General features: G+C 37.3%; 31 protein-coding genes and 1 riboswitch (2 of these 32 cut by a window edge). Of the genes, 24 read left to right on the top strand and 7 right to left on the bottom strand.

Annotated features, from left to right (window positions below; translation table 11 throughout):
- On the top strand, positions 1 to 614 hold the 3' portion of the coding sequence (locus DF185_RS09705; protein ID WP_110360540.1) for an ROK family protein. Its footprint begins 343 nt before the window's first position; only the last 614 of its 957 coding nucleotides appear in the window; its start codon lies off the left edge, out of view; it ends in the stop codon at positions 612 to 614.
- 35 nt (positions 615 to 649) lie between these two features.
- The gene (locus DF185_RS09700) at positions 650 to 2233 is read left to right on the top strand and encodes a beta-N-acetylhexosaminidase (RefSeq protein WP_110360539.1); all 1584 of its coding nucleotides are present in this window, start codon (positions 650 to 652) and stop codon (positions 2231 to 2233) included.
- A 402-nt stretch (positions 2234 to 2635) separates the two neighbouring features.
- On the opposite strand, the gene DF185_RS09695 is transcribed toward DF185_RS09700, so the two are convergent.
- Genes DF185_RS09695 through DF185_RS09685 form a run of 3 tightly spaced genes read right to left on the bottom strand, consistent with a single transcriptional unit; the run spans position 2636 to position 9451 of the window.
- Positions 2636 to 3982 carry a Gfo/Idh/MocA family protein gene (locus tag DF185_RS09695; RefSeq protein ID WP_110360538.1) on the bottom strand — a complete coding sequence of 449 codons (1347 nt, stop codon included), beginning with the start codon at positions 3980 to 3982 and terminating at the stop codon, positions 2636 to 2638.
- Positions 3983 to 3992: 10 nt separating this feature from the next.
- Entirely contained in the window at positions 3993 to 5369 is a 1377-nt protein-coding gene (locus tag DF185_RS09690) for a NapC/NirT family cytochrome c (RefSeq protein ID WP_110360537.1), read from the bottom strand.
- 2 nt (positions 5370 to 5371) lie between these two features.
- Positions 5372 to 9451 carry a hybrid sensor histidine kinase/response regulator transcription factor gene (locus DF185_RS09685; RefSeq protein WP_110360536.1) on the bottom strand — a complete coding sequence of 1360 codons (4080 nt, stop codon included), beginning with the start codon at positions 9449 to 9451 and terminating at the stop codon, positions 5372 to 5374.
- A gap of 557 nt (positions 9452 to 10008) precedes the next feature.
- Between DF185_RS09685 and DF185_RS09680 the strand changes: the two genes are divergently transcribed.
- From DF185_RS09680 to galE, 9 genes are all read left to right on the top strand, one after another.
- A complete protein-coding gene (locus DF185_RS09680; protein ID WP_110360535.1) occupies positions 10009 to 10923 on the top strand; it encodes a discoidin domain-containing protein in 915 nt (304 codons plus the stop codon).
- Positions 10924 to 11001: 78 nt separating this feature from the next.
- A complete protein-coding gene (locus DF185_RS09675; protein WP_110360534.1) occupies positions 11002 to 14025 on the top strand; it encodes a SusC/RagA family TonB-linked outer membrane protein in 3024 nt (1007 codons plus the stop codon).
- 34 nt (positions 14026 to 14059) lie between these two features.
- Positions 14060 to 15721, top strand: coding sequence for a RagB/SusD family nutrient uptake outer membrane protein (locus DF185_RS09670; RefSeq protein WP_110360612.1), 1662 nt, complete (start codon positions 14060 to 14062; stop codon positions 15719 to 15721).
- Between the two features lie 232 nt (positions 15722 to 15953).
- Positions 15954 to 17720 (top strand): DUF3472 domain-containing protein, encoded by a 1767-nt coding sequence (locus DF185_RS09665; protein ID WP_165835994.1) that lies wholly within the window; start codon positions 15954 to 15956, stop codon positions 17718 to 17720.
- A gap of 199 nt (positions 17721 to 17919) precedes the next feature.
- On the top strand, positions 17920 to 19479 hold the full coding sequence (locus tag DF185_RS09660) for a discoidin domain-containing protein (protein ID WP_110360532.1): 1560 nt from the start codon (positions 17920 to 17922) through the stop codon (positions 19477 to 19479).
- 507 nt (positions 19480 to 19986) lie between these two features.
- A complete protein-coding gene (locus DF185_RS09655; RefSeq protein ID WP_110360611.1) occupies positions 19987 to 21309 on the top strand; it encodes a DUF3472 domain-containing protein in 1323 nt (440 codons plus the stop codon).
- A gap of 120 nt (positions 21310 to 21429) precedes the next feature.
- Entirely contained in the window at positions 21430 to 22914 is a 1485-nt protein-coding gene (locus DF185_RS09650; RefSeq protein ID WP_110360531.1) for a Gfo/Idh/MocA family protein, read from the top strand.
- Positions 22915 to 22931: 17 nt separating this feature from the next.
- Entirely contained in the window at positions 22932 to 26111 is a 3180-nt protein-coding gene (gene lacZ, locus DF185_RS09645) for a beta-galactosidase, LacZ type (RefSeq protein WP_110360530.1), read from the top strand.
- Positions 26112 to 26148: 37 nt separating this feature from the next.
- Positions 26149 to 27180: a UDP-glucose 4-epimerase GalE gene (galE, locus tag DF185_RS09640; RefSeq protein WP_110360529.1), complete on the top strand. Its 1032-nt coding sequence runs from the start codon at positions 26149 to 26151 to the stop codon at positions 27178 to 27180.
- Between the two features lie 415 nt (positions 27181 to 27595).
- Here the strand turns inward: galE and DF185_RS09635 are convergent, their stop codons facing one another.
- The 3 genes from DF185_RS09635 to DF185_RS09625 form a co-directional block, all read right to left on the bottom strand.
- Positions 27596 to 30106 carry a TonB-dependent receptor gene (locus DF185_RS09635; RefSeq protein WP_110360528.1) on the bottom strand — a complete coding sequence of 837 codons (2511 nt, stop codon included), beginning with the start codon at positions 30104 to 30106 and terminating at the stop codon, positions 27596 to 27598.
- Between the two features lie 129 nt (positions 30107 to 30235).
- Positions 30236 to 30458: riboswitch (cobalamin riboswitch) on the bottom strand.
- 747 nt (positions 30459 to 31205) lie between these two features.
- The gene (locus DF185_RS09630) at positions 31206 to 32615 is read right to left on the bottom strand and encodes a M64 family metallopeptidase (protein ID WP_110360527.1); all 1410 of its coding nucleotides are present in this window, start codon (positions 32613 to 32615) and stop codon (positions 31206 to 31208) included.
- Positions 32616 to 33521: 906 nt separating this feature from the next.
- On the bottom strand, positions 33522 to 34217 hold the full coding sequence (locus DF185_RS09625) for a DNA-binding domain-containing protein (RefSeq protein WP_110360526.1): 696 nt from the start codon (positions 34215 to 34217) through the stop codon (positions 33522 to 33524).
- Positions 34218 to 34758: 541 nt separating this feature from the next.
- Between DF185_RS09625 and DF185_RS09620 the strand changes: the two genes are divergently transcribed.
- The 5 genes from DF185_RS09620 to DF185_RS09600 all read left to right on the top strand — a co-directional run bounded on the left by DF185_RS09620 (position 34759) and on the right by DF185_RS09600 (position 41914).
- Positions 34759 to 35325, top strand: a complete 567-nt coding sequence (locus tag DF185_RS09620; RefSeq protein WP_110360525.1) for a TetR/AcrR family transcriptional regulator — start codon at positions 34759 to 34761, stop codon at positions 35323 to 35325.
- 165 nt (positions 35326 to 35490) lie between these two features.
- Positions 35491 to 36567 carry an efflux RND transporter periplasmic adaptor subunit gene (locus DF185_RS09615; protein WP_110360524.1) on the top strand — a complete coding sequence of 359 codons (1077 nt, stop codon included), beginning with the start codon at positions 35491 to 35493 and terminating at the stop codon, positions 36565 to 36567.
- Positions 36568 to 36603: 36 nt separating this feature from the next.
- A complete protein-coding gene (locus DF185_RS09610; RefSeq protein ID WP_110360523.1) occupies positions 36604 to 39642 on the top strand; it encodes an efflux RND transporter permease subunit in 3039 nt (1012 codons plus the stop codon).
- A 121-nt stretch (positions 39643 to 39763) separates the two neighbouring features.
- Complete coding sequence (locus tag DF185_RS09605; RefSeq protein ID WP_133250012.1) at positions 39764 to 40534, top strand: Clp protease/crotonase-like domain-containing protein; 771 nt, start codon at positions 39764 to 39766, stop codon at positions 40532 to 40534.
- A gap of 24 nt (positions 40535 to 40558) precedes the next feature.
- On the top strand, positions 40559 to 41914 hold the full coding sequence (locus DF185_RS09600; RefSeq protein WP_110360521.1) for a TolC family protein: 1356 nt from the start codon (positions 40559 to 40561) through the stop codon (positions 41912 to 41914).
- Between the two features lie 379 nt (positions 41915 to 42293).
- Here the strand turns inward: DF185_RS09600 and DF185_RS09595 are convergent, their stop codons facing one another.
- A complete protein-coding gene (locus DF185_RS09595) occupies positions 42294 to 43316 on the bottom strand; it encodes a LacI family DNA-binding transcriptional regulator (protein WP_110360520.1) in 1023 nt (340 codons plus the stop codon).
- A gap of 324 nt (positions 43317 to 43640) precedes the next feature.
- On the opposite strand from DF185_RS09595, the gene kduI reads away from it, so the two are divergent.
- From kduI to DF185_RS09550, 8 genes are all read left to right on the top strand, one after another.
- Positions 43641 to 44483 (top strand): 5-dehydro-4-deoxy-D-glucuronate isomerase, encoded by an 843-nt coding sequence (gene kduI / locus DF185_RS09590; RefSeq protein WP_110360519.1) that lies wholly within the window; start codon positions 43641 to 43643, stop codon positions 44481 to 44483.
- Positions 44484 to 44518: 35 nt separating this feature from the next.
- Entirely contained in the window at positions 44519 to 45310 is a 792-nt protein-coding gene (locus tag DF185_RS09585; RefSeq protein WP_165835993.1) for a gluconate 5-dehydrogenase, read from the top strand.
- Between the two features lie 159 nt (positions 45311 to 45469).
- A complete protein-coding gene (locus DF185_RS09580; RefSeq protein WP_110360518.1) occupies positions 45470 to 46732 on the top strand; it encodes a DUF4861 domain-containing protein in 1263 nt (420 codons plus the stop codon).
- 24 nt (positions 46733 to 46756) lie between these two features.
- Positions 46757 to 47797 (top strand): sugar kinase, encoded by a 1041-nt coding sequence (locus tag DF185_RS09575; RefSeq protein ID WP_110360517.1) that lies wholly within the window; start codon positions 46757 to 46759, stop codon positions 47795 to 47797.
- 108 nt (positions 47798 to 47905) lie between these two features.
- Positions 47906 to 48574 (top strand): bifunctional 4-hydroxy-2-oxoglutarate aldolase/2-dehydro-3-deoxy-phosphogluconate aldolase, encoded by a 669-nt coding sequence (locus tag DF185_RS09570; protein ID WP_110360516.1) that lies wholly within the window; start codon positions 47906 to 47908, stop codon positions 48572 to 48574.
- Positions 48575 to 48608: 34 nt separating this feature from the next.
- Positions 48609 to 49928 carry an MFS transporter gene (locus DF185_RS09565; RefSeq protein WP_110360515.1) on the top strand — a complete coding sequence of 440 codons (1320 nt, stop codon included), beginning with the start codon at positions 48609 to 48611 and terminating at the stop codon, positions 49926 to 49928.
- A 292-nt stretch (positions 49929 to 50220) separates the two neighbouring features.
- Positions 50221 to 54243, top strand: coding sequence for a hybrid sensor histidine kinase/response regulator transcription factor (locus DF185_RS09560; protein WP_110360514.1), 4023 nt, complete (start codon positions 50221 to 50223; stop codon positions 54241 to 54243).
- A gap of 805 nt (positions 54244 to 55048) precedes the next feature.
- Positions 55049 to 57671 carry the 5' portion of a SusC/RagA family TonB-linked outer membrane protein gene (locus tag DF185_RS09550; protein ID WP_110360512.1) on the top strand. Its footprint extends 380 nt past the window's final position, so only the first 2623 of its 3003 coding nucleotides appear in the window; its start codon is at positions 55049 to 55051; the stop codon falls past the right edge of the window.

The following is a 57671-nucleotide window of genomic DNA, read 5'->3' as shown; positions in this document are numbered from 1 at the left end:
CATTGGGTGAAAGAATTTTTGGTGGTGCCAAAAATATGTCTGATTTCATGGTAATTACTTTGGGAACAGGTTTGGGTAGTGGAATTGTTGTTAATGGCGATTTACTATATGGATATGAAGGTTTCGCAGGAGAAGTAGGACACATCATTGTTCGTCCGGGAGGTAGAGATTGTGCTTGTGGTAGAAAAGGATGTTTGGAAACTTACGTATCTGCAACAGGTGTAAAAAGATCGGTATACAAATTATTGGCAAAGCATTTAGGCGAAAGTTCATTGCGCGATGTTCCTTTTAATAACCTGAGTGCAAAAATGGTTGCCGAAGCGGCTAATGAAGGTGATCCTGTCGCATTGGAAACATTTAAATATACAGGAAAAATGCTTGGGGAAGCTTTGGCCAATGTGGCATCAGTAACAGCTCCAGAAGCTATTTTCTTATTTGGAGGTTTGGCCAAGGCAGGAGACTTGCTTTTCGATCCGGTGAAAGAAGCTATGGATGAGAATATGTTGTTCCTATACAAGGATAAGGTGAAATTGTTACCTTCTCAATTGGGCGATGATGCTGCAATATTAGGAGCGGCTGCCTTAATTTGGAACGATGAAAAGATCGTATCATGATTTGAATCAACAAACACCAATCAAAATACACAACGATGACTAAACTAAAACCTTTACTATTTGTACTTTTTATTGCTTTAGTATTCACATCATGTAAAGAGCCGGTTCCAATGGATTTAGCCAAAGAAAATCTAATTCCGAAACCAGTTAAATTGGAAGCAACGGGAAGTTCTTTTGAGTGGAGTAAGAATACTCAAATTCATATCCAAACTGGAAATGAGGAAGCAAAGAAAATTGCGAATCATTTGGTGGATCTAATTGCGCCCGCAACAGGATTTCAACCTAAAATAAAAGAATTAAAATCGCCACTGGGCAGTCGAGGTATATCCTTAATTCTTGATGACAAATTTGAAAAGTTAGGCAAAGAAGGATACAACTTGACAATTGATGCTCGTAAAATCTCTTTGCAAGCCTATAAAGCAGAAGGATTGTATAGAGGAATTCAGACCATTCGTCAGTTGTTGCCTGCTAAAATTGAATCTCAAAAGAAACAAGAAGGACCTTGGTTAATTGCAAGCGGAACCATCGAAGATTATCCACAATATGGATATCGTGGTGCCATGTTGGATGTAGTTCGTCATTTCTTCGATGTTGATGAAGTGAAGCAATACATCGATTATTTGGCTGCATACAAAATGAATGTTTTGCACCTCCATTTGACAGATGATCAGGGGTGGAGAATTGAAATAAAATCGTGGCCTAAACTTACCGAAATAGGTGGAAAAACCGAAGTAGGTGGAGGCGAAGGAGGTTTCTATACGCAAGAGCAATACAAAGAGATTGTGCAATATGCAGCTGATCGATTTATTACCATTGTACCTGAAATTGACATGCCAGGACATACCAATGCTGCTTTGGCTTCGTATGCAGAATTAAATGCTGACGGAAAGGCACGCAAGGCTTATACTGGAACTCGTGTTGGTTTTAGTACTTTGGCCACCAACAAAGAAATTACTTACAAATTTATTGATGACGTAGTTCGTGAGTTGGCTGCTTTAACTCCTGGTGAGTACATCCATATTGGAGGTGATGAATCTCATGCAACCAAGAAGAAAGATTACATCAAGTTTATCGAAAGAGTGCAAAAAATTATACTTGCTCACAATAAAAAAATAATGGGATGGGCAGATATTGCCGCTGCGGAGCTTGATAAAAGTGCTGTTGCACAGTTCTGGCAAACCAAACCTAAAAATGCTTTAAAAGCCGTTAAGCAGGATGTTAAAATACTTATGTCGCCAGCAACTCGTGCCTATATGGATATGCAATATGACTCAATCTCGCCACTAGGATTACATTGGGCAGGCTACCTTGAGGTGGATAAGGCTTACAATTGGACTTTAGAAGGGAATGTTGAAGGAATCGACAAAGAGGATATTATCGGTATAGAAGCTCCGCTTTGGGCTGAAACCATTGAAACGATGGATGACATTGAATATTTGATTTTTCCTCGATTATTGGGCTATGCAGAATTGGGGTGGTCACCTGATCAAAACAATTCCTGGGATGAGTACAAAGTTCGATTGGGAAAACAAAAAACAAGATTTGAGTTTCAGGATATCAATTACTATCAATCGAAATTGGTGCCTTGGGCAGATGAACAAATTCAAGAGACAAAATAATAGTTTGTTTTAAGTGATAACTTAACCCCAAAGAGAGGATGTGTAAATCTGACCTTTGGGGTTTTTGCTATCCCTGATTTGCGATCAGTGATCACGGAGTTCAGAATTTTTAATTCGATTTTATGGATTAAAAATCCCAAACTTCAAGCCTGTGAATTACAAATTCACTGGAGCGGGTTAGGCTTTGTAATTTGAGCACACCCCTGCTCTCGACCGAAGCATACCCCTGCTCTCGACCGAAGCATACCCCTGCTCTCGACGGGAGCATACCCCTGCTCTCGATGGGAGCATACCCCTGCTCTCGGCGACAGCATATGCCTGCTTGCCCCTCCCTGATTTATTAAATACACTCGTGAGCTCGGAAACTCAATTGTAATCAGGGGTTACGGAGTTAATGGTGGATTAAATAGCTGGAGCTTTCCCAGGTTTAGGAATCTCTTTTTGTATATCCACAGGACCAATTGCATAAGTTTTGGGTCCTAAATACAAATCAGAATTCATCATTTCATCCCAAGTAACTTCTTTGCCAGTATAGGCTGAAACTCTTCCCATGATTCCTGTTAGGGTAGATTCTGCAATTTGAAATGCTTCGTTAATTGCCTTGTTGGTTCGAATAGAAGTTACCAAATCGATGTGCTCTTGATCGAAAGGATTGGTTTGTAATCGGCTTATGTTTTTACCTGTTCCTTTCTTTGGATAATCGAATGTCCACTTTACGGATCCATCTAAATCAAAAATGGTATTCTCGCAATTGGTATATCCCTTGGTCCCTTGGATTCTATCGGAAACCGAATTGGAGCAATCGTTAATTTGACGGCACATGCTATGATAATGAATGTCTTTATCATACACGAAATCCACACTAAACATGTCGTACTGATCGCCTGTTATTCGTTGATGACGGGCTCCAAAACCAATGGCTTTTTCAGGATGTTTGCCAACAAACCAATTTACGGTATCCAGATTGTGAACATGTTGTTCTACGATATGGTCGCCCGAAAGCCAGCACCAGTTCACCCAATTGCGAATCATATTTTCGAGTTCCGACCAATCTGCTCTTGGATTGCGATGCCAAAGTTTCCCAACATTGTAATAGCTATTTGCCGATACAATCTCTCCAATAGCACCACTGTTTACCTGCTTAAAGGTTTCTATATAGTCTTGCTGATGTCGCTTGATTGTGCCAGTTACAACGGTTAAACCAAGCATTTTTGCTTTCTCTGCCGAAACCATTACCGATCGTACACCAACCGGATCTACTGCGATAGGCTTTTCCATGAAAACATGTTTTTGTGCCTTAACGCAAGCTTCGAAATGTTGCGGTCTAAAGTGAGGTGGAGTTGCCAAAATCACGATATCCAAATCGCATTCCATCAGTTTTTCAAAAGAATCGATACCAATAAAGCATTTGTCAGGCGATACCTCGACACCCTTCTTTTCTTTGATTTGCTTTCTGCAAGCATCAACACGATCCTGAAAAACATCTGCCAAGGCTGCAATTTCCAAATTCTGACCAGCGTTTAGGAAATTAATGGCAGCACCGGTTCCACGATATCCACAACCAACCACTCCAGCTTTTAAAAGCGGACCATCAGGGGCTGTAGGTAGCATAGGTGGAAAATCATACTCTCTCGACTTGCCTCCCTTGCAAGATGTAAATAGACTATTAAAACCAACAGCACCAATTATGCCTGCAGCTGCTGCATTACGGATAAATTTTCTGCGACTTTGTTCGTATGATTTATTCATGGCTCTTATTCTATTTTAAGGGAAATTCGCAAACTACTCTGAATCCAACATCGGTACAATCGGAATACCACCAAATACTTTTTGGAATTTGCGGATCCGTAATCATCCAGGCCTCATGCTGCGTGTGGTCGATTTTACTATATAGAAGATCTTCTGCTTTGCTATTGAATGATCCACCCATAACAACATGTTCTGTTATGCCATTAATATGGATCTCATCAGAACAAAACTCCTTCACGTTGCCAAGCATGTTGAACAGTCCAAAGGGATTAGCTTTCACCTGATCTGGTAAAGCTGTTTTTTCATTGCTGTTTCCATACCAAATCACATATTCATTGATTTTTTCATCTGGAGATCGGAACACACTTACAGGGAACTTTCTTTCCTTATAGTCTTTTACTCTGCCTCCAAAGAAAAACTCTTCCTTGCTATTTGCTTTGCAGGCATGAATCCATTCTTCTTTTGTAGGTAATCTATAAGTTTTTCCTGTTCTTTGCGAAAGCCATTTGCAATAGGTGTTTGCAGCATGCCATGTCATGGTAATGGCAGGTCTTTTACCCATTCCCCAACCTTGCGATGGATCTCCAAATGGAGGAGTTGCACCGCTAATGGCATCCACATCTTCTTTACTTTCTGTAAGTCTACCTTCCGATTCTGTTTCCTCAAGGAATGTTTTGTACTCATTCCAGCTTACTTCAATTTTCCCCATAAAGAATGGAGCAATTGTGTCTGGTTTTGGAATGGCAACCAAATCGAATGATACATCTGTACCAGGAATTTGCTCTGTAAAATCTTCAAAGTTTGAGATGTTTGTTGCCTCCTTAAATACTTCAGCAGTTTTACTTTTCTGTAGGAATGCTTTGTTGGCCTTGTGCATTTTCTTGCCACCATGTCCAACATCTAAATGACAGTTGATACAATCCAGTTTATCTTTATTGTTTTTGTAGTATAGGTGTGCCTTATCACCCTTTTTTGAAAGGTGTAGAGGAAATAGGTTATCATGACAGTTGGTGCACGATTCATTGTAAGTGTAATTCTTGGCATGTTTTACTTTCGATTTCTCTTTCCAATCGATCTTTGAATGATCGGTAAAATAAAAAGAATACAAATCTTTCGATGCAGCTTTGATCTTTTGAGGCCAATAATTCATATGATCTTTTGGCGGAAGATGACAATCAACACAGTGCACAACTACACCGCTTTTGTTGTTGTAATGACTTGCCTGTTTCCACCTATTATCGGCATGAGTGTGAACATGACACGAAACGCAATACTCGTCGGTTGATGTGTATTGATCAATGCCTTTAAGGCTTGCAGTAAATGCAAATGCAAAAAGAAATGCTGAGAGAATAAATAAAGGGAACTTGTATTTTCTAAATATTGTCATTGCTAATTTTCAATGATATTGTCAGTTGTTGAATTGTTTTCTTGCTTGTATTGCTTTGGAGTTACGCCATACTCTTTTTTAAAGCACTTCGAAAAATACTTTGGGTCGTTAAAACCAATTTGAAATGCAATTTCAGAAATGGTGAAGTTGTGTTTTACAAGCAAAGGAATTGCCTTCTTTAAACGGAAAGTTCGCATGAAGTCAACCAAAGTTTTATCGGTAAGCGCCTGAAATTTCCTGTAAATATTAGAGTAACTCATATTTAATGGTTCGGCTAAATCTTCAAGACGAAAATCTGGATTATCAAAGTTTCGCTCCATTTCCACGATTACGGATTCAATAAACTTCTCATCAGGCGATTTAACTTCAATTTCCTTACTTTCAGTTAATATTTCTGCTCTGTATTGCTCAATTAATCTTTGTTGAGCATCCAGAATGTTATTCACTTTAAGCAATAGCTCTTTTACATTAAAAGGCTTGTTAAGGTATTCTATTGCACCAAATTGTAATCCTTCCAGTTTTGATGCAGTTGCATTTTTAGTTGTAAGCAAAATAATTGGGATATGTCGGGTACTTCTTTTTTCTTTTAGATGTTTACAAAGCGTTACTCCATCCATAATTGGCATCATTACATCACTAAGAATGATGTCAGGATTGATAGTAGTTGTTTTGTCTAACGCTTCCTGTCCATTTTGAGCCGTGATTACATTATAGTGAGCTTTAAAGCTATCTTCTAAAAGTATTAGCATCTCAAAATTATCTTCAACGATCAATAATGTCCTTTTATTCTCATCTGTAATGGTTTCGGCTTGTTCCGTATTTGTTGCTATAATGCTTGTTGTATTTTCAATTTTTGATTCTACTATATCTTGAATAATGATTTCATCATTACTGAAATGTTCTTTACCCATTGGCAAAGCTATGGTGAATGTGGTGCCCTTGTTTATTTCAGATTCAACCTTTATCTCACCTTTGTGCAGTAGAATTAGTTCTTTGGTAAGTGCCAAACCTATTCCAGTACCTCCCACACTTTTACCATCTTTTGATTGATAGAACAGGTTAAAAATATTCTCTAAATCGTGCTTTGGAATTCCAATTCCTGTATCGGTAACCTTTATGAAAATATTATTGGCATCGATCGCTTCTTTAATTTCTAGTGTGATTTTTCCATCGCGTGGAGTGAACTTAAAAGCATTGGCCAATAGGTTATAAATAATGTGTTCCAGCTTTTGATGATCGTACCAAAGCATGATTTTCTTCGATTCGCATTCCAGAATTAAATCAATATGCTTAAAACGTGCTTGTTCCATAAAGGATAGCGCAACTTTATTCAAATGATTTACTACATTGTTTTCACTGGCTCGAATCTTAAGTTTTCCCATTTCCTTGTTTCGAATGGTCATTAGTTCCATCGCAATTCTGGAAAGTCGGGTTGCATTGTTTTTAATAACCTGTAAACGTTGTGATAGCAATAGGTTTCCTTCTGCTCGCTCAATCATATTATCTATAGGAGAGAGTATTAGTGTCAATGGGGTTTGAATTTCGTGCGACATCTTCGCAAAGAAATTCATCTTCATAGCGTAAAGTTCTTTGTTCTTTTCGTTTTGAAGCTCTTCCAATAATAATTTTTGTTTTAGATTTGCCCATACGAGGTAATATCGAACGATAAAAAAACTGATTGCAAAAAGTAGAAAAGAATAAATTGTATAGGCCCACCACCTTTTCCAGAGAGGAGGAAGAATTTCGATATCAATTGATTTAGCTGAGATATTCCAGTCGTTAAGTTTTGTGCCAGCTTTTACTTCGAAGGTATAGTTGCCATAAGGAATATTTGTATAGGTAGCAACTCTGTTTTCTCTTGTTGTGATCCAGTTGTCGTTAAATCCTTTTAAGCGATACGCATATGAATAATTAGGACCAAGGTGATCATTAATCACCGAAAATTGAAACGAGAATGAAGTTTGATTGTGATTGAGTTGCAATGTTTTAGTTTCCTCTATTCCATTGACAACCTGTTCAGGAATAATTTCATCGGCATTTCGGTTTACAATCTCCATATGATTGATATAAAGATTCAGATCTTTTTTCTGTGTTTGCATACTGTTGGGATTGAAGTAATTGACTCCTTCAATTCCACCGAAGTAAATGATTCCGTTAGAATCTATAAAAGCACTTCCAGTCAGGAATTTGCCTTTAATAATGCCGTTTTTCCAAGTGTAAAAATACTCTTCGCACAAATGCAAATCAAGGTGTGAAATTCCATTGTTTTTTGAAAGCCAAATGTTATCCTTATCACTTGAAATAACTGCAACGCAGCCATGAATTTGGTCTGAAGAGAAACCTTTAATAGGCACCACTTCCTTTTTGTGAATATCGAACTGCACTAATTTGGAGTAGCCATTAATCAGGTACAAGAATCCATTTTGATTGGATACGCCATTCAATACACTGCTTTCTGTTATATTGTTTGATGTTGATAATTTGTACGTGATAAATCTGGAATCTTGTAGGTTTGATGACTCATCCATTAAGCAAATGCCACCATTAAACATTCCTATCCAAAATTGTCCTGTTTCATCTTCAGTAAAGAATTCTGCAATACTTCCTTGTAAATCCTGATTGTTATGTTGGAAATAAGCAATTTGTTGTTGTTTGTCATTAAAAACAAAGATTCCTACATTACTACCTATCCAAACCCTATCTTTTTTATCGATATATATGGAACGAACATCGGTTCCAACTTGACCATATTGGTTCGCAGTTTTAACTCGGATAAATCGCTTGGTGTTTTTATCAAAAAAAGCCAGACCATTTAAATAGGTTCCGACCCATATATTTCCATTTTTATCTTCTGCAATGGATTGGATATAGTTTCCAGGAATTCCTTTAGAAGAGTTTGTATTTGCAATGTATTGGTGAATAGCATTACCCTTTTTATTGATGAGACTCAAGCCTTCGCCATCAGTTCCCAACCATAAGTTGCCATTTTTAGTTTTTAATACCGATAAAATTCGGGTTGGCGATCCATCAATGCTACCGCAATGATAACCAACAGTATTCGACTCATTAGGTATGATGTTTATATTACCGTAATTGGTAAACACCCAAATGTCTTTGTTATTGGTTTCACCAACTCCAATTACCGTTTTGCTTTGTAGCGAAAAAGGATTTGTTTTTTGTTGAGTATAACGCTTAACCTGTTTGCTTTTGGGGTTAATTTTATAAAGTCCACCGCCATCGGTTCCCATCCAAATAAAACCGTTACTATCCTTATAAATTCGGATAATCATGTTGGAAGGAACAAAGCTAAGATTCAAGTCTTTTTCTTTATAATCTTTATACTTATTGGATTTCGTGTCGTAATGAAAGAAACCATATAATTCCGTACCAATCCATAGGTTATTGTAGTTATCGGTGCTAAGTACAATTGTGTTAAAGGGATTGTTAAAAGGACCTTTAATTTCCTGCAGATCTCTGGTCTTAATATTACCTTTAAATATTCGTCCTTTACCTGTTCCAAACCATATGTTATTTCTGTTATCCTGAGAGATGGATGTAATGTTCTCGTCCGATTGAATGTTGAATTGAATTATTTTTTTGGTTCTGGTGGATTGACCAATCACCATTCCATTGTTTGATCCCATCCATATTATTGTATCTCCAATATTTATCGATTCCAACTGAAAATCTTCGTTGGGATTTCTCATTGTAGAAACATACTCTTGAAATTTACCTGATGGCAATAATTTTGAGATATCACCTTTTCGAGATATGGCCCAAATGTTTTGGTTTTTCTGTTTTAATAATTTGTATAGAGATCTTGAATGAGCCTTATTGCTAAATATTTTAGATTGAGGAATAAGCTTGAAATCATAGCCATCATATTTTAAAAGACCTGCATATGATTCAATAAATAGATAGCCCTTTGAGTCTTCAACTACATTGGTGGCATTGGCTTGTTGTCCATTGAACTTTGCTTGCAGATGAATAAAGTTGGTAGCTTCGTCGGCGAATGATGCAATTGATGTTAGGAATAACACCAATACTAAAATGATAGAATTGTATTTATTGATTAGGCACATAGTTAATCTTTCTCGTTCTTCAGGAATTATCAAAAATACGTATCCTAGTAAAGCCTGTCAAACTATGCAGCACACTTTTTTTCACAGACTTTTAAAAAGTATTACAATGTACATCAAAAATAAAATCATTGATGGTTAAAATGCTTAAATAATAGGCGAATGCTGAAAAATCCCTCACTATTGCTCAAAATATACACTAAAGCACATGTAAGGGGAAATATTAACCTTTACTTCTTGATTTATGATTTTTCAAATACTTCTGTATAGCCTATAAATAGTATTCTTTCCTATTAATTACTGCTCAAAATCAGGGATGAAAAAAATAACAAAATAGCCAGATTTTTAAAATCTCCACCTTATCGCGGAATATTTACCCAATTATCAAGTTAGCATTTTTCAAATTTGGGTTGATTCAATGTTGGAAGCGTAATTAATAGCTAAAAACATTAACTGAACGAATAACCCGATTACGAACTAATCAAAGAAAAATTAAGGCTTGAATCGTTTAAATATTAAATAGGCGAGAGCCATTTATATAACCAAAAACCTATTATTTTATGAAAACAACAAAAAATGAAAGAAGTAATTATCGGAAATTTTTAAAAGTGAATCTTGACCGGATTTCATTTTTATTATTTGTGATGGTTGCAATTGTTTTTACTGGCTGTGACGATGATGAAACGGTAAGTTTACCTGAGACAAAAACAGGAGAAGTTACTGATATAACAGGAGAGGATGCTGTTGTGAGCGGAACTGTTACATCAAGCGGAGGATCAAAAATTCTTGCTATGGGAATTTGTTGGGTTGCTGGAGATGCTGAGCCAACAATAGAAGACAATTTTACAGCAGCTGGGGAATTTACCCAAGATGGTATTTTAGAGACTGATTGGGATTATTCAGTTACTCTAAAGGGCTTGTCTATTAAAACGGATTATAAAGCCAGAGCCTATGCATCTAACGAAGCTGGGACGGCTTATGGAGAAACTATTTCTTTTACTTCTAAAGCAGGGAAGACTTACCATGCCTTAACTTCGGATATGATTGAGACGCATGTGCAGGAACCTTCTGAAGGCCCAAAAGAAGGGCTGATTGATAGTGATCCTGGTACATACTGGCACTCAGCATGGTCGGTTGCTGGTGCAACATTACCAGCTCATATTCAAATTAATTTTGCTGAAGAAAAGAGTATTGGTGGTTTTAACTTTATGACTCGCTTTACTGGTAAAAATGGAAATGATTCAGGTCAGTTTGATGTACAAACGAGTAATGATGGGGTGAATTTTACAACTGTATGGGAATCTGATGAAATTATTGATGCACTTACACGACCAGATGTAAATGTCATTACGCTTGACAAGAACTACTCATCAAAATATTTCCGAATCAGAATTTTGAATACAAGAAGCCGTACAGGTACATGTACGCATATGTCGGAATTGGAAGTGTTTGAAGACGGAATGCTACCTTATTAATAGGAAGTTGGTTTAGAACAAGTGAGAACAACTTGGATAATAGTTTAATTATCTAATAAAGATTTTAAGATAATAATTATGAAATATTTGCAACAAATCGATTTTTATCGAAATAATATAAAAAATAGAATAAGGAGCAATACTGCGGGCATTCAAAAAACGATAGGCTTGTTTATTTGTATGCTGTTTTTTACAGCTTTTGCTAGTGCTCAAACTTTGGAAGTAAAAGGGAAAGTATTAGATGGTGAGACTAAGGAATCGTTACCGGGAGTTAGTATCATTGTTAAAGGAACAAGCCAAGGAGCTTCAACTAACCTTGATGGTGATTATACATTGAAAATAGATCAAGCTAATGCTATTTTAGTTTTTTCATTTATTGGTTATGAATCAGTGGAAGTACCAGTTAATGGCAGATCTACAATTAATGTTAATTTGAATACTTCTACAAGTGATTTGGATGAGGTAATGGTTGTGGCATATGGTACAACAAAAAAATCAAATTTAACAGGTTCAGCAGTAGCATTGGATAGTGATGACCTAAAAGATGTTTTTGTATCGAATGTAAGTTCTATGCTTCAAGGAAAAGTTGCTGGTGTAAACGCATCGTCACGTAGTGGAAGACCTGGCGCGAGTACAGAGATTACAATTCGTGGAAAAGGCTCTTTGTCGGGAACAACTGCTCCTCTTTGGGTAGTTGATGGTATCATAATGGGGAATTCTGATCCTGGATTTAGTCCTGCAGATATAGAGAGTATGACTATATTGAAGGATGCTTCAGCAACAGCTTTGTACGGATCTTTGGCGGCTAATGGCGTAATTCTATTGCAAACCAAGAGAGCGAAAAAAGGTGAGTCTAAGATAAATGTTAATGCTACTTATGGATTCACTACATTTAATACCGGAAATTTCTCCGTGATGAATTCTCAGGAATTATATGATTATCAAAAAACATGGAACCCTGATGTAACTGAGGATGTATTAAATACTGATACGGATTGGATGGATATTGCTACCCAAACAGGAAAAGCACAAGAGTATAATGTGAATTATTCTGGTGGTAATGAAAAGATTATGACTTATCTGTCTGGTACTTATTATAATGAAACAGGAGCTTTAAAAGGCTACGAATATGAACGCTATTCAGCTATTGCAAACCTTGATATTAATGCAACAGATCGTCTTAAGATAAAGTTAAACTTATCAGGTGATTATAAAACTACTGATAACCAGCAGCATTCTACATATGCAATGTTTACTTATATGCCTTGGGATGAAGCTTATTTGCCTGATGGCTCTGTTTTAGACCCAAGAGTAGATAGTGGAAAAGAATACCTAAGTGCAAATGATAAAGTTTGGTATGGTAGAGATGAAAATAACTACCTATATGATTTGCAATACAATTATGGAAATTCAAGAAGTAACAATCTTCGTGCAAATATTGGCTTTGATTATAAAATTAATGATTGGTTGACTTTTTCTTCCATGAATAACATTGCCATTAATAATGGACACTCTGAATGGTATACAGATCCTCGTTCTATTAGTGGACAAGCGGATAAGGGAACTTTATATGAAAGTTATAGTTTTAGCCGTACTCGTTTTACCAACCAAATGCTTCGTTTTAATAAGACTATTGGTCTGCATGTATTAAATGCGTTTGTAGCTTGGGAATATACGGATTCTCACTCAGACAACGCCAACGCCAAAGGTAAGGGTATTGCAGCAGGTCTTACTGCACTTAATACTACAGCAGAAGCGGCTAGTGTAGGCGGATCAAAATGGGAAAGTGCCAAACAAAGTATGCTAGTAAACTTGCAATATGCCTATGATGATCGTTACTTGGCTACCGCTTCATTCAGCAGACAAGGATCAAGTAGTTTTGGTCCTAACAAACAATATGGTAATTTCTGGTCAGCTAGTTTGGGTTGGAATGCACATAGCGAAGAATTCTTACAAGGGGTAGAATGGTTAAACACATTAAAGTGGTCTGCAAGTATGGGGCAGGTAGGTAATGCACCAGGAGGATTTCAATATCTTGGGTACTATGCTTTTGTTGATCAGTATAATGGAAGTAGTGCCGCGACACCTTATCAAAAAGGGAATCCTGATATTAGCTGGGAAAAGGTAACCAGTTACAATACAGCGATTAATACAAGATTATTCGACCGTGTTAGCATCAACTTAGACTTGTATTATAAGAATAGTGACAACTTGTTAACTTATGTTCCACTTCCTGCTTTAACCGGATATAACGGTATTTGGATGAATGTTGGACGAGTTACCAATAAAGGATATGAGCTGTCAGTTTCTCCTGAAATTATTAAAACTGCCAGATTCAAATGGGATATGACTTTGAATATTGCCTACAACAAAAATAGGGTTGAGGAAATATACGAAGATAAAGCTTATACACGTGGTAATACCAGAATTGAAAAAGGTTATGATATGGATGCGCAATATCAACGTATATGGTACGGAGCAAATCCAGCTAACGGTGAACCTCTTTGGGAAAAAGTTACGGAAAATGAAGATGGTACCAAAACAGTTAGTTTAACTTCTGACTACGCTGATGCTACATTGCAATTTACCGGAACCAAAGGTACTCCAACTTATACCGGAGGAATCCTTAATAAATTTACTTTCGATAATTTCACTTTATCGGCAAACATTAGTTTTGTTGAGGGAATTCATAGATACAATAGCAATAGAGAATTGTTTGACAGTGATGGCTCTTATGCCTCGTTTAATAGCATGAATTTGCATGATGGTTGGAATCGTTGGGAAAAACCAGGAGATGTTGCGACTCATCCAAAATCATTTAATGGTGGGGTTAATGCCAATAAAAATTCATCTCGCTATTTAGAAGATGCCAGTTATATCCGTTTACGAAATGTAACCTTGGCATACAACCTTCCTAAAAATGTATTAAGCCTACTTAAGCTTTCTAATGCTTCAGTTTTTGTAAGTGGTGATAACTTGATTACACTAACAGATTGGTCAGGTATGGATCCTGAAATTGGAGCTACAGGTTATGATAATACTCATGGCGCTTTGTATCCTATGTCAAAGAAAGTTATGGTAGGTGTAAAGGTTGGCTTTTAATAGGTGAAAATTATTAATATATAAAAAGATGAAAATGAAAAATATATATTCTTTTATTGCGATTCTATTGGCGCTTTCTATAAGCTCTTGTGATATCGAAAGAGAACCATTTCAGGACTTGTCAGATGATAAAGTATTTGCAGATGAATTAGGTATCGAAGCTGCAGCTTTAGGTACATATGCTCTATTGAAAAAAAATGAATTTATGCGTCCTTACCATTTCCATGGCGAATTTGGAGGTGATAATATTGCATTAAGTGGGTCAACAACTGATCATTTGTTTTACATGTACAACTATCAACACACGCCTACAAATGGCCATCTGAATAGTTTGTGGTCTGGTTGCTATAAAGGTATTGTAAATGCGAATAAAGTAATCGATAAAGCAGAAAGAGGCACGCCTCGTTTGAATCACGTTATTGGTGAAATGCATTATTTACGTGCTTTCTTTTATTTTAATTTGGTAAATATTTGGGGCCGACCTTATGCTCAAAATCCAAGCCAAAATTTGGGTGTGCCAATTATTTTAGATGCTGAACCTGATGCAGATAATTTACCTCCTCGTGCAACAGTTAAGGAGGTTTATGATCAGATTTTGACTGATTTAACAAGTGCTGCTGAATTGATGAGCGAATTTAAACGAATTGATGCAGAATATAATATTTATGCATCAGAACAAGCTGCTAATGCTTTGTTGTCTAGAGTATATCTATATATGGAAGACAATGTAAAAGCAGAAGAATATGCAACTAAAGTAATTGATTCAAAGAATTTTTCATTGTTAACAGGTTCTGATTATGAAACTTTCCCAACTATGGTACCAGAAAAGAACTCTGAAATTATATTCGCTTGTAGAGCATTAAAAGATGAAGATGATTATGGTTGGTATGCTTTTGGTGGTATGTATGCTACAATTGACGGTGTAGGTTGGGGTGAAATGTATGCTTCTGAGTCATATAGAGATTTATTGGATCAAAACCCTTCGGATAGAAGACATAAATTTATTGATCCTCAATATGAAGATGGTGACGAGTATGAGATTACTTACTCTTACGAAAAATCATCACCGGTAGGTTCTAAAATGTTTCAAATGTATGCTGTTACAAATAATGGCGGCACTTGGGAATATGATTACAATGGAACAAAAACTGTTTCAACTGAAATGGTAAATGGGAACACTTTGTATTTCATTACAGAAGGTGAAAATATTAGTGGAAAGACTTATGTGAGGTTGACTAAGAAAATGCCTGTAAGACAAGGATATCCTAAATATTTTGTAATAAAATGTTCAAATCAGGAAGGTCAACCACAATTGTTCTCCCCAGTAATTTCACGTTTGGCAGAGATGTATTTGAATCGTGCTGAAGCCCGTGCCAAAACTGGAAATACATCAGGTGCGTTAGAAGATGTTAATGTTATTAGAGAACGTGCAAATATTGATACCTATAGTGATGTACCAACTGGGAAAAACATATTGGAAGTTGTACTTGAGGAGCGTCGATTAGAACTTGCTTATGAAGCTCATCGTCGTTATGATATTTTCAGAAATGGTTTAACATTGGATCGTAGATATCCGGGAACACATGATAGAGGTGCAAATCCTTTACTAACTGTTCCTGCAACAAGTCCTCGTGTTGTTGATTTTATTCCAGAAGCTCAGATTTTGGCGCAGCCAAATTTGGTGCAAAACCCATAATTCAGTAAAAACTCTTCACATTCAGGCTTAGTACTAGCTTGAATGTGAAGAATGTATTTAAATATCCTAAGACGGTAACTGTTTTGTTTGTGTAGTAAACTTCTTTAGATACCTAGTGACTTGACCGAGGCATTTTATAGGTTTTGAAATTCAAATAATTATCAAAATAATGAGAACTTTGATTAAAACTAAACAAATAGCGACTCTACTTTTTCTTCTCATGGCCTTCTTAATGGCACCATCTTGTTCATCAGATGAAATTGATGTAGTTGAGGAAAAAGAAGAACCAGAAACTCCTCCTGAGGATCCAACTACTAAGTTAATTATATCAGTGCCTTGTGAAGGCAATAGTTGGGTTGTTGATAAACCAAAAACTACAGAAAATGTTGTTGTATCAGGAGGTATTAAAAATTGGACGAATTCAAGCGATAAGATTAGAACCTATTTTTACGTAAAAGAAAAAGGAGATATTGAACTTGGTGTTCTTGCTAAATTTGCAGGAGCAACAACACTAAAAGTAACGCTTGGAGATAAAACAAAACAAGTGGATTTTTCAGCATCAAGCAGTAATGAAAAACACTATGTTGGCTCTTTTAAAATTGATGAAATTGGTTATCATTTTGTAGAGCTGGAAGGTGTTACCAATGAAAATGGGACTTTTGGTGATATTTCTGATATTCTATTGGGTGATTCGTCTTGGAAAGATGAGATTACTTTTGTGGATTCAGAATGGTTTTATTGGGGAAGAAGGGGACCTTCTGTTCACTTAAACTATGAAGAACCAGCCAATAAAAACATTACATGGTTTTACAATGAGTTGACCGTACCTGTAGGAAAAGATCCAATTGGTTCATATTTTATGGCCAATGGTTTTTCATCTGGTTATTTTGGTATGCAAGTCAATTCAGAAACCGAAAGACGTATTTTATTTTCGGTATGGAGTGCATACGATACTCAAGATCCAAATCAGATTCCTGCAGAATATACAGTAGAACCTCTTGGTTATGGAAAAGGTGTCACTGTTGGTGAGTTTGGGAATGAGGGATCGGGAGCTCAGAGTTATTGGGTTTATGATTGGAAAGCTGGAACAACCTATAAGTTTTTATTGAAAGGGGAATCCAATGCAGACAATTCCATTGATTATACAGCTTATTTCTTCGCGCCTGAAATTGGCGCCTGGAAATTGATTGCCAGTTTTAGAAGACCTTTCCCTACAGGTCAACATCTTACAAGATTGCATTCGTTTTTAGAGAATTTCGATACTAAAATGGGCGATGAAATCAGACAAGTAACTTATACCAACCAATGGGTTTATGATACGCAGGGAAGCTGGAATGAAATGACTAAAGCAACATTCACTAATGATAATACCGGAAGTAAGGGGGTGCGATTAGATTATGATGGTGGATCGGAAGGGGATCATTTTTTTCTAAGAAATTGTGGCTTTTTCAGTGATAACGAAACACCTAATACCTCTTTTTCGAGAACAGCTAACGGGACAGCACCTGCTATTGACTTTTCGAAATTAGAAGTTCCTGAAATTAAAACGCAAACATTAATTGATAGAACTGGCTGGTCTGTGATAGATTATAGTACTCAGGAAGACCAAGGAGGAGAAGGAGAAACTGGCCGGGCTGCTGATGTGCTTGATGGAGATGTGGACACTTACTGGCATTCTTGCTGGTCTGGAGCTTGTTCTGCAACAGCTCCGCATCACATTACTGTTGATATGGGACAGTCTAATACTGTAAATGGTTTTAGTTTCTCTCAAAGGCAAAATCTTTCCAGAACAGTTCAGGATTTGGAAATCCAAATTAGTGTTGACAATACTAACTGGGAGAGCTTGGGCGATTTTGTTCTGGAAAAGAATACCAGTCAGCAACTCATAGAACTTAGCACAGAAAAATCCTTTCGATATTTTAAGTTTATACCTAAAGCTTCACATGATGGTACCAATAATGCTGCTATGGCAGAAATTGGAACTTATGTCTTAGAGTAAGGGTAAAGTTACATTCTTTAGATACTGTATAGAATTAGAAAAAAACAATGGATTACAGGGAATCCTTAAGACTTGTATTTTAGGACTAGGCGACATGCTTTTAATCAAGTTTATATTGTGAAATCTTTTTTGCTGAGATACTTGTGGGGTCTGTTGTTGGTTTTTTATAAAGCTTAATTACAGTGTAATAAACAATAAAATGAAGACATTATATTTATCAATAACTGTTTGTTGTGTTTTTTTTATGCTTTCTCTTGTGGGAGGATGTTCTGAAGAAAAATCTCAGGAAATTGAAGAATTATCTCCCGAAGAGGTAAGCTATAATTATAGCTCTGTGGCTAAATACAATCTGAACGTTGTGTATTTTATTCCTACCGATGTAAAGGAAAGAAAAGATTCTCATCGTCGTTTAAGTGAAATTCTATTGCATGGTCAAGCGTTCTACAGAAAGTATATGAAAGAATACGGTTTTGGAGATAAGACATTTAATATGTTGGTTGATCAAGAAAAAGAACGTGTGAAAGTTATTTATATACAAGGCAAATACCCTACTGCAAACTATCCTTACGAGGGTGGAGGAGCAAAAGTAATTGAAGAGGTTGATGAATATTTTGAGGCCAATCCAGATGAAAAAAGTAGTGATCATACGCTCATACTTACTCCTGTTGAGGATCATGACAATCCTGATGTTCCTTTTTATGGTTGGGGGCGTTACTGCTTTGCCTTAGATTATACTGAGATGGATGTCCGGTTTTTTGGAGAGGATAGTAAAAGAGGAAATGATGCTACCAAGTATATTGGAGGTTTATTGCATGAGCTTGGGCATGGACTTAATCTTCCTCATAACAAAGAGAAGGTATCAGAGGCTAGTCTTAGCTCGAAGGGAACTTCTCTAATGGGTTCGGGGAATTATACTTATGGAAAAACGCCCACATTTTTAACTGAAGCTAGTTGTGCTATTCTTAATAATTGTCAGGTTGTTAGTGATTTTGAGGATTTATTTTATACTTCGGCTACTCTTACTATTAACAGCATTTTAGCATCTTATGAAGATGGTAAGCTCAAATTATCCGGAACTTTTAATACGGATAAAGATGTTAACTACCTTGGTTTTTATTGTGATCCTGCGACTGATAATGCCGATTATGATGCAGTTAGTTGGGCTTCGCCTGTAGGTACAGATAATTCTTTTGAGGTGAGTATGCCTATAAGTGAATTCCATCAAAAGGGGAATACACCATATGTGTTACGATTATTATTTAATCATCTTAATGGTGAGATATCTAAGTTTTCCTATTCATTCGCTTTTAAAAATGATGAGCCCGTTATAGAGTTTGGTGATAAAGAAAATTTAGACCGAAGTAAATGGCAGGTTATTGAATTTAGTTCTGAAGAAAACAATGAGTTTGCAAGTCATGTTTTGGATGGTGATGCGAATACATTTTGGCACTCTAGATGGTCTTCCAATGCAACTTCTTATCCACATTATCTTACTATTGATATGAATGAAATACATAAAGTAAGTGGTTTTTCTTTTCTGCAGAGAGATGGAATGCGAAAGGTGAAAGACATTGAAATATTGGTTAGTTCGGACAATAGTCAGTGGAAAAGCATGGGTAATTTTCAGTTGAAGGAAATCAATACTCTTCATCATATCAATCTAAGTCATGAAGCTGAATTCCGTTATTTTAAGATTATTATGAACTCGGCTTTCGATGGAAAGCAATTTGCAGCATTGGCTGAGATTATGTGTTTTTGATAATAATGGTGTAAACAAGAAGCTTACTGTATTTAATAAAGCAACTCAAGGAAAGAAAATTGTCCAAAAGTGACATTAATTCGATTATTAGCTATTTGAGAAAAAATCTACCTCTTAGCGTAATATGTCCACTTTTAAGATAGAGATATTTGTCATTTTTGGTCTATAGAATTAGAAGGAATATGAAGATTTAGCAATTGAAATCCATTTAGAGAGATTTATTCTTATAGTGGTAATTGGGTTTGTTTACTTGTTAAGTATTTTATTGAAATAGTTGTAGTTAGTGATTATTAATAAGTAGGAGACGGTAGTTTTGAAATTAAATTGGCATTTACATAAATTTGGTAGAAAAGAATTTTAGAATCTATGCCGTCTTCGCTTATTACTTTTCAAATTAAAGCCTTTACTCATACAAGTAGTAAAGAATTAGAGTATAGGCAATACACTTTGTGCTCGCATTATTAAAGGGAATGAGTAATGGGGGCACAAAGTTTAAATAAAAACATAATGTTAAAACAATATTTAAATCTACTGATCTTGGGAAGCTGCATTGTGGCTTTAGTGTGTGCATGCAGTAAAAGTAGTGGAGGCAAAAAAGTTAAAGAAACTTCAGTGAACTATACTGTTAGTGTGCCGGTTGCCGGTAACTCATGGGTTATTAATCAAACCAACCTGAACAGTGAAATGATTACAGAGAATGGTGTGACTAACTGGAATAATAAAGAATCAGTAATAAGAACTTGGTTTTGGGTAGAGCAAGCAGGGGAAATACAATTAGGAGTTAGAGCAAAAAATACAAGTGGCGAATCAAAAGTTGAGTTTTCATTCAATAATGAAAGTAAGGAAATCAAGCTTTCGGATTCGAGCTTTTTAAAATTAGATGTTGGAAGCTTTACAGTTGCGGAACCGGGCTATTATCATGTTGATGTAAAAGGAGTTGAAAAATCAGGAACCACCTTTGGAACTTTTACAGATATTCTAATTGGAGGCGAAGTTAGCTCGAAGCCTGTAATTTGTGTGAAGGATGATTTTTACTGGGGCAGAAGAGGACCTTCAGTTCATCTGGCCTATAAGGTTCCGGATAATGTAGAAAATGTTGAATGGTTTTATAATGAAGTTACTGTACCATCTGGTCAGGACGTAGTGGGATCTTATTTTATGGCCAATGGCTTTGCTGAGGGATATTTTGGCATACAGGTAAATTCAGAAACCGAAAGAAGAATACTATTTTCAGTTTGGAGTCCATACCAAACTGATGATCCAAACAGTATTCCTGAAGAATATAGAATTAAATTATTGAAAAAAGGTGATGGTGTAACTACTGGTAAATTTGGAAATGAAGGATCAGGTGGACAGAGTTACAAAGTATACAATTGGAAAGCCAATAATACCTATAAATTTTTATTGAAAGGTGTTCCTTCGGATAACAATTGTACCGACTATACAGCATGGTTCTATGCTCCTGAAAAAGGAGAGTGGGAATTGATGGCAAGTTTTAGAAGACCTAAAACAAGCACTTACTTAAAAAGGCCTCATTCATTTTTAGAGAACTTTATTACTGAAATGGGACCTTTCGACAGAAAAGCTTATTACACCAATCAATGGATAGTTGATAAAAATGGTGCATGGTATGAATTGAACGAAGCTAAATTTACTGCAGATGCTACCGCCAGAAAAGACGCAAGAAGAGATTATGCCGGTGGAGAAGATAACGGAAAATTCTATTTAAGAAACTGTGGCTTTTTTAGCGATAGAGTGGCATTCGATACAAATTTTATTAGACCGAAAACACAAACACAACCAAATATAGATTTCACCAAATTACCTTAATTAAAAGGAGGATTATATTTCCTCTTTTTAATTAAGCTTTTGTTAATCAAAGTATAAGTAAAAAGATTAAATTTAGTCAAGAAAACTAAATTGATAAACAGACTATTAAAACATTCAATAATGGCAACGAACAGAAGATCATTTTTAAGTAACTTGGCTTTAGGAGCTGGAGTTATTGCGGCTGCACCTTTAGCATCGTGTGCAGGAACAAAAGAGGAAAGTAACTTACCGCATATAAAGGAATTGGCGGGAAAGCTACCAAAAATGAGTTTTAACATGTGTGGATATGCTGCACCTAAACTTGAAACGGTAAGAGTAGGTTTTGTTGGAATTGGAGATAGAGGTTCGGGAGCTGTAAAGCGAATGACATATATAGAAGGTGTTGAAGTTACTGCAGTTTGTGACATTCGTCAAGCTGCTGTTGATGGAGCACAAAAAATACTTTCGGATGCGGGTTTACCAAAAGCCAAAGAGTATGTGAATGGTGATTTGGGCTTTAAAGAGCTTTGTGATAGTGGTGATGTTGATTTGGTATACATTGCAACACCTTGGGAGTGGCACGTACCTGTTGCAATTGCTGCAATGGAAGGTGACAAGCATACAGCAGTTGAAGTATCTACGGCTAAAACTTTGGATGAGTGTTGGCAGATGGTAGAAACCTCAGAAAGAACACGCAAGCACTGTGTGATTTTGGAAAACTGTTGTTATGACTTCTTCGAAATGTTGACCATCAGTATGGCACAACAAGGAGTGTTTGGAGATTTGATTCATGGCGAAGGTGCTTATATACATGACCTTGATTATTGGCACTTTAACAAGCCAAAGGATGATAAAATGAGTGATGGTGCCTACACTAAAATGTGGCGTTTACACGAAAATAAGCGTAAAGCAAATGTGTACCCAACGCATGGTTTAGGTCCTATTTGCCAGGCTATGGATATCAACCGTGGAGATAAAATGGATTATCTTACAGCAATGATGTCGGATGATTTTACATTAAAGCACAGAATTAAAGAGATGGCTCAGGATGATCCATTCTTCGAGCAATTTGTAGGATGGGAAATGCGTGGTAATATGGACATGCAAATGATTCGTACCAATAAGGGAAGAACCATCATGATTCAGCACGATATCAGCTCTCCTCGTCCTTACTCAAGAATTCACATGTTGAGTGGAACCAAATGCTTTGCACAAAAGTGGCCAAAACAGCACATCGCATTTGGACACAATGTAATTGATCAGGCTCAGTTTAAAGAGTTGGAAGAGAAATATACTCCTGAAATTATCCGCCGAGTAGGTGAAATGGCCAAACAGGTTGGTGGTCACGGAGGAATGGATTTCGTGATGGATTGGAGATTGATAGATTGTCTGCGTAACGGTTTGCCAGTAGATATGGATGTGTACGATGCTGCTGCATGGAGTTGTATCACACCATTAAGCGAGTGGTCTATTGCAAATAAATCTCGTCCAATCGATATTCCTGATTTCACCCGTGGAGCGTGGAAAACAAACAAACCAATTGATTTGAGCATGGAAGGTGCAGGAAGCACAAGTGTTCGAAATCTGAAAAAGGCAGATTCAAAAGGTCAGTTGAATGTTCATTAATTAAAAAAAAGAATAAGATGCGTAGAAAAACATTTTTGGGCTTATTTCTGTTGGTAACATCAACCTTAATTATACAAGCACAAGAAAGACAGAATATTTGGAATGATTTGGAGAATCCAAAAATGTTTGATCAGAATAAGGAGGCAGCACATGCCTCCTTTATTCCGTTTAAGAGCATTGATGCAGCATTGAATAAGAAGCAGCAGCTATTCGTTTATTATAAAAGCTTGAATGGAGTTTGGAAGTTTAATTGGGTTAGGAAACCCGCAGATCGTCCGGTAAACTTTTACCAAACTTCATATGATGATTCTAAATGGAAAGATATCAAAGTTCCTTCGAATTGGGAGTTGGAAGGCTATGGTTACCCAATCTATGTGAATCATCAATACGAATTTGCCGATTACAAAGCTCCCGTTTCTGATGAACTGGAATTTACAGAAAAGATCTATCCAAAACACCCGGGGAAAGTTCCTCATGATTACAACCCGGTTGGATCTTATCGAAGAACATTTACCCTACCTGAAGCTTGGGATGGAAGACAAATTTTCATTCAATTTGGAGCGGTAAAGTCAGCCATGTACCTATGGGTAAATGGCAAGAAAGTAGGCTATTCACAGGGAAGTAAAACGCCTGCAGAATGGGATATCACAAAATATCTAAAGAAAGGAGAAAATGTTCTGGCAGTTGAAGTCTATCGATGGTCAGATGGATCATATTTGGAGTGTCAGGATTTTTGGAGAATTAGTGGAATAGAGCGAGAGGTTTTCTTGTATTCAACTCCTAAAGTTCGCATTCGTGATTTCTTTGCCAAGGCAGATTTAGATTCCCAATATCAGAATGGATTGTTCTCCTTAGATGTAGATCTGCAAAACCATAAACATCAATTAAAATCAGGAAACTATTCGGTAGAGTACAGGCTGTTAGATGCAAATAAAAAATTAATTGTTACCGAAACACAAGCAGCCAAGGTTCACAAGAAGAAAGATTTAAAGCTGAGCTTTACTACAGAAGTTCAGAACCCTAAGAAATGGACTGCAGAAACACCTAATTTGTATACGCTTTTAATTCTCTTGAAGGATAAAAAGGATAAGGTTTATGAGGTACTTACTTGTAAAGTAGGATTTAGAAAGATCGAAATTAAGGATGCGGTATTCTATATCAACGGAAAGCCTGTTCTAATAAAAGGAGTCAATCGCCATGAGCACGATCAGTACAATGGACATGTAGTAAGTGAGGAAAACATGTTAAAAGAAATTGCTTTGATGAAGCAATTCAATATCAATGCAGTTCGCAACAGTCATTATCCTTGCCATGAGCGCTTTTATGAACTTTGCGATGAATACGGACTGTACATTACCAATGAGGCCAATATAGAATCGCATGGAATGTACTATGGAAAGCATTCTTTGGCTAAAAACCCTGAATGGAAAGATGCTCACCTCGATCGAAATATCCGAATGGTAGAACGAGATAAGAATCATCCTTCGGTAATTGTTTGGTCGATGGCCAACGAGGCAGGAGATGGTGAGAATTTTACAGCCGTTTACAAGTGGATAAAAGATCGTGATCCTTCCCGACCAATTCATTACGAACGTGCCATTATGGGAGAGAATACCGATTTGTATTGTCCTCAATATCCGGGAGTAAAGCATTTAAATTCCTATGCTTCGAAAAAGCAAAGCAAACCAATGATTATAAGTGAGTATTCGCATGCTATGGGCAATAGCAATGGCAATTTGGTTGATTTGTGGGAGGTAATTTACGATGAGAAAAACATACAGTTGCAAGGCGGATACATATGGGATTGGATTGATCAGGCCTTGGTGAAAAAAGATGAGGATGGGAATGAGTTTTGGGCATATGGTGGTGACTATGGTCCCAAAGGATTACCATCGGATAACAATTTTGTAGTGAATGGAATCATTTCTGCTGATTACACACCACACCCAGCCATGTGGGAGGTAAAATATGCCTATCAGAATGTAAGGTTTTATGCTGAAGATCTTGAAAAAGGCATTTTCAGCATTAAGAACTTCCATGACTTTATAGATTTAAAAGATTACCAAATCCAATGGAATATCTCAGCCAATGGTAAAGTTGTGAAATCAGGCCAACTGGATTATTTTAACCTGCTTGCACAAGAAAGCAAATTGGTTCACATTCCAATTGGAGATATCGAAATAGAAGCAGGATGTGAATACTTTATTGATTTTTCAGTTGTGCTGAAGAAAGATCAGCCATTTCGACCTAAAGGATTTGAGGTTGCGCACGATCAGTTTCAATTGCCTCTGTTTAAAGGAAAAGAAATCGTAAAAACGGAGCATTCTGATTTAGACCTGGTGGATCAATCGGAAAGCATTCGAGTGCTTGGTGAGAACTTTGAAATTACCTTTGATAAGCAAACAGGTATTCTTACTTCTTATGAAATGGGTGGGATGGAACTCTTACAGAAAGGATTTACCATCAATTTTTGGAGAGCTCCCAATGACAATGACAAGGGAAGTAACATGATAAAGCGATTGGGCATTTGGAGAGAAGTCACCAATTCCATCAAATTATCGAGCATTGAAAGTGAAAAGCAAGATGCTAAGGTGCTGGTAAAAGCAAGCTTCCTGCACCCTAAAATTGATTCGGAGCAGGTTGTGGAATATGCAATTGATAAAGGGGGAGAGATACAAGTTGCTACAAATATCAAGTTAGGCGAAGGTGAATTGCCTGATATGCCTCGATTTGGAATGCGCATGGAATTGCCGGTAAGCTGTGATAACCTTTCTTACTTTGGACGTGGTCCGCATGAGAATTATGTAGATAGAAATCGTGGTGCATTTGTGGGTTTGTACAAAGGAAAAGTTGCCGACCAGTATTTCAAGTATGTGCGACCACAAGAGAATGGCTACAAAACCGATGTTCGTTGGTTCGAACTGAGAAATCAAAATGGAGTGGGACTAAGAATCAGTTCTAAGGATAAACTTGGATTTTCTGCTCACCACAATCCGTTGGAAGACTTCGATCAGATTACTCATGAGGATTTTAGACATACCAATGATATTGTGAAGAAAAATGGAGTTTTCATAAATCTGGATCTGAAAATGATGGGAGTAGCAGGAGATAATTCTTGGGGAGCGACACCTTATGACAAATATTCTGTTCCTGCTAAGAATTATATGTTTACTTTTGTACTCAAACCTGTCTTTTAATATAGACAGTGATCTAAGGAATAAATCAAAAAAACAAATGAATAAAAAAGTATTGGTAACCGGAGGAACTGGTTTTATTGGTTCTCATACGGTAGTAGAATTACAGAACAATGGATTTGATGTGGTAATTGTTGACAACCTGTCAAACTCTAAAGTTGAAGTTCTGGATCAGATCGAGAAGATAACAGGAACAAAGCCAGAGTTTGAGTGTTTCGACTTAACAGATAGGCAAAAGACAAGAGCCTTCTTCGAAAAGCAATCGAATCTTGAGGCCATTATTCATTTTGCAGCTTCGAAAGCAGTGGGCGAGTCGGTTGAAAAACCATTGATGTATTACCACAACAACCTAAATTCTTTAATGAACCTAATGGAGTGCATGCAGGAATTTGAGGTGAAGAACCTGGTTTTCTCATCATCGTGTACTGTTTACGGGCAACCGGATCAATTGCCGGTGACAGAGCAAACTCCACGCAAGGAGGCAGAGTCGCCATACGGAAATACCAAAAGCATTTGTGAGGATATCATCCGTGATGTGTGCAAGGCAAACCCAAGTTTAAAAGGAATTGCTTTGAGATATTTTAACCCAATTGGAGCGCACGAAAGTGCCTTAATTGGAGAGTTGCCATTGGGTGTTCCTAACAATCTAATCCCTTTCCTTACACAAACTGTTGCGGGTATTCGCAAGGAGCTAAGTGTATTTGGAGATGATTACAACACCCCTGATGGATCAGCAATTCGCGATTATATTCACGTGGTTGATTTGGCAAAAGCACATGTGGTTGCCATTGCACGTTTGTTGAATGATCAGAACAAAACCAATTGCGAGTTCTTTAATGTTGGAACAGGAAATGGTGTTTCGGTATTGGAGATTATCAACTCATTTGAGAGATCGACAGGAGAGAAGGTACCACACAGAATTACCGACAGACGTGAAGGCGATATCGAGCAGATTTATGCAGATACCACTTTTGCAAACGAGGAGTTGAAGTGGAAGGCAGAAAGTACATTGGATGAAACTTTACTTTCAGCCTGGAAATGGCAGGAGAACCTAAAGACAATGGAGTTTTAACTACCATATGATTCCATAGAAAATAAAGGGCCGTAAGTTGAAATACTTACGGCCCTTTATTTCTTACCTCATCCCATCCTTCTCTTTAAGGAGAAGGGAGCACCAAACCCACATTTGTTGCAGACAATTCCCCTTCTCCTCTAGGAGAAGGGGTTAGGGGATGAGGTAGTTGGGAATAAATAGAAAACAGCTGCAAGCATCAATCTTAAAGCCGTTTTGTTCTTACCTCATCCTATCCTTCTCTTGGAGGAGATGGGGCCAGGGGATGAGGTATGCAAATGAAAAAAGGCGACCAAAAACTGGTCGCCCTTTTCTTTCTGTTTGCAATTAAGCAAGGGATATAAGCAAATCTCTATTTTCTTTTCTAATTTTTAAACAGTGTAAGATTGCTTATAGATGTGTATTAACGTAAAATTTAGATGTCCATACCAACGGTAAGGGTGAAATTTCTCTCCATTCCCGGGATATACTGATTAGAATATACAGTACTTGAGTAATAGTTCTTATCAAATAGGTTGTTTACTTTTAACTTTCCGTAAAAGTTCTTTTTACGATAATCAATTGATGCATCGAATAGGTAATAACGTGGTAAGCTGTATGAGTTTGAACTGTTCACATACATTTTATCGTTGTAATCCATACCAAAACCAACACTTAAACCTTTAATCATATTCTCTGGTAAGTTGTAATAAGCCCATGCAAATACATGGTTTTTAGGATTGTTTCTGATGTAATTGCCTTCTTTTGAGTTTTGATATGCATTATCAGAGAACTTGCGATACTTGGCAATGTTGAAACCATATCCTCCAATAAAGCTTAAATTATCGAAAGGTTTGTAGTTCAACTCCAAATCGAAACCTTTAGAATCAATTACACCTACTTGACCGTAAATTCGTTTGTCTTCATCTGATTTGCCCAGGTACTCAACAATGTTGTTCTTTTTAATGTAATAAACACTACCATTGATGTGCAGTTTGGCATTGCTTTGGAATTTAAAGCCAGCTTCTAATTGGTAACCATCTTCTGGCTCAAAAACCTCTTTACCATCTGTTGGAGTAAATTCTTTACCATCCTTATCCAAATAGATGAAATTCTCGTTGAATACAGTTCTTTTTGGCTTAAAGAAGTTGGCGTAAGAAGCATATAGTGATAAATTTTCAGAAGGCTGATAAACGGTTCCCAATCGGTAGGTGAAAGAGTGGTTGATAATGGATTTTTGTCCAGTTTTATCACTAATGTTTCTGCCAGACTGAACTTTGCCTGACTGATTTCCCATGTCAAACCTGTCGTATCTTGCTCCCAAAAGTACTTTTACTTTAGAGCTAACACTTATCAAATCCTGGAAGAACAAGCCGTGTACATTTTCATTGTAAATCTTAACTTTTGAAAACTTAGTTTCTAAATCACCCTGGTATAAAACAGGATTTACTACGGCTATCTTTGCAAACAATCCTTTTCCTGTTACATCAGTGCCAACAGAATAACCCGAGTATGATTTTCTATCGATATACATGTAGAAATAACCAGCATTGAAATTGTGCTCCAAACCAGCTAAATCAAACTTGGTGCTGAAATCAATGGTATTCTGGAAAGTCTTGGTTTCGTGCGAAAAGCGAAGTGGGAATGTTCTTTGAAGACTATCCAAACAAATGTATTTCTTGGCATCTCCCTTCATGTAGTAAGAATTATAAATCGCATTGTCAGAAGTCAAATAGCTAAGCTCTTCAGTCGAGAAGTAGTCAATCAAGTCATCAGAATAAGCTGTGTGAATCTGTAGTTTAGAGTTTTCGCCAAGCTTTCTGGTGTATTTAATAGAAGCATTCCAGTTTTCATGATCCAGGAAGTCTGCAGGATCGTTGTAACGTTGCTTACGATCGAAGGTAGTTGGCAACTCACCTTGCTTGTACAGCAAGTTGTCATTTGTATCGAATACATCGTACTTTACCGAAGGCAAACCTGTTTCAGTCCCATAAGTATCATTGTTTCCAGCAATACGGAATTCAAACAAATCATTATCGCTCATTTCGTAGTTCAGTGCCAGGTAGCCATTTAAAGTTTTGTCTTCTGCATCTCTCCAGCCGTCGGTATCCGAAAAACCAGCATCGAAACGGTACGATAACTTGTCGCTAATTTTGTTACCAGAACCCAGTTCTACTCTTGTTGTATTCCAGCTTCCGTAGCTAGCTGAGAAGTTTGCATGAAAGTCTTTGGTTGGTTGTTTGCGAACTACATTTAGGATGCCACCAACAGCAGTATGTCCATAAAGTACCGAGGCTGGACCTTTTAAAAATTCAATTCTTTCAACTGCAGCCAAAGAAGTGAAAGGAGCACTGTTCGAGAAGTTCATTCTTTCGTCGCGAACACCATCAAGCATGATTACAGGAGCGCCAAATCCTCTCATGGTAAAGGTTTGGAAACCACCATAGTTTACCAATGGTTTTACCCCAGTAGTGTATTTTAAAGCTTCGTGAATGCTATTTACCCCAGTTTGTTTAATCAATTCCTGTCCAACCGATGAAGTGGTAAGAGGAATGTCTTTTAACGGAGCAGCCAATTTTACCACTTGTTCGGTTTCTCTTACTGCTTGAGCCGAAATGTTTACACCATCCAAGATGGTAACATTTCTTTTCATTTCAATTTTAATGGCATTTGATGCTTTACGTGTGTCAATAAGCAATTTACAATCTTCGTACCCAACAAAAGTTACGCTTAACTGGTACTCTTCTGCTTTGACATTAGGAAAGTGAAAGCTTCCATCTTTTAAGGAGCTTGTTCCTTGTTTTAACTCTTTAAGGTACAGGTTGGCACCTTCAATAGGTTTACCCGACTCTTGGTCGACTACAAATCCTTTTAAACTTTGTTGAGCCCAAATAACGGCTGGTAAACACAATAGTGTAATCAACAATAAACTTAATCGTTTAAGCATGGTCTTGTTTTTTAGTAATAAGTAAAACACAACACCTTACCTCCACACCACATTAAAATGGTACAAGAATATAAATATCGAACTCGCGCGTCTGTTCAATACATGTACTTCGATTCCCGGAAGCAAAATGTAATTAGTTGTCATTTGGCAGGTCTCCTGACTTTTCTCAAGTGCGATGGCCTTCCCCCTTTCCTAAAGATCGGAGTGGCATAGTGGTATCGCACCTATGCTTCACCAGTTTGGTAAAACGAGAATTACAGTAGCGGGTACTGTTCCGGATTCTCACCGGATTCCCTTTTCATTCTATCATCCGAAAGAGATGAATCGAACACCAAAATCGCGACAAATGTATTATATTTTTCTTTATGTAGATTGAAAAAGTAGAATCGAAGTGAATGTGTTTTGTAACACATCTGCTGCAGAGTTGATGAGCTGTGTTCTAACTCTTTCTATCACTCTCCTCAATTCTTACATAGAAATACTTTTAGTAGAGACAGCATTAATGCTGTCTTTACGAATTTACTGCATGAAGAAAGAGCCTGAAGGTCTCAAATAGTAATAGCCGGGGCAACGCCCCGGGTTTTGATAGGCTATGTAAATCGTCGCAACTGCCATCTTACTTTGGAGTGAATCATTTATTTGCGACGGAATATGCATACTTTTATTTGATCACCTCATCCTATCCTTCTCCTCAAGGAGAAGGAAACAAATCCAATTTACTATGTTGCCCTCGGGGCATTGGAAGGACAAGCTGCTTATACGAAGAATAACTTATAGTAAGACGGAGAAGCTGAGAACTTGTTCGAAGATCACTCCGCCGCACTTGAAGTTTTCAAGTAGAAGTGGTTTGGTCTTACTCGCCCTAGATTTTTTGCTTTCTTTTTCATCAATGGAAAAAGAAAGAGCCACAGCGGCTTGAGCTTTAGAAATAACAAAAACGGCTGCAAGTATAAAACTTACAGCCGTTTTGTTCTTACCTCAACCTATCTTTCTCTGCGAGGGGAAGAGAACTCCAAACCCACATTTGTTGCAGACAATTCCCCTTCGCCTTTAGAGCCTGTTCCGAGAATCGGAAAGAAGGGGTTAGGGGATGAGGTTTTTATTTCGTAGTTTGATCAATAATCAGCTTAACCGCTCTCTGGCAAGCCGGACAAAACTGATTATGACGTGTAAACATGATACAGTTGGCAGCGGAACGATACAAACCTTTCGATTTGTACTGAGCACCTTCAAAAGCACCTACTTTACCACTGTGTTCCATATTCGATAATAGTTTATCATCCCACTCACGCTTCTTGATAAAAAAGTCTTCCATAACCTTTTCTTCTACCTTGGCCTTGCGCATTTCTACACGCTTTTTCTGTACTTCAATGCTATGCTTGTCGTACTTTTCCTTTTCCCAAGGCGTAGGAATTGGAGTACCCGGAGTTACAATATCTTTCCACTTTATGGTTTCCGGATCGGTATTGGCAGTAACGTTTAGCTCCCATGGCTCCAAATGTTCAGCATCCATTTCGTAAGCAGTTGCCGACGTGTAATACTCATCTGCCAAATCGGCAAAGTGATGACCAAACTCGTGAACAAACAAATACTCCTGGAAAGCATTGTCAACCGCAGCAGTAATGTACAAGTTGTAGATACCGCCACCACCATAAATCGAATCGTTCATTAGAATTGCCGTAAACTCGTAAGGAACAGCCGCCGAAGCATCTCTAATGGTTTTGTTGTCGTAGCCCAAAGCGTAGCGTTCCGAACCGAAAGCACCGTAGGTTACAGATAGAGCCGAACGAGTATGAATGTCCTGATGAGGATGGTTTACACCAGAATCAGGAGAAGGTGTTTCTACCGCTCTAATTGAGAATTTGTTTTTATACTTGGCAAAAGGCTCAGTGCTTAAAAGAACCTCAGCAAAACGTTCCGCATCTTTCTTGAACTTCGGCATGTCTTCCTTTGCATATCCTTCGCCCAATACTACAATATCCACTTGCTTTTCAGGATTTCCGTTTACAACAATATCGTGAGTGGTGTAATGGTTTTTCACCTCAGCACGGAATGAACGGTGATGCTTAGGATTTACCATGTACGTCCAAACCGGATCGAAACCATTTTTGATGTTTCTTTTCAAGATGGTTAATTCCACCTCTTGCTTAGGCCAAGGAAAACGTACCGATTCGTGAAATGATCCCCATTCTTTTTCTGCATCTGGAGTAGTTTCCCACTCGCCGTAAATGCTCGAGAAACCTCTAGAGTATAGCAATTTACCAGTTTTAGGATCTTTAATCTCGAAGAAGTACTTGCCTAGGTTTAGTTCATCCAATAAGGCAGTTTTACTTCCGGCCCACTCGCCATCGTTCACCATTTGGTCGAAAGCAAAGTGTTCTTCGTTGGCATTACCAATATGATTGTAATCCAAACGCATGGTAGCGTTCGTAAAATACTCAGCATATTGAGCTTGTGCTGCAAAGGTGATGCTTACCAATAGCAAAGCAAATGCAGTAAGTTTTTTCATGATATCTAGTTTTTGTTAGTGTTTATTTTCACGCACAAGATAAAGAATATCGCTGATAGGAAAGATGTTGAATGTCATGATTGAGAAAAATCTCTTGTTGGCTTACTTGCCAGGCAAGTTTAGTTTGTGTATTCTATAATGCATTGGCAATAAGAGTTGTATCGCATTGGTTTATCCCCTACAGGGAAAATTAAAATCGTATCATGCGGATTACAATCCTTTAACCGCTACGCGGTATGTTCACCACTTTAATTTGTCCGTAGGACATAAAGTATTGTAACTTCCATTCATCTAACTGGTTAATACTCCGTAGGAGTTACGCTTTAGTTTTATAGCTCTACGAGAGGATTGATTTTATTGAATTTGTTACGTGTGGTAGAGTGGAGTGGTGAGACCAAAGTCATTTACAGTAAGCCTTGAAAAGGCGCAAGCACTAGAGTAGGGCAGCGCCCTACTTTTCAAATAAAATAATGAATAGCCCTGAAGGGGCGTGAGCTTGCGCCCCTTCAGGGCTTTGGGGTTTTATACAATTGCGATCAAAGGGCGTTGCCCTTTGCTGATGCTCCAAAACTTTCAGTCTTGATTTTATCGAACTTTGATTCGTACGGTAGCAAGGGTGATAAATTGTAAGATAGATGAGAAGAATTTCCCTGCTGCCCAGAGCAATAAAAAGTCAAAATCAAAAACTTAGTATACTAAGTGTCCAAGAAGAAGCATACTAAGTCTCCGACCAGAAGCATACTTAGAGTCGGACCAGAAGCATACTAAGTCTTCGACTAGAAGCATACTAAATTTCCAACCAGAAGTATACTATGTTTTGTAAGAAGGCCATTTTAAGCATAACGGGCATAAAAAAAACTCCCCGAAAAAAGAGCTTCGGAGAGTTTCCTGAGTAAATGGAAGCGATTAATCTACGGTCAATTCATAGTCTAACTGTCCAGTACGTAGTGTTTTCCCTTCCAAGTAAGTACGAATTTCTAAACGGTACTTTCCAGCCGTTAAGCCATCGGGAATTGAAAAGATCAGTTCAGAAGGCATGTTGCGCATGTAGGTTGTTACCTTGTGCTCGGTATCGTCGGCTGCAATAAAGAACAAACCTTCTTCGGCTTTGTCCTTGTTCAATTTTAGCTTGGATCCTTTCACAATACCGCCCTTGCCTGGGGTAATCTTTTCGTTTTTGCTCTCGCTTTCCGAATCTTCGAATCCATCAATTTTAGGCAGCACGTCGGAAGCTGTAATTTTCTTCAGCTTCACTTCCTGTGCTAAATTTCTAAAATTGATACCAGGAGTAAAGTTCATATTGACTTTGTGATACTCCGGATCGAAATCCATATGGTCCGCATCAAAAACACCTGCAATGCTTAAACGAATATTACACATGGGTGTAATAACATTGTTGCCTGCCAATAGCTCTTCATAAACCTGTTCGAACACAGCATTTACAGCTAAGGTGGTATCAACTTCGTTTAAGGAGGAGTGGCGTTTTACGGCTTTGGAAACAATGGCTTCGAATTCGGAAGTTTCGAAAACCAAAGTTTGCGCCGAAAAATCATCATCACGCTGGGTGAGAGGATTTCTACGCAAGTAAAAAGGTAATGTCATAATATTTGTATATTTACCTGTGAATACTAGCCCGCAGTCTGATGTTGTAAACGGTCCAAAGTTTGTTCAAAAGACTGCGAGGCTTTTCTTATCAATAATAAAGCTAGAAAAAATTAAATTAGCTACAAACCCTCTTTTAAAAAATAATCGTTGTTAACAGGTAATATTGCCTTACTTATTTAAATTGTGATATTTACGCTGAAGTGTAATGTTTGTTTATGTTTTCAGCGGATTTTTAGTAAAGATCACCTTGTATTTAGCTTATAATTTATTTGTATTAATTTAGAATGAGTTTAAAAAGCGGATCTTGATCTTCACTTTATTCATTTGTATGGGATCTGCTTTGTTCAAAAACAGGAAAATAAAGAGCTGCTTGAGTTCATTCTCTTTCGAAGACTACAAAATGAATGATGCATGTAAAGGGAAAGTTGACTTCTTTGTGACTCGAATTGTTAAATTATCTAAAATGACTTGTTTGGTTTGAAAAACAAGTCTACTTTTACACCCGGTAAACCAAAAATAGGTAATTAGTATACTTTTGATGAAAATTGGAGACGAAAATATAGAGAAAGTTGTTTATGAAAGTGCTTTAAATCTGCTAACTCGTTATGGAATTAAAGGATGGAACATGGATGATTTGGCCAAAGAGTGTGGCATGTCGAAAAGAACTCTTTATAAAATCATAGGAAATAAAGAGGACTTGCTGTACAAATGCTATGAGGATAATTTTAATCAGAAATTAGGAGGTGTGAAGAAATTCATCGAACAAGATGAAGAATACTACACGCTGCTTGATGGTTTATCGACTCAGATTGTAAACAGTGTGAATGAAATTATATTGGTTACTTCTGAGAATATCCGTACGGAATATCCTCGAATATCTCTAATGATTGATGAGAGACTGCATAAGCACCACGAAGGCATGGTTCGATTTTTTGAAAAAGGAATACAGTTGGGATTGCTAAGGGATAATGCTGATGCTACCATTATAAAAGACATGTTGTATGCATTAATGAATTTTAATGTGATTAAATATAGAGATGTAAGTGAATTTAGAACCACAACAAAGCGTCAGTTGGATTTTTTCTTTAGCTCTATAAGAAAGTAGAATCAATTCATAATAAATAACATTTAGGCTTCTTAAGTGCCTTGGGTAAGCATAGGAAGCTATATTTTTTGAGGAAAAGTAAACCAAAGAAACTAGAGTAGTTTACATGAGACGAAAATAATAGTAAGAGAGTAAATCAGTAAATAATTCAATAAGTAATAAGCAATGAGGTATTTAAAGGGAATCAGCTATTTGCTGTTAGGAATGTTGATTTTTGTTGGCTGCAAAGAAAAGGTCAAAGAGAAGGAATATGTACGAGCGGTTAAAGTGTTTAAGACAGCTGTGGGTACTAGCAATAAGAATGCAACTACTGTACCGGCAAGCATTAACGAAAAAAGAGAAACCAAACTGGCTTTTCGTGTAAAGGGGCCGTTGGTTAAGCTAAACGATGTAATTGGTGACTATGTGCAAAAAGGACAGGTGATTGCCAAGGTCGATCCGCGTGATTATAAAATTGCAGTAGAGTCTACACAGGCAGCCTACAAACTGGCAAGTGCCGAATACAAGCGCTACAAAACTCTTTTGGAGAAAGAGAGTGTATCTGCCAGTACATACGACCAGATGGAATCGAATTATACGGCTGCCAAAACAGCTTACGAATCGGCTAAGAATGCCTTGGAAGATACCGAATTGAAAGCTCCGTTCTCGGGCTATATCAGTGATGTATTTGTGAACAATTACGAGGAGGTAAATCCAGGACAGGCCATTGTTTCCTTTATCGATCTGTCGAAGTTTGAAGTAAAGGCCTGGATCTCTTTGGAGGATTTGTCGAAGATAAACGATAATACGCAATATGCCTGTTTAATCGATTTGGGCAATCAGAAAATTAGAGTTGCGGGTAATTTAAAAGAAGTAGGGCACAAAACCAGTATGTCGAAACAGTCTTATCCGATTTCCATCCTGATTGATGCTCCTGATAATGTGAGTTTGCGCGCCGGAATGACTACTCATTTGGAGATCATTGACACGGACAATATTTCATCCAGTTTGGAAATTCCTATTACCAGTATTTATAGCAAAAAGAATAAAACCTACGTGTGGCTTTTTAATGAAAGTACAAACACGGTTTCTTCAAAAGAAGTGCTTAGAGGTAAAATTGTTGGTGATGATATGATCCAGATTAAGAAAGGATTAAATGGCGGAGAAAACATTGTGTGTTCCGGAGTGAATTTCTTATCGGAAGGAACTAAAGTAAAAAAGTACAAAGGCTTTTCAAAGACCAATGTAGGTAACAAATTATAATGCTATCCAAGCTTTAAATTTAAATAGGATATAATAATGAGTTTAACAGAATATTCACTAAAGAACAAGGTAGTAATGTACTTCTTGTTGCTTCTTGTCTTGGTAGGTGGTATCTCGTCTTACTTTACCATTGGTAAATTGGAAGATTCGGTGTTTACCATCAAAACAGCTTTGGTTATTACGCAATATCCGGGAGCTTCGCCGCATGAAGTAGAGCAAGAGGTTACCGAAGTAATAGAACGAGCAGCTCAAAGTATGGACAATATAGATGAGATATCTTCTAGCTCGTACGCCGGTCTTTCCATTGTAGAAATAGATTACGAAGAAAAGTTACGTAACGATGGAATGCCTCAGGTTTGGGACATTCTGCGTAAAAAGCTTAAAGATGCTGAAGGTGGCTTGCCTTCGGGAGCTCATGCTCCTCAGGTGGTCGATGATTATGGTGATGTGTATGGAATGTTTTATGCCATAACTGGTGATGGTTTTACTTACGAAGAACTGAACGACTATGCGCAATACATCAAGCAAGAGTTGTTGCCTGTTGATCAGGTGGGGAAAATTTCACTCTTTGGAAACCGTACCGAAGTAGTTGATGTCATCATTAAGGAATCGAAGAAATCGGAATTAGGGATCAATCCGGGGATTATAGCACAAGCTTTTAATTCGCAAGCTCAAATTGCCGCTGCAGGTAATATTGAAATTAACGATCGATACATCAGGGTTTCGGGAAATGATGCCTTTAAGAATCTGGAAGAGATTAAGAATACCATTGTTCAGGTTGGCAATGAGCAGTTTCGCTTAAAAGATGTGGTTGAGATTAAGAAGTCTTTTTTGGAACCTGCTCGAGGTTTAATGAAAAGAAACAAGCAAAATGCCATTGGTTTGGCAGTATCTACGACCAAAGGAGGGAATGTATTAACGCTGGCCGAAAATTTGAATGCCCAGTTGGATATCATACGACCTAATTTGCCTTTGGGAATCGAGATATCATCCATTTACAACGAAGCCCAAGAGGTTGAAAATGCCAACGATGGTTTTATTGTGAATCTGATTACATCGGTAGCCATTGTTGTGGTGGTATTGCTCTTGTTTATGGGATGGCAATCTGGTTTGCTAATCGGAAGTGGATTGATATTCTCTATTTTAGGAACTCTAATTGTGATGAACTCCATGGATATTAGTCTTCACCGTACTTCATTGGCAGCAATTATTATTGCCATGGGGATGTTGGTTGACAATGCCATTGTAGTAACCGATGGAGCTTTGGTGTCTTTGCAAAAAGGGATGAATAGGCGAAAGGCGATTGTAAACATTTCCAGTTCCACTTCGCTTCCTCTATTGGGTGCTACCCTGATTGCCATATTGGCTTTCTTGCCTGTGTTTTTGGCGCCTAACAATGCAGGGGAAATCTGTAGAGACTTATTTCTTGTGCTTGCCATCTCGCTTACCCTAAGTTGGTTTTTTGCAATGACTCAAACGGCCTTAACCAACGAAAGGTTCCTGAAAGCACCTAAGGAAATTAAAGATCCTTACGATAGTAAGTTTTACCAGATATTTAAAGGATTCCTGATTAAAGTTTTAAAATTAAGATGGTTGTCCTTGGCTACAGTAATTTTGTTCCTGGCCATTTCATTGTTTGCATTTTCAAACCTGAAGCAAGCATTCTTTATGGCAATGGAGAAATCTTATTTCGTGGTTGACTATTGGTTACCTGAGGGGAGTTCGGTAAAGAGTGTTGAAGATGATTTGGCCCAAGCCGAAAAGGAGTTGTTTGAGAATTACCCTGAGGTAGTGAATGTGATCACCAGCATTAGTCAAACTCCACCTCGTTATTTACTGATGGCTCATGCCCAAAATTACAATACCAGTTTTGGTCAGTTAATGGTTGAAACCCATAGCCCGGAAGAGACTGATGATATCGTTCCTAAGCTTACAAAGCATTTTATGGCGAATTATCCTCAGGCAAGAGTAAGGGTGAAAAAGTACATTGCCGGACCTCCTATTGCTTATAAGGTAGAAGGGCGTTTTATTGGTCCTGATCCTGCAGTTTTAAGAGATTTGGCCGAACAAGCCAAAGGCATCATGCACAATACGCCTGAGTGTGGAGATATTTGCGATGATTGGAGAAATAAAGCATTAACCTGGGCTCCTCATTATTCTGATGTTAAGGGATCGCGAGCAGGAATCTCAAGAAACGACTTGGGAAATGCCATTCAACAATTAACCAGTACTGGTTTGGGAATTGGTTTGTATCGTGAGAATGAGGAGAAATTACCAGTGATGTTAAAGGTTGATCAGGAATCGAAGAACAGTATCGATGCCATTGAAAATACCAGTATATGGTCGCAAACCGGATCTTATTCGGTGCCATTAAAAGAGGTGGTTGATAGCATTACACTAACATGGGAAAATAGTGTAATTAAGCGTTACAACCGTCAACGTGCCATCACCGTGCAGTGTGATCCTGTTGATCCGGAAATGACAGGTGCAACTCTTTTGAGCAAAGTTAAAGATCAGATTGAAGCCATTCCATTGCCAGCAGGTTACAGTTTTATGTGGGATGGGGAGTATAAAACCTCTAAAGAATCACAGGAAGGTATGGGAAAATTCTTCCCTCTTGCCATGTTGATGATGGTATTTATTATCGTAATGTTGTTTAATAGTGTGCGCCAATCTATGGTGGTTGTTGCCATTATTCCTTTGTCGGTTATTGGCGTTGGAATTGGGCTATATGTCACCAATAATCCATTTGGTTTTATGGCCATTGTTGGATTCCTGGGATTGATTGGTATGGTGCTGAAAAATGCCATTGTATTGATGGATCAGATCAATCTGAACCTAAACGCTGAAGGGATGCAACCATTTCCAGCAGTGATTAGTGCTGCAATCAGCCGTTTGCGTCCGGTGGCATTGGCTGCTGTTACAACCATATTGGGGATGCTGCCAATTATTTCTGATGCCATGTATGGATCAATGGCCATTACCATCATCTTCGGATTGTTGTTTGCCACAGTTCTTACTTTGGTTGTGGTGCCTCTGCTGTATGTTATCTTTTATGGAATTAAGGTTGAATAATTGAACTGTTGTCACGAGTAAGATGTTATGAGGCGCATGCTTAAACCTTATTGGCAACCTCAACTCATCGTGGTTTCGATAGTTATCGGAACCACCTGGCAACTCAAAAAAATAAAGACAGATGAATGTAAATTCTAAATATTTCTATTCCGAGCAAAACGAGAGAATAATGGTTCTCCATTTGGATTACAATTTGATATTGGAACAGGAAACCTTCGATCATAGAAGTCAACTATTGGAATTTCTTGACGAAGTAAACGATAGTGAGGAGATCAAAACGCTGGTTATAAGTAATAATCACCCGAATTTTAGCTTAGAGAAATACAAAGAGAAGTGGAATGCTTTATATGAAGCTACTAATTATGAGGGCAATATTTTACGAATATTCAGAACCTTTAATCAATTGCTGCTGAAAATTAAATCCATGCATATGGTTGTTTTTTCAGTTTACTCCAAACCGGTAAACACAATGCTGTTTAGCTTGAGTATGGCTTCGGACCTAAGGATTGTTTCGCGTGATTTTTACATAGATAACGACAACTATAACTTTGTGAATATTCCCAAAGGAGGTGCAACATTTGTCGAGTCTAGTTTGATGTATGTAAATCCTATAAAAATACTTTTCCAGAACGATAAGGTGCACTCGTCCGATTTACTTCAAAAACATATTGCAGACGAAGCCATTGCTCAGGAAGATTTAAAGGAAAGGGTGTTTAATATGGCTATGCGCTACAGTAAGTTCGATTACGTAGAGTTCGAAGCTGTGAAAATGATTGAACAGTCCAGAATGAAGAAGTTAGACATGTACCTTCAAAAAGAGAACAACTTTCTATTAAGCTGTATTCGAAAAAGGAAGAATTCAAACGACCAACACATATTTCGCATCAAGTAGTAACAATCCGATGAAAATAAACTTATGAATAATATCATATTAAAGATTTCAATGGTTCTTTTATTGGGATTATTGACGATTTTCAAAATAAATGCACAAGAAGTATTAACGCTTCAAGACTGCAAACAAAAAGCATTGGAACATAACCAATCAGTGAAAACTGCTTTGTCTGATTTGAAGTCAAGCGAGGCAGCTTTAACATTGAGTAAAAGATCAATGTTGCCAACATTTGACTTATCATCTTCCTATACTTATTTGAAGGATCCAAATAAAATGGTAGTGCCTGGTTATGAATTGCCAACAGTTGATGGTAAACCAAGTGGGGTATATTCACCTGGAAGCTCTTCGAATCTTGCCTATAATAATTCCTACTCAGCAAGTATTGGAATGAATTTGCCAATTTACATGGGTGGGAAATTAAGACATGCCAATAAGTTGTCATCATTAGGAAAGGCAATGGCTGAGGATAATGTTGATTTGACAAAATCTGAACTGATGGTGGATGTGGAAACCAAATACTGGGGTGTAGTTTCGCTTCAGGAGCAAAAGGATGTTGTACAGAAATCTATTGTTCTTTTAACTGATGTATTGAAGGAGGTTCGTAACAGGTATGAAACCGGAATTGTTACAAAAAATGAAGTTTTAAAGACACAGGTTGAGCTAAACAATTCCAAACTGGCATTGATTGAAGTTTCTAATAACTTGGAGTTGGCCAAGATGAGCTTAAACCAAAGAATTGGGAATGGTATCTTGTCATCAATACAGATTCAGGATTCCATTATCAATATCCCAGGTCATCTGTCTGCTATTACTTTTAATGAAACACACTTGGGAAACAGACCTGAGATTAAGTTGCTAAACAATCAACTCGAAATGTCAAGGGTTGAGAAAAAAATGGTGAATTCCGAGTATTTGCCACAGATTGTATCCTATGCAAACTATGTGTCCCAAAATCCTAATCGATACGCTAAACAAGAGAATGAATTTACCTTTAATGCAGGTGTAAGTTTAAGTATACCAGTATTCCATTGGGGGGAGAAAAAATTAAAGAAAGTTCAAAATAAAATGGCGATTCAGAAAGCAGAACTGGAGCTTGATGAGAGTTCTGAAATGATCACTTTGGAAATCAGACAGGCCATTTTCAGGTTAAAAGAATCTTTGGTGAAATTGGATTTTACATCGACTTCATTGGAGCAAGCTAATGAAAATTTAAAATTGGAATCCAACCGTTTGATGGAAGGGGTATCTACAACAAGAGAATTGTTGGATGCTCAGTTGCAATGGCAATCATCACATGCCGATTACATCAATGCAAAAGCTGAAGTAAAAACTAATGAAGCAAAATATTATAAGGCAATTGGAGATCTAAGATTGCAGTAATTCGCAAATGGTTTTATGCAGGAAAAACAGTTCTATAGGAATAAGAGTCGTAATTCTTGTGTATGCCTTTGTGGTAAAAGATAGTGGGATTAGACGGGTTGGTTACTCTTGCCAAATATGTAGTGTGAATGTATGATTTCTTTTAATGTCAAGGGTGTCTTTGAGGATGGTTTAACTTGTGGGAATTAAACTATTTTCTAATACTATATATGGCTTATAGTGGGATGTTGATGTAGTAACCAACCTGTCTTCTAATTATAGTGTAAGGTAAAAACTGTAATTGCCCTTTACGTGTGAATAATGTGAAATAAAAACACCCTTAAATCATTGATTTAAGGGTGTTTTTATTGAGTGATACCTCAGTGTAAATTCGATATTCCTATTTCTTGCCCGAAGACTCACGCTCAATTAAATTAACAGGAAGTACAATGGTTTCCTGTTTGTTGCCGGTTTTATTCTGGATGATATCCAATAATAGTTCAGTTGCCTTAGTTCCCACATCAAAACCCGATTGCTCTACCGTGGTTAAAGATGGACTAAGGTATTCCGAGAATGGTTCATTACTGAATCCAACTACCGCTACCTCTTCAGGTATCTTAATCCCTTTTTCTTTGGCGTAAAGAATAATGCTTAGGGCAGTTGTATCATTGCCTGCAAATATAGCATCAGGTGGATTGTCTGACTCCAAAAGGGTTTTTGCACATCTCAAACCGTCTTCCCTTGTCAATGGACTTTCAATGATTAATTCTTCATTAACCACGATATGGTGTTTGCGCATTGCTTTTAAAAAGCCTTGAAGACGATTGATGTATATATTCAAATGTTGCGGTCCGCTAATGTGTGCAATTCGTTTGCACCCTTTTGAAATAAGATGTTCGGCAGCAATAAATCCTCCTTTGAAATCATCTACTACCACCTTGCTTGTTTCCAATTCATCTACAACTCTATCAAAAAACACAAGCGGTATATTTCTGTTTGTGAAGGTTTTGTAGTGGTCATAGTTTTCGGCTTTCAATGCTACTGAAGAAATTACTCCATCTACCCTCGAAGCAAAAAGTGTTTGTACACAATCGGATTCTCTTTCCTCCAAATCATTGGATTGACAAATGATAACGTTATATCCTTTTTCGCGTGCAAGCTCCTCAATACCAGTAATTGCAGAAGAGAAGAAGTAACGACTGATTCTGGGAATAATCACACCAATGGTATTTGTGCAACTTGTGCGCAAGTTAGATGCAAGCGCATTGGGTTGATAACCCAATTGTTTTGCCATGTCTTTTACTGCCTTTTTTGTCTTTTCGCTGATGCGCGCATTGTCATTAAGAGCTCTGGATACGGTTGATCCGGAGATGTTTAATGCTTTGGCAATATCGTGTATGGTAACGTTATTCTCGTTCTTCATTTTGATTATAGAGGTATTAATTCACGCTGCAAAGATGCAATTAATTTTTATAAATAGCCTAAAAGTGTCAAATAAAAGGTAATCGATTGCGCGGATTAAATTTAAATTTTAAAAAAATATCATACTATCTAAAGTTCTTGTAAAGTAGATGTTTATTGCTTTTTGGATATGTTTCGATATCGATTTAAAAAAGTAAAAATGAAGAATAATAAGACAATCGATTGCACAATTCAATTGCATTTTCTTTCTTTGTATCCATCGAGAGGTGATAAAACAGGTCACATTACTCGATTAAAATTTTTCAAATTATAAAAATAGTTAGCAATGGGATTGAAATACGAAGAAAGATATGCTACCCATCCAGCGGATGCTAAAAGCTACGATACCAATCGTTTAAGAGATGAGTATTTGGTGCAGAATATCATGGAAGAAGGTAATGTTAATCTAACTTACTCACAGTACGATCGTTTGATTGTTGGTGGTGCAGTACCTGTAAAGGAAACATTAAAGTTAGAAAGCATTGATCCATTAAAGGCGGAGTATTTCTTGGAAAGAAGAGAGCTTGGAATTGTTAATGTAGGTGGAAAAGGAAGTGTTTCGGTTGACGGTGAAGTATACGAGCTAGACTATAAAGAAGCTTTGTATGTAGGAAAAGGAAAGAAGGAAATCTTATTCAGCAGTGAAAATGCTGAAGCACCAGCTCATTTCTACATGAACTCAGCTCCTGCTCACGAAGTATTTCCAACAGTGAAAATTGGACGTGAAGATGCGATTATCATTGAATTGGGTGAGCCGGAAAATTCGAACAGAAGAACATTGAACAAGTTGATTGTTTCAGATACCATTAAAACCAATCAATTGCAAATGGGGATGACCGAGTTGCACCCAGGTAGTGTATGGAATACCATGCCAGCTCATACGCATAGCAGAAGAATGGAAGCTTACTTCTATTTCGAAGTGCCAAAAGGTCAGGCAATCTGTCACTTTATGGGAGAACCAAAAGAAACTCGTCACTTGTGGATGGGGAACGAAGAAGCTGTTTTCTCTCCAACATGGTCGATTCACTCGGCTGCGGGTACAAGTAACTACACTTTTATCTGGGGTATGGGAGGTGAAAACCTTGACTATGGTGATATGGATATCTGTCAGCCAGACGAATTGCGTTAAGAAGTTGTTGTGTTATTAATTATATAGTAGTTGTTATGATTTTAGATTTATTTAGGTTAGAAGGAAAGGTTGCATTGGTTACTGGTGCTACTCATGGTATTGGTATGGCCATTGCAACCGCTTTAGCAGAAGCAGGTGCGAAAATTGTTGTAAATGATATTTCGCCAGATGCTTTGGAACGAGGTAAAGCAGCTTATGCTGAAAAAGGCATTGAAATGCACGGTTACATTTTTGATGTTACTGATGAAGAGGCGGTAAAAGCTGGTGTTGCACAAATCGAAGATGAGGTTGGTCCTATTGGAATTCTTGTAAATAACGCTGGTATCATCAAGCGTGTTCCTATGCAGGATATGGAAGTAAAAGACTACCGTCAGGTAATTGATATTGACTTGGTTGGTCCTTTCATCATGGGTAAATACGTTGGTAGAAGAATGATTGAGCGTCGTGAAGGTAAAATCATTAACATTTGCTCAATGATGAGTGAATTGGGACGTAATGATGTTTGTGCTTATGCATCGGCAAAAGGTGGATTGAAAATGTTGACCAGAAATATGGCAACAGAATGGGCAAAATATGGAATCCAAACCAATGGAATTGGTCCTGGTTATTTTGCTACTTCTCAAACAGCACCAATTCGTGTTGATGGTCACCCATTTAACGAATTTATCATTAACCGTACGCCAGCAGCTCGCTGGGGCGATCCGGAAGATTTAGGTGGTACAGCGGTATTCCTTGCTTCAAAAGCATCAGACTTTGTTAATGGACATGTGGTGTATGTTGATGGTGGTATTCTTGCTACCATTGGAAAACCTTCGAACGAAGAATAGTTAGTAAAGTTGTGTACAATATGGAAAGGAAGTGTGAATAAATAATGGCGTTGCTGGGGAGTGAACCCATAACTCTTCCTTTCCTTTTTTAGTTTGCCGATTGGCTATAAATTCTCTTTTATAGAGCTAGTTGAATAAGCACTTTTGATAGAAAAGACCATGAAAAGATATTTTGTTGTTGCTGCTTTTGCTTTTGTTTTTCAGTCTTGTACTACTCCGTCCTTAGAGTTGAAAAATGAATTGCTTGAAAATAGAACAGATGCACCTGTTATTATTAATAGGGCAGATGTAAAGAAATTAGTAGGTGAAATTCCTGCCGATAAGGTTCCTGTTGTATTAGGAGCCGATGGCAAACATATACCATCACAGGTTGATGATTTGGACCGTGATGGAAATTGGGATGAGTTGGTATTTGTTAGCAATTTTGCCTCAAACGAAACCAAAAGTCCTCAAGTAAAATTGGTTTCATTAAATGAAGTTCCACAATATACTATTCGTACCAATGTTCGTTTGGGTGAAGGTAGTATTGAAGAAGGTTTTGAAGGTGTTGATCAGGCAGTTTCTCCAAAAGGATATACTGGTGTTCCTGTAAAATATCAAGCGGAAAGTGTAAGCTGGGAAAATGACATTATGGGATTCCGAAATTACTTCGACTGTCGTAATGCAAAAGATTTATTCGGTAAACTTTCTTCAGAAATGGTGATGAATAAAATTGGAACCAAAACAAGTGGTTCTTACCACAAATTATCAGATTGGGGAATGGATGTATTGCACGTTGGCCCATCGTTGGGAGCTGGCGGTTTAGCAATGTTTCACAAAGATTCTCTTTATCGATTAGGAAGCGTTGAACGTTTTGAATTTCAGCTTGTATCACGAGGTCCTGTTCGTTCCATTTTTGATTTGAAATTATCAGGTTGGAATGTTGATGGTAAGATGTTAAGTGCTACCGAAAGAATCTCTATTTGGGCTGGAAAATATTGGTTCCAAAGTGATGTTACAGTTGAAGGTCTTGACGATGAAGCTGAATTGGCAACAGGTATTGTTACCAGTTATTTGAAAGAGGAAAAGCCATTCGAATTTGAAGCGAACAAAGAATTCACAGGTGTTGCTACTCACGATAAACAATCAATGAATGAGGATTTCCTTGGATTGGGAATTCTTGTGAAATCTGCTGAGAAAGTAAGAACAGGGGATGCTCCTTTATTGCCGGAAAAAGTAATTAAAGGCAGCCGATGGAATCAACCAGTTGGAGAAACTCACTTTGTAACTCAGAAGATTTCGAATAATAAAGCAGCTACACATTACTTTTTTGCAGTGTGGGAAAAAGAAAATGTAAACTGGGCAAAAAAGGAAAGTTTCAAAAGCCTAATGGCGAAGCAAGCTGAAGAGTTGAGTTCACCAATTGTGGTAAGTGTAAAATAGATAATAAGGAAAAGATAGATAGAGATGAGTAATAAGGTAATTACTTTTGGAGAGATCATGTTGCGATTGGCAACACCGGGATATGAAAGATTCGCACAGGCGAAAGAATTTACTGCAACCTATGGTGGTGGCGAAGCGAACGTGGCTGTTTCTTTGGCAAACTATGGAATAGATGCAAGTTTTGTAACTCGTTTGCCTAAGAATGATATTGCACGTTCTTGTGAAATGGACCTGAAAAAGTATGGTGTTAACACAGAGCATATCGTATATGGTGGTGATCGTTTGGGAATCTACTTTTTGGAAACAGGAGCAGTTAGCCGTGGTAGTAAAGTAGTTTATGATCGTGCACACTCTGCAATTTCTCAAATCGAGAAAGGAATGATTGACTGGGACAAAGTGTTCGAAGGAGCAAATTGGTTTCACTGGACGGGTATTACCCCTGCTATTTCGCAAGGAGCAGCTGATGTTTGTTTAGAGGCGATTAAAGCAGCCAACGAAAGAGGAATTACTGTTTCTTGTGATTTGAACTATCGTAAGAATCTTTGGAAGTATGGTAAAACAGCTAATGAAGTAATGCCTGAGCTGGCTGCTGGTACCGATGTTATTCTGGGTAACGAAGAAGATGCAGCCATGGTATTGGGAATTCATCCTGAGGGTGTTGATGTAACAGGAGGTCACGTAGAAGCTGATGCTTACCTTTCTGTTTCTCAGCAAATCATGAAGCAATTCCCTCGTTGTAAAAAGGTAATTACAACTTTACGTGGGTCAATCAATGCAAACCATAACTCATGGTCGGGAGTCTTGTATGATGGAAAGGAATTGTTCAAAGCAAATAATACTTACCAGATTACTCACATTGTAGACCGTGTTGGTGGTGGTGATTCATTCATGGGTGGATTGATTTACGGATTGCTTACATGGCCAAATGATGATCAGAAAGCCTTGAATTTTGCTGTAGCTGCATCTTGTTTGAAACATACCATTTATGGTGATTACAACCAGGTAACTGTTGAAGAGGTTGAAAAGTTAATGGATGGTGATGCTTCAGGGCGTGTAGCAAGATAATTGAATTATAAATGAGGAATTATAAATTATGAATTAGTTGATATTGCATTAATGTAGAATGTTAACCCAATTAATAATTCATAACTCATAATTCATAATTGCAAAAGAATGGCAAGGTTTACTAGAATAGAAGTTGCTTTAAAGATGAAAGAGACAGGAATGATTCCTGTTTTCTTTCACAAAGATATAGAAGTGTGTAAGCAGGTGGTTAAGGCCTGCTACAATGGTGGTGCAAGATTATTTGAGTTCGTGAATCGTGGAGATTACGCTCATGAAATTTTCGCAGAGCTAAATAAATGGGCAGCTAAAGAATGTCCGGAAATGATGATGGGTGTTGGTTCGGTTATTGATGCAGGAACAACTTCATTGTACATTCAGTTGGGAGCTAACTTTGTAGTTTCTCCAATACTGAATGCAGAAATGGCAAAAGTTTGTAATCGAAGAAAGGTTGCCTGGTCTCCTGGTTGTGGTTCTCTTACCGAAATTTCATACGCAGAAGAGCTGGGAGCTGAAGTAGTGAAAATTTTTCCTGGTGCTCAGGTTGGTGGACCGGAATTCGTTAAGGCTGTTAAAGGGCCTTTCCCTTGGTCATCAATTATGCCAACAGGAGGTGTAAAGCCTGATGAAGAGAACTTGAAAGCTTGGTTTGACGCCGGGGTTCATTGCGTTGGAATGGGATCGCAGCTGATGATTAAAAAAGCGGATGGTTCGTTTGATTACGAAGCAATTGAAAAGGCCACAGCCAAAGCATTCGAAATTATTAAGAAATTGAGATAACCTGAGGAGAATAACCTCGTTAAAAGAAATTAATATGAGTGGAACAGGTTTAGAAAAGCCGGCAGGAAATTACAGATATAGAATTCTTGCCTTACTCTTTGCTGCAACAACCATTAACTATATGGATCGCAGTATTATGGGAGTATTAGGCCCTACTTTAATGGAGAAATTCAATTGGAGTAATGCCGATTATGGGTACATCAATATGGCATTTAAGGCTGCTTATGCCATTGGTATGGTATCAATGGGTGGTGTAATCGACCGATTTGGAACCAAGATTGGATATACACTATCAATTGCCATCTGGAGTATATTTGGTATGCTTCATGCAGCAGTGCGTCCTGCATTTGCATTGGTTGGATTTATTGGTGCCAGATTTGGTTTAGGAATCGGTGAAGCTGGTAACTTTCCTGCAGCGGTTAAAACGGTTGCTGAGTGGTTTCCAAAGAAAGACCGTGCTTTTGCAACAGGTATTTTTAATGCAGGTTCTAATGTAGGAGCAGTATTGGCTCCAGCAATTATTCCACTGGTAGTAGCTTCGAATGGAGATAACTGGCAGTTTGCCTTTTTGGTAACTGGTGCTTTTAGTGCAATTTGGGTAACGCTATGGTTGAGAACTTACAAGAAGCCGGAAGAGCATCCAAAAGTATCGAAAGAGGAGTTAGAATATATTTTACAGGATAACGATACCAAAGATGTTGAGAAGGAAGCTGAAAAATTGCCATGGTCTCGTGTATTGCCATTGAGACAAACATGGGCTTTTGCCATTGGTAAAATAACTGATGCAGTATGGTTCTTCTTTATGTTCTGGAGTGGTATCTTTTTCAAGCAAAAATTTGGATTAGATAGCATTAAAGAGTTAGGTGGAGCATTAGTGGTAATTTATCTTGTTGCTGACTTTGGAAGTATTGGTGGTGGATATTTGTCAAAATTCTTTATCAACCGAGGATGGAATTTGAACGCAGCACGTAAGGTTTCTTTATTAATTTGTGCTTTGTGTATTGCTCCAGTTGCATTTGCTGCATTAACCAGCAATGTTTGGATTGCAGTAAGTTTAATTGCTTTGGCTTCTGGAGGTCACCAAGCCTGGTCGGCAAACTTGTTTACCCTTGTTTCAGATGTAATGCCTAAAAAAGCGGTAGCTTCTGTAGTAGGTATCGGTGGAATGGTTGGTGCTATTGCAGGTATGTTGGTAGACTTTGCTTTAGGGACTGGATTAGATTCATCAGGAAACTCATTCTATTTCTGGATGTTCTTGGTTGCAGGTTTATTATATCTTGTGATTCTGGGAATCATACATTTAATGTTACCTAAATTGAAGCCATTAAACGAGGATTTGCAACTTAGCGAATAGCTTCAAAATAATTTTATAATTGACGATTGAATAATTGTTAATCTGTTTGGTTAAAGGCAAAGTTGCATTCATTGGAATCGACTTTGCCTTTTTTTAGATCTATTTAATAGAATTTATCAAGTAAAAATCAAGACTGTTAAATAGATAAAATAAGAATTGTTGGTAGTAATGTTTAATAGCAGTATATCAGATAGGTATACCGGTCTATTTAATTTTTGAATGCGCTAGGAAATGATTTAATTTGTTGCAACAAGAAAGACTAAATCTTGTTGTCCAAAAATACCTGTAACCTATGAAAAAAATCTTTCTTCTATTAGTTCTTTTGTTTGACATTTTGATGTGTCAGGCTCAGGATATCTATTTCGATCATCTTGACCTAAAAGATGGTCTTTCGCAGATATCGGTTACTACTATTGAACAGGATCATTTAGGAACCATGTGGATTGGTACTCGTGATGGATTGAATAGGTACAATGGCTATGAGATTGATGTTTTCAGACATGACAGAGAAAATCCCAATAGTTTATTGGGTAATAATATTCGTGACTTAAAGATTAATACTAAAAATCAAATCTGGATATTAACCTGGGAAGGCCTTTCTAGTATTAATATTGAGACTGAAGAAATTAAAAACTACCCACTTCCTGATGTCAATTGTTTTTATTTGGGAGCGGAGAATATTTGGGTAGGATCCAAAAGAGGATTATTGATACTTGATCAGGAGGAAGGAAAGTATCAATCGGCAAATCATATTTTACCAGAATCAACTGTTGTAACTGAAATTTATGAGAATGAAACTGGAGGGCTTTTCTTTGGTACGCTAAAGCGTGGCTTACTTCATTACAATAAGAATAATGGGAAGTTGATAACCATTTTAGAAGATGAAGTATCCTGTGTTTATAAAAGTAAAAACGATACCTTATGGGTAGGTACCAAAAATAAAGGAGTATATGCCATTCATGATGATAATGTTTTGGATCACTATACTCGGAAATCAGGCTTGGCACATGATGTAGTAAGGGATATTTGTGAGGATGATAATGGCAATATATGGATTGGGACATTTTTGGGAGTAAGTGTTTTGAATGTGAAAGAACAGAGCATTACTAATTATTACCAATCAGATAAGAATCCCAATGCATTAAGTCATAATTCTATTTATACCATGTTTCGCGATCAGGAAGGAAGCATATGGATAGGAACATACTTTGGAGGAATCAATATTTATAATCCCAAAACAAACATCTTCCGCTATTTTGTGGCGGATTCAGATCAAAATAAATCGATTAATTATCGTGTTGTTGGTTCCATGTTAGAAGATGATGATAAAAACTTGTGGATAGCAACAGAAGGTGGAGGAGTAAACTTTTATAACAGGAAAACAAAGCAATTCAAATATATTACGAAAGGAGAAGGGGTCAATAGTTTATCACATAACAATGCCAAAAGTTTGTACCTCGATAATCACAACAGGTTGTGGATTGGAACTCACCTTGGAGGATTAAATATGCTTGATATCAATTCAGGCAGAATAAAAAAATACTTAAAGAATGATAAGAATGAATTTTCGATTCCGAGTAATGTGATATCTGCCATTATTCCTTATAAGACGAAATTAATTTTAGGAACGAACCAGGGAGTTATATTGTTTGATCCTAAAACAGAAAGGTTTTCGGATTATTTCGAAGATGAAGATCAAAAACTATTGGTTGGACAAAAAATATTGGCTTTGTTGATCGATCGTAATGATCGCCTTTGGATTGGATCGGAAAGCAAAGGACTTAGTGTTCATGACCTGAATACTGGAAAGCTTAAGAATTATCGTCGAAATTTTAACGAAGCCAATAGCATTAGCAGTGATTTTATCTACCAGATTTACCAAGATCATATGCGACGTGTTTGGGTAGCCACTTCGGGAGGTGGTTTGAATAGATACCAACCCGAATCAGATGATTTTAAAATTTATTCGAGTGCAAATTATAACCTTCCTTCTGATTTTATTTATGGAGTGACCGAATCAAGATATGGTTTTCTGTGGGTGGCAACCAGCAAAGGAATAAGTAAGTTTGATGTTGAAGAAGAACGTTTTCAGGCTTATGATTACGAAAATGGATTCCCTTTGAGTGAAATCAATGAACGTGGTTTACAAATTACTTCGGATGGAGAAGTATTTGTAGGAGGTATTCAGGGGATGGTCTCATTCTGGGAGAAGGAATTGCAAAATCAGGAGATATCCCATTCTTTATATTTTACATCACTAAAGGTGAATAACAAGGAGGTAAAAGTTGGGGATGAAACTGGTATTTTAGAGAAAACCCTTCCTTTTACCTATCAAATCAATCTTAATTATAAGCATAGTGTAATTGAAATCGATTTTACCTCTTTTAATTACTTAAAAGCAAACAAGTCCAGATATCAATACAGGATGATTGGTTTTGACAACAATTGGGTAGATGCGGGTTACAAAAGATCTGTAGGTTATACCAACCTGTCGCCTGGCGATTATAAATTTGAGGTGAGAGAAACTCATAGAGATGGACAAATAGGAGCAACCACAAGCTTAGCGATTCGAATTGATCCTCCGTTTTACAATACTTGGTGGGCTTACATCATTTACTTGGCTATTGTAGTGCTTATTTTAATTTATGTGAATAGGATGCTTATTTCAAAGGCTATCCTTGAAGAGAATCTAAAAAAAGAACAGGTAGATAAAGAAAGAATTCGTGAGTTGAATCAATCCAAGCTGCGATTTTTTACCAATATCTCTCATGAGTTCAGAACCCCGCTTACGTTGATTCTTGGTCAGCTGGAAGCTTTACTTGACGAATCGAACCTTGCCCCTAAACTTTCCAATAAGCTCTTGGTTGCCTATAAGAATTCTTCAAGGCTCAAAAATCTTATTGATGAACTTCTTGAATTTAGAAAACAGGAGTTAGGGCACATGAAATTAAGAGTGAATGAGCACAACTTTATAGCTTTTGTCAAGACGATTTTCGATTCTTTTCATGAATATGCAAAAAAAAGAAATCTGAATTTCAAATTGGTCTGTCACCAAGATCAAATTCCTTTGTTTTTTGATGCTCGCCAGATGGAAAAAGTATTTTTTAATCTTCTTTCCAATGCCTTTAAATTTACTCCTGATGGAGGTTCTATATATGTTTTGGTTGATAACCATGAAGAAGACGTTGTGGTTAAGGTAATTGATTCCGGAGAAGGTATGCCTTCAGAATATATTGATAAGATTTTTGATAGATTTTATCAGGTAGACAATATCGGTCAGCAAAAACATCAACACCTGGGATCAGGAATTGGGTTGGCGCTTACTAAAGGGATTGTTGATTTACATGGTGGAAAAATACATGTAGAAAGTAAGCATGAAGAAGGTTCATGTTTTGAGATTCACTTGCCGAAAGGGAAAGGTCATCTAAAGGGAGAATTCGTTGTTTGGGATGAAGAACAATGTTTTGAAATTAACACAAATACAAAAATTTTATCAGATCCAACTGTCGAATCAGAGGTGAAAGATTTGAAAATGTTGGCATTGGGTAATAGTGCTACAGTTTTAATTGTAGAGGATAATGCAGAGGTTAGAGAAATGCTTTGTTCCTCATTTGAAGATGAATATACTATTGTTGCCGTTGAGAATGGAGAACAAGGACTTGAGAGAGCCAAAGAGCTGCAACCTGATTTAATTATAAGTGATGTGATGATGCCTGTAATGAGTGGTACAGATATGTGTCAGCAGTTGAAGAATGATATTACAACAAGTCACATTCCAGTTATTCTGCTTACAGCTAAAGATGCTTTGGAATATAAAATTGAAGGGATGGAGCTAGGAGCTGATGATTATATTACCAAGCCTTTTAATATGAAGTTTCTGCAGGCTAGGTGTCGAAATTTAATTAAATCACGAAGATCTTTACAGGATAAGTTCAGAACTAATCCAACGCTGGGAATTAAGAATATTACTTCAAATACTTTGGATGCAGAACTACTAGAAAAGGCCATTGCAATTGTAGACGAACATATGGATAATTCCAAATTTGATGTGAATACATTTGCACAGGAAATGTGTCTTGGAAGAACCAGTTTGTATGCAAAAATTAAAGGCATTACCGGACAAACACCTAATGAATTTATTTTGAGTAGCAGGCTGAAAAAGGCAGCCATCATGCTTAGATCGGAATCAGGAGTTAGCGTTTCGGAGGTTGCCTATGCTGTAGGATTTACTACTCCTCGTTACTTCAGTAAATGTTTTAGCGATCAATATAAGATTTCTCCTTCGAAATACGCCAAAGGGGAAAATCCAAATTAATGGATTGCTGCAATTTTACTGGACATACTTTAATGAACAGACTCGAATATCTGGTTCTATTGGTTTGAGTTTATTTAGGTCCCGAAATGTTCCGTTTAGGTTCGTTATTGTTCCATTTAGGTTCATGAACCCAAATGTGGGGTTTCTAATAGATCTGTTTAGGTTGGCAAACCCAAATTTGAGGTTCTCTAGCCTAAACGTTTTTATAAATAAGCAAAACAGTTCTATTCGAAACCTAAATGCTTCTATTGGCAACCGAAATGTGTCTATACAAAACCAAAATGCTTCTATTGGTAAACTATGCGCTTCAGTGCGGAATCCAATTACTTCTTTTAACAAGAAAATTGTATATGTTGGAATGAGTATACTTATTCTTTGGATCATAAAACCTATAATTTGATAGGTTATTTTTGTTTAAATTTCATTTCATTCCTGTGTGGTTTCTTAATAAATAACTTTCCACTGCATTCTAAGTATCCATAATCGTTCACTTGTGTGTATAATCGTCCATAAATCACACTATAAATTGCTTAAAGTCAGCTGGCGTATGATATTGGAGATGTTTTGAACGAAAGTACAAATGTTAATTATATACTGATTATACATTTATGCATTCGTTTGCGAAACCATAAGTTATACAAATATTCAAGAATCATGCAGACGGAGGTGAATAGATGGTTTCAAATACTGTCTTTGGGACCAGAATATTTGTATTGACTTAATTTACTAAACCCGGTTGGAGAGGTGTTCGAAATATGCAAAATGTTTTGAGTGCTATCTATACCTATAAACAATTTATGATCTAATGAAAAAAACTATTGGACTATTTGTAGCCCTATTTATAATGGGGATACAATTTCTACAAGCACAAGAACGATCCGTTACCGGAACCGTTACATTGGCTGAAGATGGATTAGGAGTGCCTGGAGCCTCTGTTATTGTGAAAGGAACTTCTATAGGAACTACTACTAATTTTGATGGAAAATATGTGTTATCAGTACCCGAAGGTAATGATGTTTTGATTTTTTCATTTGTTGGTATGAAATCACAAGAAATCCAAATAGGAAATCAGCAAACCATTAATGTAGAGTTGCAAGCTGATAATGTTGGATTGGATGAAGTGGTTGCCATTGGTTATGGAACCATGCGTAAAAGTGATTTAACAGGTGCTACTTCTCGAGTGTCAGCGGAATCAATTGTGGACATTCAAACACCAAATGTAAGTCAGGCATTGCAAGGAAAATTATCAGGGGTTTCTGTTCAATCTAATAGTGGAGCTCCTGGTGGAGATATCAAAATTAGAATTCGAGGAATCAACTCTATTAACGGGAGTAATGCTCCATTGGTAATTGTTGATGGATTTATTGGTCAATCACTTTCAGATTTAAATCCTAATGATATTGAATCATTGGAGGTTTTGAAGGATGCATCAGCAACTGCAATTTATGGATCTCGAGGTGCGAATGGTGTTATTCTTGTAACCACGAAAGGTGGAAAAGAAGGTAAATTACAGATTAGCTATAATGGTTATATGGGTATCCAGAAATTGGCCAATAAAATGGATTTGATGGATGCAGCTACTTATGCTGAAGTAATTAATGAAAAACGTACTCAAACAGGTGGATCTGAAGAATATACTGCTGAACAGATAGATGGATTCAAAAGAAATGGTGGAACAGATTGGCAAGATGAGGTTTATCGTACAGCTCTTACGCATAATCATGATGTCTCGGTAAGTGGGAAAAAGGATGGATTCAACTTTCTATTTTCTGGTCAATACCTAAATCAGGAGGGGATTCTTAAGAATTCAAATTTTGAAAGGTTTAGTTACCGTGCCAATGTAGATGTTGATCTGTCTGAGAAGCTAAAGATGGGTGTCCGTATTAACGGAATCCTAAGTAAGGATAGACCACACAAATTAAGCTGGCCAAATGGTTCTATTTCAAATGATGCGATTACCATGGAGCCTACTTTACCAATCTTCGATGAAGATGGAAATTATACACGTTCATCATCTGCTACAGTATCGAATCCGGTTGCTGATTATATGGAGCAAAACCATTATGTGGAAAATGTGAAGCAAAATTTAAATGCTTACTTCGATTATAAAATTTCAGACAAACTGAATCTGAGAGTTTCTGGAGGTTATAGCACCAGAGATTACGTATCTAACATGTATTCTAGTGTGAATACTTATGGCGGAGAAGGTGATAATGGGAGAGCAAATATTAATAATCGAAAAGAGGTTATTTGGCAGAATACCAATATTCTAACATATAAGGAGGAAGTAGGAAAGCATAAAATCAACATTACTTTTGTGAATGAGCAAACAGGATCGAAGACTCAAAAATCAGGATTGGGTGTGAAGAACTTTGATGTTGAAAATGGCTACTATGATGTATCCTTAGGTAAGGAACCACTTTCTCCTTCATCTTCATTTGTAGATTGGCAGTTGATGTCTTTCTTGGGACGTTTGAACTATGTGTACAACGATAAATATTTGTTTACACTTGCTATGAGAGCAGATGGTTCTTCGAAGTTTGCTGAGAATCACAAGTGGGGATATTTTCCAAGTGGATCTTTCGCGTGGCGTCTATCTGAAGAATCATTCATGAAAGACTTTGATTTTCTTGATAATTTAAAATTACGTTCAAGTTTTGGGATTACAGGTTCTCAGGCAACTGCACCTTACCAATCAAAAGGTTTGATGAGTACAGGAGTAAATTATCCTATTGATGGAACAAGTGTAAGTGTGGGTATTGCTCCTGCCCGTTCAAATAATCCATTCTTATCATGGGAGAAAACATCACAGGTTGATTTAGGGTTCGATTTGGCATTATTTAATGGGAAATTAACTCTTACTGCTGATTATTATTACAAGAAAACCAAAGATCTTTTACTTGAGGTAGCAGTTCCATATTATACTGGCTTTAAGTCAGAATTCAAGAACTTAGGTGAAGTAGAAAATAAAGGTATTGAGTTTGACTTAGGTACCAATCAAAGTTTCGGAGAATTAAAATGGAATAGTAATGTAACTGTTAGCATTAACCGAAATAAAGTTCTAGACCTAGGCGAAACAGAGAAGATTGTAATGGGTGATAATACGGCTCTTTCTATTATTCAAAAGGGAGAATCTCTAGGATTATTATACGGTTACAAATTCGATGGTGTATGGCAGCAGGATCAAGCCGATCAGGCAGCTGTTTATGGAAACAAACCTGGTGATGCAAAGTTTGTTGATTTGAATAATGATAATGCAATTACTGCGGATGATCGAACTATTATTGGTCATGGTTATCCAAAATGTACTATGGGATGGTCGAATTCACTTTCATACAAAAACTTCGACATGAATATCTTGTTTACAGCAACTTTTGGAAACGATATCAAGAATGAGGTTTATAGCCGTTCTATGGGATGGGGTAATC

The organism is Marinifilum breve, from assembly GCF_003202155.1.
In the GTDB taxonomy this organism is placed as follows: domain Bacteria; phylum Bacteroidota; class Bacteroidia; order Bacteroidales; family Marinifilaceae; genus Marinifilum; species Marinifilum breve.
The sequence above is the reverse complement of the archived record's forward strand: the minus strand, read 5'-3'. Positions and strand labels throughout refer to the sequence as shown.

Excerpts from the sequence above, each read along its gene's own strand:
- DF185_RS09700 (WP_110360539.1), top strand. The coding sequence starts at position 650 with ATGACTAAACTAAAACCTTTACTATTTGTACTTTTTATTGCTTTAGTA.
- DF185_RS09695 (WP_110360538.1), bottom strand. The coding sequence starts at position 3,982 with ATGAATAAATCATACGAACAAAGTCGCAGAAAATTTATCCGTAATGCA.
- DF185_RS09690 (WP_110360537.1), bottom strand. The coding sequence starts at position 5,369 with ATGACAATATTTAGAAAATACAAGTTCCCTTTATTTATTCTCTCAGCA.
- DF185_RS09685 (WP_110360536.1), bottom strand. The coding sequence starts at position 9,451 with ATGTGCCTAATCAATAAATACAATTCTATCATTTTAGTATTGGTGTTA.
- DF185_RS09680 (WP_110360535.1), top strand. The coding sequence starts at position 10,009 with ATGAAAACAACAAAAAATGAAAGAAGTAATTATCGGAAATTTTTAAAA.
- DF185_RS09675 (WP_110360534.1), top strand. The coding sequence starts at position 11,002 with ATGAAATATTTGCAACAAATCGATTTTTATCGAAATAATATAAAAAAT.
- DF185_RS09670 (WP_110360612.1), top strand. The coding sequence starts at position 14,060 with ATGAAAAATATATATTCTTTTATTGCGATTCTATTGGCGCTTTCTATA.
- DF185_RS09665 (WP_165835994.1), top strand. The coding sequence starts at position 15,954 with ATGGCACCATCTTGTTCATCAGATGAAATTGATGTAGTTGAGGAAAAA.
- DF185_RS09660 (WP_110360532.1), top strand. The coding sequence starts at position 17,920 with ATGAAGACATTATATTTATCAATAACTGTTTGTTGTGTTTTTTTTATG.
- DF185_RS09655 (WP_110360611.1), top strand. The coding sequence starts at position 19,987 with ATGTTAAAACAATATTTAAATCTACTGATCTTGGGAAGCTGCATTGTG.
- DF185_RS09650 (WP_110360531.1), top strand. The coding sequence starts at position 21,430 with ATGGCAACGAACAGAAGATCATTTTTAAGTAACTTGGCTTTAGGAGCT.
- lacZ (WP_110360530.1), top strand. The coding sequence starts at position 22,932 with ATGCGTAGAAAAACATTTTTGGGCTTATTTCTGTTGGTAACATCAACC.
- galE (WP_110360529.1), top strand. The coding sequence starts at position 26,149 with ATGAATAAAAAAGTATTGGTAACCGGAGGAACTGGTTTTATTGGTTCT.
- DF185_RS09635 (WP_110360528.1), bottom strand. The coding sequence starts at position 30,106 with ATGCTTAAACGATTAAGTTTATTGTTGATTACACTATTGTGTTTACCA.
- DF185_RS09630 (WP_110360527.1), bottom strand. The coding sequence starts at position 32,615 with ATGAAAAAACTTACTGCATTTGCTTTGCTATTGGTAAGCATCACCTTT.
- DF185_RS09625 (WP_110360526.1), bottom strand. The coding sequence starts at position 34,217 with ATGACATTACCTTTTTACTTGCGTAGAAATCCTCTCACCCAGCGTGAT.
- DF185_RS09620 (WP_110360525.1), top strand. The coding sequence starts at position 34,759 with ATGAAAATTGGAGACGAAAATATAGAGAAAGTTGTTTATGAAAGTGCT.
- DF185_RS09615 (WP_110360524.1), top strand. The coding sequence starts at position 35,491 with ATGAGGTATTTAAAGGGAATCAGCTATTTGCTGTTAGGAATGTTGATT.
- DF185_RS09610 (WP_110360523.1), top strand. The coding sequence starts at position 36,604 with ATGAGTTTAACAGAATATTCACTAAAGAACAAGGTAGTAATGTACTTC.
- DF185_RS09605 (WP_133250012.1), top strand. The coding sequence starts at position 39,764 with ATGAATGTAAATTCTAAATATTTCTATTCCGAGCAAAACGAGAGAATA.
- DF185_RS09600 (WP_110360521.1), top strand. The coding sequence starts at position 40,559 with ATGAATAATATCATATTAAAGATTTCAATGGTTCTTTTATTGGGATTA.
- DF185_RS09595 (WP_110360520.1), bottom strand. The coding sequence starts at position 43,316 with ATGAAGAACGAGAATAACGTTACCATACACGATATTGCCAAAGCATTA.
- kduI (WP_110360519.1), top strand. The coding sequence starts at position 43,641 with ATGGGATTGAAATACGAAGAAAGATATGCTACCCATCCAGCGGATGCT.
- DF185_RS09585 (WP_165835993.1), top strand. The coding sequence starts at position 44,519 with ATGATTTTAGATTTATTTAGGTTAGAAGGAAAGGTTGCATTGGTTACT.
- DF185_RS09580 (WP_110360518.1), top strand. The coding sequence starts at position 45,470 with ATGAAAAGATATTTTGTTGTTGCTGCTTTTGCTTTTGTTTTTCAGTCT.
- DF185_RS09575 (WP_110360517.1), top strand. The coding sequence starts at position 46,757 with ATGAGTAATAAGGTAATTACTTTTGGAGAGATCATGTTGCGATTGGCA.
- DF185_RS09570 (WP_110360516.1), top strand. The coding sequence starts at position 47,906 with ATGGCAAGGTTTACTAGAATAGAAGTTGCTTTAAAGATGAAAGAGACA.
- DF185_RS09565 (WP_110360515.1), top strand. The coding sequence starts at position 48,609 with ATGAGTGGAACAGGTTTAGAAAAGCCGGCAGGAAATTACAGATATAGA.
- DF185_RS09560 (WP_110360514.1), top strand. The coding sequence starts at position 50,221 with ATGAAAAAAATCTTTCTTCTATTAGTTCTTTTGTTTGACATTTTGATG.